At 68.5% G+C, this 57,671-nt stretch carries 50 protein-coding genes (2 of these 50 cut by a window edge); 43 read left to right on the top strand and 7 right to left on the bottom strand.

Annotated features, from left to right (window positions below; genetic code table 11):
• Together ilvA and A9310_RS21565 are read left to right on the top strand one after the other, a co-directional pair.
• Positions 1-1,140 carry the 3' portion of a threonine ammonia-lyase IlvA gene (ilvA, locus tag A9310_RS21560; protein WP_065632400.1) on the top strand. The gene continues 237 nt to the left of window position 1, outside the view, so 1,140 of the gene's 1,377 nt are visible here — the last part of the coding sequence; its start codon lies off the left edge, out of view; the stop codon is at positions 1,138-1,140.
• Positions 1,141-1,287: 147 nt separating this feature from the next.
• Positions 1,288-1,614: a hypothetical protein gene (locus A9310_RS21565; RefSeq protein WP_065632318.1), complete on the top strand. Its 327-nt coding sequence runs from the start codon at positions 1,288-1,290 to the stop codon at positions 1,612-1,614.
• 45 nt (positions 1,615-1,659) lie between these two features.
• On the opposite strand, the gene treZ is transcribed toward A9310_RS21565, so the two are convergent.
• Positions 1,660-3,450: a malto-oligosyltrehalose trehalohydrolase gene (gene treZ / locus A9310_RS21570; RefSeq protein WP_083207473.1), complete on the bottom strand. Its 1,791-nt coding sequence runs from the start codon at positions 3,448-3,450 to the stop codon at positions 1,660-1,662.
• Between the two features lie 313 nt (positions 3,451-3,763).
• Between treZ and A9310_RS21575 the strand changes: the two genes are divergently transcribed.
• The 9 genes from A9310_RS21575 to A9310_RS21615 are packed head-to-tail and all read left to right on the top strand — an operon-like array spanning position 3,764 to position 13,281.
• The gene (locus tag A9310_RS21575) at positions 3,764-4,621 is read left to right on the top strand and encodes an ABC transporter permease (RefSeq protein ID WP_065632319.1); all 858 of its coding nucleotides are present in this window, start codon (positions 3,764-3,766) and stop codon (positions 4,619-4,621) included.
• A 1-nt stretch (position 4,622) separates the two neighbouring features.
• Positions 4,623-5,489, top strand: coding sequence for an ABC transporter permease (locus tag A9310_RS21580; protein WP_055476553.1), 867 nt, complete (start codon positions 4,623-4,625; stop codon positions 5,487-5,489).
• Between the two features lie 10 nt (positions 5,490-5,499).
• Positions 5,500-6,837, top strand: coding sequence for an MlaD family protein (locus tag A9310_RS21585; protein WP_065632320.1), 1,338 nt, complete (start codon positions 5,500-5,502; stop codon positions 6,835-6,837).
• On the top strand, positions 6,834-7,868 hold the full coding sequence (locus A9310_RS21590) for an MCE family protein (protein ID WP_065632321.1): 1,035 nt from the start codon (positions 6,834-6,836) through the stop codon (positions 7,866-7,868). The genes A9310_RS21585 and A9310_RS21590 overlap by 4 nt, the downstream gene beginning before the upstream one ends.
• A complete protein-coding gene (locus A9310_RS21595; RefSeq protein ID WP_065632402.1) occupies positions 7,865-8,854 on the top strand; it encodes an MCE family protein in 990 nt (329 codons plus the stop codon). The genes A9310_RS21590 and A9310_RS21595 overlap by 4 nt, the downstream gene beginning before the upstream one ends.
• A gap of 41 nt (positions 8,855-8,895) precedes the next feature.
• A complete protein-coding gene (locus A9310_RS21600; RefSeq protein ID WP_065632403.1) occupies positions 8,896-9,996 on the top strand; it encodes an MCE family protein in 1,101 nt (366 codons plus the stop codon).
• A gap of 11 nt (positions 9,997-10,007) precedes the next feature.
• On the top strand, positions 10,008-11,156 hold the full coding sequence (locus A9310_RS21605; protein ID WP_083207474.1) for an MlaD family protein: 1,149 nt from the start codon (positions 10,008-10,010) through the stop codon (positions 11,154-11,156).
• Positions 11,153-12,325, top strand: a complete 1,173-nt coding sequence (locus A9310_RS21610; protein ID WP_065632323.1) for an MlaD family protein — start codon at positions 11,153-11,155, stop codon at positions 12,323-12,325. The genes A9310_RS21605 and A9310_RS21610 overlap by 4 nt, the downstream gene beginning before the upstream one ends.
• Before the next feature lie 59 nt (positions 12,326-12,384).
• Positions 12,385-13,281 carry a hypothetical protein gene (locus tag A9310_RS21615; protein ID WP_065632324.1) on the top strand — a complete coding sequence of 299 codons (897 nt, stop codon included), beginning with the start codon at positions 12,385-12,387 and terminating at the stop codon, positions 13,279-13,281.
• Positions 13,282-13,362: 81 nt separating this feature from the next.
• Here the strand turns inward: A9310_RS21615 and treY are convergent, their stop codons facing one another.
• The 4 genes from treY to A9310_RS21635 all read right to left on the bottom strand — a co-directional run bounded on the left by treY (position 13,363) and on the right by A9310_RS21635 (position 21,357).
• Positions 13,363-15,750 carry a malto-oligosyltrehalose synthase gene (treY, locus tag A9310_RS21620; RefSeq protein ID WP_065632325.1) on the bottom strand — a complete coding sequence of 796 codons (2,388 nt, stop codon included), beginning with the start codon at positions 15,748-15,750 and terminating at the stop codon, positions 13,363-13,365.
• A gap of 5 nt (positions 15,751-15,755) precedes the next feature.
• The gene (gene glgX / locus A9310_RS21625) at positions 15,756-18,152 is read right to left on the bottom strand and encodes a glycogen debranching protein GlgX (RefSeq protein ID WP_254661312.1); all 2,397 of its coding nucleotides are present in this window, start codon (positions 18,150-18,152) and stop codon (positions 15,756-15,758) included.
• 310 nt (positions 18,153-18,462) lie between these two features.
• A complete protein-coding gene (locus tag A9310_RS21630; RefSeq protein ID WP_065632327.1) occupies positions 18,463-20,640 on the bottom strand; it encodes an acyltransferase family protein in 2,178 nt (725 codons plus the stop codon).
• Positions 20,641-20,799: 159 nt separating this feature from the next.
• Positions 20,800-21,357, bottom strand: a complete 558-nt coding sequence (locus tag A9310_RS21635) for a TetR family transcriptional regulator (RefSeq protein ID WP_065632328.1) — start codon at positions 21,355-21,357, stop codon at positions 20,800-20,802.
• 130 nt (positions 21,358-21,487) lie between these two features.
• Between A9310_RS21635 and A9310_RS21640 the strand changes: the two genes are divergently transcribed.
• The 6 genes from A9310_RS21640 (at position 21,488) to A9310_RS21665 (ending at position 26,907) form a co-directional block, all read left to right on the top strand.
• Entirely contained in the window at positions 21,488-22,816 is a 1,329-nt protein-coding gene (locus A9310_RS21640; protein WP_065632329.1) for an adenosylmethionine--8-amino-7-oxononanoate transaminase, read from the top strand.
• Positions 22,813-24,012 carry an 8-amino-7-oxononanoate synthase gene (locus A9310_RS21645; protein ID WP_065632330.1) on the top strand — a complete coding sequence of 400 codons (1,200 nt, stop codon included), beginning with the start codon at positions 22,813-22,815 and terminating at the stop codon, positions 24,010-24,012. The genes A9310_RS21640 and A9310_RS21645 overlap by 4 nt, the downstream gene beginning before the upstream one ends.
• A 266-nt stretch (positions 24,013-24,278) precedes the next feature.
• Positions 24,279-24,962, top strand: a complete 684-nt coding sequence (gene bioD / locus A9310_RS21650; RefSeq protein WP_254661313.1) for an ATP-dependent dethiobiotin synthetase BioD — start codon at positions 24,279-24,281, stop codon at positions 24,960-24,962.
• Between the two features lie 41 nt (positions 24,963-25,003).
• On the top strand, positions 25,004-26,041 hold the full coding sequence (gene bioB / locus A9310_RS21655; RefSeq protein WP_058251749.1) for a biotin synthase BioB: 1,038 nt from the start codon (positions 25,004-25,006) through the stop codon (positions 26,039-26,041).
• Positions 26,042-26,074: 33 nt separating this feature from the next.
• Positions 26,075-26,314, top strand: coding sequence for a hypothetical protein (locus tag A9310_RS21660; RefSeq protein ID WP_055476568.1), 240 nt, complete (start codon positions 26,075-26,077; stop codon positions 26,312-26,314).
• Positions 26,311-26,907 carry a DUF2567 domain-containing protein gene (locus A9310_RS21665; protein ID WP_065632331.1) on the top strand — a complete coding sequence of 199 codons (597 nt, stop codon included), beginning with the start codon at positions 26,311-26,313 and terminating at the stop codon, positions 26,905-26,907. Before A9310_RS21660 ends, A9310_RS21665 begins: the two co-directional genes overlap by 4 nt.
• Here A9310_RS21665 and A9310_RS21670 read toward each other — a convergent pair.
• Both A9310_RS21670 and map read right to left on the bottom strand, forming a co-directional pair.
• A complete protein-coding gene (locus A9310_RS21670; protein ID WP_065632332.1) occupies positions 26,870-27,598 on the bottom strand; it encodes an NUDIX domain-containing protein in 729 nt (242 codons plus the stop codon). The two genes, A9310_RS21665 and A9310_RS21670, sit on opposite strands and share 38 nt — an antisense overlap.
• 384 nt (positions 27,599-27,982) lie before the next feature.
• Positions 27,983-28,756 (bottom strand): type I methionyl aminopeptidase, encoded by a 774-nt coding sequence (gene map / locus A9310_RS21675; protein WP_065632333.1) that lies wholly within the window; start codon positions 28,754-28,756, stop codon positions 27,983-27,985.
• 101 nt (positions 28,757-28,857) lie between these two features.
• On the opposite strand from map, the gene A9310_RS21680 reads away from it, so the two are divergent.
• From A9310_RS21680 to A9310_RS21805, 26 genes are all read left to right on the top strand, one after another.
• Complete coding sequence (locus A9310_RS21680) at positions 28,858-29,118, top strand: helix-turn-helix domain-containing protein (protein WP_065632334.1); 261 nt, start codon at positions 28,858-28,860, stop codon at positions 29,116-29,118.
• Positions 29,115-29,621 (top strand): DUF1990 family protein, encoded by a 507-nt coding sequence (locus A9310_RS21685; RefSeq protein WP_065632335.1) that lies wholly within the window; start codon positions 29,115-29,117, stop codon positions 29,619-29,621. Before A9310_RS21680 ends, A9310_RS21685 begins: the two co-directional genes overlap by 4 nt.
• Before the next feature lie 194 nt (positions 29,622-29,815).
• Positions 29,816-30,889: a quinolinate synthase NadA gene (nadA, locus tag A9310_RS21690; RefSeq protein ID WP_065632336.1), complete on the top strand. Its 1,074-nt coding sequence runs from the start codon at positions 29,816-29,818 to the stop codon at positions 30,887-30,889.
• Positions 30,886-31,815 (top strand): carboxylating nicotinate-nucleotide diphosphorylase, encoded by a 930-nt coding sequence (nadC, locus tag A9310_RS21695; RefSeq protein ID WP_065632337.1) that lies wholly within the window; start codon positions 30,886-30,888, stop codon positions 31,813-31,815. Before nadA ends, nadC begins: the two co-directional genes overlap by 4 nt.
• Positions 31,816-32,016: 201 nt before the next feature.
• Positions 32,017-33,360 (top strand): histidinol dehydrogenase, encoded by a 1,344-nt coding sequence (hisD, locus tag A9310_RS21700; RefSeq protein WP_065632338.1) that lies wholly within the window; start codon positions 32,017-32,019, stop codon positions 33,358-33,360.
• Complete coding sequence (locus A9310_RS21705; protein ID WP_065632339.1) at positions 33,357-34,502, top strand: histidinol-phosphate transaminase; 1,146 nt, start codon at positions 33,357-33,359, stop codon at positions 34,500-34,502. The genes hisD and A9310_RS21705 overlap by 4 nt, the downstream gene beginning before the upstream one ends.
• Positions 34,499-35,137: an imidazoleglycerol-phosphate dehydratase HisB gene (hisB, locus tag A9310_RS21710; protein WP_065632340.1), complete on the top strand. Its 639-nt coding sequence runs from the start codon at positions 34,499-34,501 to the stop codon at positions 35,135-35,137. Before A9310_RS21705 ends, hisB begins: the two co-directional genes overlap by 4 nt.
• On the top strand, positions 35,134-35,775 hold the full coding sequence (gene hisH, locus A9310_RS21715; protein ID WP_065632341.1) for an imidazole glycerol phosphate synthase subunit HisH: 642 nt from the start codon (positions 35,134-35,136) through the stop codon (positions 35,773-35,775). The genes hisB and hisH overlap by 4 nt, the downstream gene beginning before the upstream one ends.
• The gene (locus tag A9310_RS21720; RefSeq protein WP_065632342.1) at positions 35,772-36,107 is read left to right on the top strand and encodes a hypothetical protein; all 336 of its coding nucleotides are present in this window, start codon (positions 35,772-35,774) and stop codon (positions 36,105-36,107) included. Before hisH ends, A9310_RS21720 begins: the two co-directional genes overlap by 4 nt.
• Positions 36,108-36,187: 80 nt before the next feature.
• Positions 36,188-36,931 carry a bifunctional 1-(5-phosphoribosyl)-5-((5-phosphoribosylamino)methylideneamino)imidazole-4-carboxamide isomerase/phosphoribosylanthranilate isomerase PriA gene (gene priA, locus A9310_RS21725; RefSeq protein WP_058251759.1) on the top strand — a complete coding sequence of 248 codons (744 nt, stop codon included), beginning with the start codon at positions 36,188-36,190 and terminating at the stop codon, positions 36,929-36,931.
• The gene (locus A9310_RS21730; RefSeq protein ID WP_065632343.1) at positions 36,931-37,797 is read left to right on the top strand and encodes an inositol monophosphatase family protein; all 867 of its coding nucleotides are present in this window, start codon (positions 36,931-36,933) and stop codon (positions 37,795-37,797) included. The genes priA and A9310_RS21730 overlap by 1 nt, the downstream gene beginning before the upstream one ends.
• Entirely contained in the window at positions 37,794-38,567 is a 774-nt protein-coding gene (gene hisF, locus A9310_RS21735; RefSeq protein WP_065632344.1) for an imidazole glycerol phosphate synthase subunit HisF, read from the top strand. The genes A9310_RS21730 and hisF overlap by 4 nt, the downstream gene beginning before the upstream one ends.
• Before the next feature lie 40 nt (positions 38,568-38,607).
• Positions 38,608-39,009 (top strand): phosphoribosyl-AMP cyclohydrolase, encoded by a 402-nt coding sequence (gene hisI, locus A9310_RS21740; RefSeq protein WP_058251762.1) that lies wholly within the window; start codon positions 38,608-38,610, stop codon positions 39,007-39,009.
• 75 nt (positions 39,010-39,084) lie between these two features.
• Positions 39,085-39,264 (top strand): tautomerase family protein, encoded by a 180-nt coding sequence (locus A9310_RS21745; RefSeq protein WP_004021167.1) that lies wholly within the window; start codon positions 39,085-39,087, stop codon positions 39,262-39,264.
• Positions 39,261-40,835 (top strand): anthranilate synthase component I, encoded by a 1,575-nt coding sequence (locus tag A9310_RS21750; protein ID WP_065632345.1) that lies wholly within the window; start codon positions 39,261-39,263, stop codon positions 40,833-40,835. Before A9310_RS21745 ends, A9310_RS21750 begins: the two co-directional genes overlap by 4 nt.
• A complete protein-coding gene (locus tag A9310_RS21755; protein WP_065632346.1) occupies positions 40,832-41,635 on the top strand; it encodes a TIGR02234 family membrane protein in 804 nt (267 codons plus the stop codon). The genes A9310_RS21750 and A9310_RS21755 overlap by 4 nt, the downstream gene beginning before the upstream one ends.
• A 164-nt stretch (positions 41,636-41,799) precedes the next feature.
• Positions 41,800-42,618, top strand: coding sequence for an indole-3-glycerol phosphate synthase TrpC (gene trpC / locus A9310_RS21760; protein WP_065632347.1), 819 nt, complete (start codon positions 41,800-41,802; stop codon positions 42,616-42,618).
• 62 nt (positions 42,619-42,680) lie between these two features.
• On the top strand, positions 42,681-44,027 hold the full coding sequence (gene trpB / locus A9310_RS21765; protein WP_065632348.1) for a tryptophan synthase subunit beta: 1,347 nt from the start codon (positions 42,681-42,683) through the stop codon (positions 44,025-44,027).
• Positions 44,024-44,833: a tryptophan synthase subunit alpha gene (trpA, locus tag A9310_RS21770; RefSeq protein WP_065632349.1), complete on the top strand. Its 810-nt coding sequence runs from the start codon at positions 44,024-44,026 to the stop codon at positions 44,831-44,833. Before trpB ends, trpA begins: the two co-directional genes overlap by 4 nt.
• A gap of 78 nt (positions 44,834-44,911) precedes the next feature.
• The gene (gene lgt / locus A9310_RS21775) at positions 44,912-46,657 is read left to right on the top strand and encodes a prolipoprotein diacylglyceryl transferase (RefSeq protein WP_065632350.1); all 1,746 of its coding nucleotides are present in this window, start codon (positions 44,912-44,914) and stop codon (positions 46,655-46,657) included.
• A 272-nt stretch (positions 46,658-46,929) separates the two neighbouring features.
• Positions 46,930-51,501, top strand: coding sequence for a glutamate synthase large subunit (gene gltB / locus A9310_RS21780; protein ID WP_065632351.1), 4,572 nt, complete (start codon positions 46,930-46,932; stop codon positions 51,499-51,501).
• Positions 51,494-52,999, top strand: coding sequence for a glutamate synthase subunit beta (locus tag A9310_RS21785; RefSeq protein WP_065632352.1), 1,506 nt, complete (start codon positions 51,494-51,496; stop codon positions 52,997-52,999). Before gltB ends, A9310_RS21785 begins: the two co-directional genes overlap by 8 nt.
• A gap of 174 nt (positions 53,000-53,173) precedes the next feature.
• On the top strand, positions 53,174-54,598 hold the full coding sequence (gene pyk / locus A9310_RS21790; protein WP_065632353.1) for a pyruvate kinase: 1,425 nt from the start codon (positions 53,174-53,176) through the stop codon (positions 54,596-54,598).
• 64 nt (positions 54,599-54,662) lie between these two features.
• Positions 54,663-55,541 carry an acyl-CoA thioesterase II gene (locus A9310_RS21795; protein ID WP_065632354.1) on the top strand — a complete coding sequence of 293 codons (879 nt, stop codon included), beginning with the start codon at positions 54,663-54,665 and terminating at the stop codon, positions 55,539-55,541.
• Positions 55,542-55,566: 25 nt separating this feature from the next.
• Positions 55,567-56,076, top strand: coding sequence for a hypothetical protein (locus tag A9310_RS21800; RefSeq protein ID WP_226513515.1), 510 nt, complete (start codon positions 55,567-55,569; stop codon positions 56,074-56,076).
• 221 nt (positions 56,077-56,297) lie between these two features.
• Positions 56,298-57,671, top strand: partial view of an ABC transporter ATP-binding protein/permease gene (locus tag A9310_RS21805; RefSeq protein ID WP_065632355.1) — the 5' portion only. Its footprint extends 612 nt past the window's final position; only the first 1,374 of its 1,986 coding nucleotides appear in the window; its start codon is at positions 56,298-56,300; its stop codon lies off the right edge, out of view.

Below are 57,671 nucleotides of genomic sequence, written 5' to 3' on the forward strand. Positions count from 1 at the left end.
GAGCTGTCGCGTGGTGTCGTCGCGGCCAGCGCCGGCAACCACGCCCAAGGGGTCGCGTTCGCATGCCGGAGCATGCAGGTGCCCGGACGCATCTACGTCCCGACCACCACGCCCAAGCAGAAACGCGATCGAATCCGTTGGCACGGTGGCGACTTCGTCGAACTCAAGGCGGTCGGCGACACCTACGACGCCGCCGCGGCCGCTGCTCAGGACGACGTGATGCGTACCGGGTCCGCGTGGATCCATGCATTCGACGACCCGCGGACCGCGGCCGGTCAGGGGACCATCGCGCACGAGATCGTCGAACAGCTGGGTCGTGTTCCCGACGTCGTGGTCGCGCCGGTCGGCGGCGGGGGATGCCTGGCCGGGATGGCCACCTACTTCCGCGGCCTGTCCGAGCACGTCACGATCGTCGGTGTCGAACCGACCGGCGCGGTGTCGCTGAGCGCTGCCCTCGTCAACGGGGGACCGGTGACCCTCGCCGAGATCGACCCGTTCGTCGACGGGGCGGCGGTGAAGCGCATCGGGACCATCGGGCACCGGGTGCTGTCGGAGATGGGCGCGACAGTGACCGATCACCCGGTGCTGGCGAGCATCACCGACGTCCCGGCCGCACGCGTGGTACCCGACGAGCGTCACGCGCCCGTGCCGGGAACCGCGCATATAACCCACGTCGATGAAGGCGCCATCTGCTCGGCGATGCTCGAGCTCTACCAGAACGAGGGAATCATCGCCGAACCCGCGGGTGCTCTCGCCGTCGCGATCCTCGACAAACTGCAGCTGCCCGCGGACTCCACCGTGGTGTGCCTGGTCTCCGGCGGCAACAACGACGTGTCCCGGTACGGCGAGATCATCGAGCGCTCGCTGGTGCACCGGGGACTCAAGCACTACTTCCTGGTCGACTTCCCACAGGAGCCGGGTGCGCTGCGGCGTTTCCTCGACGAGGTTCTCGGACCCGACGACGACATCACGCTGTTCGAGTACGTGAAACGCAACAACCGGGAGACCGGCGCCGCCCTCGTCGGCGTCGAGCTGGGACACCGCGACGGGCTCGGCGACCTGATGGACCGGATGGCCCATTCCCGGCTGCACTGTGAGCGGCTCGAGCCGGGTAGTCCGGCGTACGCCTACCTGACCTGAGAATCGGGGCCGCGAAACTCCGGCGTCGACCATTCGGATGACTCACCAGACCACGGGAACATTCGCGTCCGGTGCCGCCTCCAAGTACATGAACCGCCCAGAGGCACTGCACCACCACAGCGCCTCGTCACTTGGAAGGACAACCCCATGAGCACCGAGATCCCCGCCGACGCCGTTCTCGTCGACACCGATGGCGACGGAGCCGTCGACGCCGCACTCACCGACGTCGACGGTGACGGCACCACCGACGCCATCCTCGACACCGACGGCGACGGCCAGGCCGACTCCATCGCCTATGACACCAATGCTGACGGCGAGATCGACGTCATCGAGGCCGACACCGACGCCGACGGCCTCACCGACATCGCGGTCGCCGACACCGATTGCGACGGCATCTTCGACACCGCGGTCGACGACGAGGGCAACGTCGAGGTCGGCGACTTCGGCAGTATCGACGGCGGCGACGCCGTCTGACCACTTGACTTCATGGCCCGGAGCCGCGGTACACGCGACTTCGGGCTATGAGCCGTCACCACGGCGGCCGACGATCACGTTGTGACCCGGCGAGGCGAGCTCGGAGCCCTCGGAACTCGGTGACTGCCACGCCAATTCGACGTCGAGCGAGATCGGGACGGTCACCGGTGCGGCGCCGGGAACGCAGACCACCGACCAGTCACCGCGATGCATCGCGAACCATCCGGCCGCCTCGTCGAAGTCGACGGACACCGACGAGAAGGCCGGATCGGACAGCGCGGCTTCGGCTTTCCGCAAGGCGATGAGAGTTCGATAGAAGTCGAGCACACGCGCGTGTGCGGGATCGTCGAGTTCGGTCCAGTCCAGCTTCGACCGCTCGAACGTCGCCGGGTCCTGCGGATCGGGCACGTCGTCGCTGTCCCAGCCGTGTTCGGCGAATTCCGATTTGCGCCCCTCCGCGGTGGCTCGGCCCAGTTCGGGCTCCGGGTGGGAGGTGAAGAACTGGAACGGTGTCGCGGCCGCCCACTCCTCACCCATGAACAGCATCGGGGTGAACGGGGACAGCAGGACCAGCGCCGCCTTGATCGCCAGCTGTCCGCCGTCGAGGTAGGCGCTCGGGCGGTCGCCGATCGCCCGGTTGCCGATCTGATCGTGGTTGCAGGTGTAGGCGAGGAGGGCCGACGCGGGCAGCCGGTCGGTCGGGATCGGTCGTCCGTGACGGCGTTTCCGGAACGACGAATAGGTGCCGTCGTGGAAGAACCCGCCGGTGAGAACCTTCTCCAGGCAGCCGTAGCTCCCGAAGTCGCCGTAGTAGCCCTGCCGTTCGCCCGACACCAGCGTGTGGATCGCGTGGTGGATGTCGTCGTCCCACTGCGCGGTGAGCCCGAGTCCGTTGACGCTGCGCGGGGAGATCATGCGGGGATCGTTGAGGTCGCTCTCGGCGATCAGCGACAGCGGTCGCCCGAGTTCGACGGCGAGATCGTCGGTGGCGGCGGCGAGTTCTTCCAGTATGTGCACGGCGCGGTGGTCGGCCAGCGCGTGTACCGCGTCGAGGCGCAGGGCGTCGACATGGAACTCGGTGAACCACCGCAGGGCCGTACCGGCGATGAACGCACGGACCTCGTCGGAGTCCGGATCGGACAGATTGACCGACGATCCCCAGGATGTGACGCCCTCGGAGAGGTAGGGCCCGAAGTCGGGTAGGTAGTTGCCGGACGGACCCAGATGGTTGTAGACGACGTCGAGGACGACACCGAGTCCCCGGGCGTGACAGGCATCGACGAACCGGGCCAGCGCTGCCGGTCCGCCGTAGGTCTCCTGCACCGCGTACCAGCCGACGCCGTCGTAGCCCCAGTTGTGAACCCCGTTGAACGCGTTGACCGGCATCAGCTCGACGAAGTCGACCCCCAGGTCGACGAGATGGTCGAGCCGGCCGATGGCGGAGTCGAGCGTGCCCTCCGGGGTGAAGGTGCCGAGATGGAGCTCATAGACCACCGCTCCCCGGATGTCGCGACCGGTCCAGTCTGCGTCGGTCCATCCGGCGTCGTCGACGGTGAACAATGCCGACAGTTCGTGCACCCCGTCCGGCAGGCGCACGGCCCGCGGATCAGGACGCACCGGTCCGCCGTCGATCGAGAATCCGTAGCGCAGTTCCTCGACGGGTTCGGTTCCCGGTGCGGTGTCCACCTGCCACCACCCGCCCGCGCCTGCCGTCATGGTGATCCGGTCCGCGGCCGGGTCCTGCGCGGACGACCCGATCACCAGCTCGACGACCTGCGCATTCGGTGCCCAGACCCGGAGTTCGCCCAGTGATCGCGGTGATCGGAAGGGCTCCACATTGGAACGAAGTGGTAGGTTTTGTTCCCGCTGGTCGTCCGACCAAGTTATCGTGCTCTGGGCAACAGCGGCAGCGGTCGGGGGATTCGTCACATCATGCAAGGTATGTCGGACCTCGGACAGGTGCAGTCGGGCGCTAGTGTGAGGCCGGACACATTCGGACGAGGGAAGTGGGGTATGTTACCCGCGGCGCTCATGCCCACGGGGGGCACGCGAAGCGGGTCTGCGGGAACGAGAACGCGCGTCGACGTCGACACGCGCCATCGCGACCTGACGGCCGGTGAACGGGTAAGCCGAGACGCAAGGGCAGGGTTTGAGCACTAACGCAGTCACCTCGGACGACGCGGAGGTGGGTCGCAAGAGGCCGGGGGCGGTGCGGTCGTGGGTGGACGGCCATGTCGTTGCCTCGTTCGACACATTCGGTCGCCAGCTCGGCATGTTCGTCGAGGTGTTCCGGACCCTCTTCGTCGATCTCTTCAAGCGACGGTTCCCGTTCGGGGAGTTCATCCGTCAGTGCGCCTTCATGGCCAGCACCTCGGTCTTCCCGACCCTCCTGGTCGCCATCCCGATCGGCGTCATCGTGTCGATCCAGGTGTCCAACATCGCCGGTCAGGTCGGTGCCACGTCGTTCTCCGGCGCGGCGACGGGTCTCGGTGTGATCCGGCAGGGTGCACCGCTGGTGACGTCGCTGCTCCTCGCGGGCGCCGTCGGCTCGGCGATCGCCGCGGACCTCGGATCCCGCACCATCCGCGACGAGATCGACGCGATGCGCGTCATGGGCGTCAACCCCATCGAGCGTCTGATCTCGCCGCGACTCCTCGCGACGATGGTCGTCAGCTTCCTGCTCTGCGGGTTCGTCTGCTTCGTCGGGTTCATCACCGGCTACGTCTTCAACGTCTACTTCCAGGGCGGCACACCGGGTAGCTACACCGGCACCTTCGCGTCCTTCGCCACCACCGCCGACCTCATGTTCGCGTTGGCCAAAGCCGTCATATTCGGCGCGATCGTGGCCATCGTCGCCTGCGATCGCGGCCTCTCGACGAAGGGCGGGCCTGCGGGTGTGGCCAACTCGGTGAACGCCGCTGTCGTCAACTCGGTCCTGCTGCTGTTCACGGTGAACGTGATCCTCACGCAGCTGTTCGCGATCCTGTTCCCGTCGAGGGTGGTGTGAGATGACCGCGTCACGGTATGTACCTCCGGCCCTGCGGCCGCTCGAGGCCGCCAAGGCGGTGTACCGCGGTCCGCGCGATGCGCTCGCCGCGATGGGCCATCTGATCACCTTCCTGGTCCGCTCGATCGCCGCGGTGCCGCTGGCGTTCCGTCACTACAGCAAAGAGGTGTGGCGCCTCCTTGCCGACGTGGCCTGGGGCAACGGCGCCATCGTCGTCGGTGGCGGCACCGTGGGTGTCATGGTGATCCTCGGCATCATGGGCGGCGCGACCGTGGGTATCGAGGGCTACACCGCCCTCAATCTGCTCGGCATGTCCCCGGTGACCGGCGGGCTGTCCGCCTTCGCGACGACCCGCGAGATCGCACCGCTGCTCGCCGCGACCGCGTTCACCGCCCAGTCGGGTTGCCGGTTCACCGCACAGTTGGGCTCGATGCGCATCGCCGAGGAGATCGACGCCCTCGAGGCGATCGCGATCCGGCCGCTGCCGTATCTCGTCACCACGCGGATGTGTGCGGCCGTCCTGGCGATCATCCCGCTCTACTCGGTGTCGCTGGCCGCCAACTACCTCGCCTGCCAATTCATGTTCATGCTGCAGAGCGGTCAGGGCGAGGGCACCTATCTTTACTACTTCAACCAGTTCCTCGTCTCGTGGGACATGTTGTTCTCGTTCTTCAAGGTGATCGTCTTCGTCCTACTGACGACGTTCATCCAGTGCTACTACGGCTACTTCGCCTCAGGTGGTCCCGAAGGAGTGGGAGTTGCTGCCGGACATGCCATCCGACTCGCGATCATCGTCATCGTGTTCGCGAACCTGGTCATGACACTCGTGTTCTGGGGCACGTCGCCCGGGATCAAGATCTCGGGATGAGGGGGAGACCGTGAACATCGCGACCGACGGGCGCAATCCCTCGCTGCTGCAATACGTGCTGCGCGGAGTCGCCTTCCTGCTCGTCCTGCTGGTGATCTTCGTGCTGCTGTTCATGCGGTATCAGGGCACGTTCAGCAAGACGGTGGCCGTGACCGCCGACCTCGTCGATGTCGGCGACGGGCTGTCCACCGGTGCCGACGTCCGCTACAACGGGCTGATCGTCGGCACGGTCAAGTCGATCAGCGTCGAGGACTCCGCACAGGCCGACGCGTCCCGGTTGATCAGGAACGTCGCCATCGACATCGAGCCGGCGCAGGCCGAGGGCATTCCCGCCTCGGTGACCGCGCGCACGGTTCCGTCGAACCTTTTCGGCGTCAACTCCGTCGAGCTGGTGCCGCCCGCCGAGGTGGGAGCCGACCGGCTGTCCGCCGGCGACGTGATCCCGGCCGACGACTCGCTCGAGACGGTCAAGCTGCAGGACGCCCAGAACGAGCTGAAGCAGATCCTCGACGCGGTGCCGCCGGAGGAACTGGCGCAGGTGCTCGGCGTCATCGCCGACGCGCTCAAGGGCGGCGGCTCGGTGTTCGGGTCGTTCGTCCCCGTGCTGCGGAACTACTTCGACTCGATCAACGCCCAGTTCCCGCCGGGCGCGCCCCCGGGCTTCGACAACTTCGACGCCGCGCTCACCGGCCTCGCGCAATCGGCGCCGCAACTGCTCGACACCTTGGGCCGCAGCGTGATCCCGGCGATCACCATCGCGGAGAAGCAGCGTGACCTGACCGCGGTGCTGACGGCGAGTCAGGGCCTGCTCGACCAGACCCAGTTGCTGTTCGCGCGCAATGGCAACAGCGGTCAGCGTCTGGTGACCGATCTGAACCGGATGCTTGGAGCGCTCGTCCTCGAGCCGAACTCGTTGCCGCAGGGCGTGATCGCGCTGAACAACCTGGCCGCCCGGGTGCTGACGGTGTTCACCGGCACCAACGGCCACGTGCAGCTCAACATCGGTGTCAGCTTCGGCGCCTTCCAGCGCTACACCCGGCAGAACTGCCCGGTGTACGACGGCGGTCCGTACGGCACCCTGCGCGGCCCGGGCTGCGTGGGGCCCGGCACCGGCACGGGACCGACGATGTCTGGTCCGCTGGCGATCTATCCCTCCGACGGGATGCGCCGGAACAAGCCGGTCGGCAACGTCACCACCGATGCCGACAACAAGACGCTCGGCACCGTCCTGCGCCGTACCCCGTCGGCAGCGGACACGATCATGCTGGGACCGCTGGTCCAGACGCTCGAGGTGCGCAACGCCGCCGAGGCGGGCCGGGGCGGCGAAGGTCAAGGAGGAGGACGATGAGCGCGGCTTCGGAATCGATCCGCAAACCGCTGATCGGTTTCACCATCTTCGGGATCGCCGCGTTGCTGGTCACCTACGTGATCTTCTCGACGTTGGAGCGCTCGGTGCCGGGGACCACCAACAGCTACACGACCTACTTCGGTGATGCCTCGGGTCTCGCCACGGGCGACGACGTCCGCATGGCCGGTGTCCGCGTCGGTCGTGTGGACCAGATCGAACTCGCCGACGGCCGTGCCCGGGTCACCTTCGAGGTGCAGGACAACCAGCAGGTCTACACCAACACGCGGGGGGCGATCCGCTACCAGAACCTCATCGGGCAGCGATATCTGAACCTGACGCTGGTCCCGGACCGGGAGAGTCGGCCCCTCGATCCGGGGTCGACGCTCGAGCTCCCCTCCGAGGACTCCTTCGACGTCACCACATTGCTCGCCGGGTTCCAGCCGGTCTTCGAGACCCTCACCCCGGAACAGGTCAACGCCCTGTCCGAGGGCTTGATCCAGGCGTTCCAGGGCAATTCGGTGTCCTTGAGCTACACGGTCGCCGAGGTCGGCCGCCTCGCGGAGGACACGGCCAACCGGGACGTCGTGCTCGGCGCGATCATCAACAACCTGAGCGCGGTCATGCGCGACCTGTCGCGCCAGGGCGGCCAGCTGGGCACCGTCATCGAGTCGATGTCGGCGCTGATCGCCAACCTCAACTCGAACTCGGCGGCGTTCGGCAGTGCGGTGACCGACATCGGGCGCACCGCAAGCGGATTCGCCGACGTGCTGAGTGAGAGCCGACAGAGTCTGGCCGAGGCCGCCACGGACGGCCGGATCGCGACCAACACGCTGATCAGCAATGGCGCCAAACTCGATCGGATGGCGGTCGACGCGCCGATCTTCCTCGGTCATTTCCCGCTCGTGCTCGGTGAGGGCGCTTACTTGAACATCTATGCATGTGATCTCGACGTCGCGATCGGCGACGTCCTGCTACCGCCCGGGATCTTCAACAAGATCGGCGGCACGAATCACTCGGTGGTGTGCCGATGAGCTGGTTCCGCAGGAGTTTCCGTGACAACCGGCGCGTGTGGTTCGGCGTGATCGGCGCCGTGGTCATCGTCGCCCTGTTGCTCGGCGTGACCGCTCTCGCGACCGCGCATCTGGGCAAGAAGACCCTCACCGGCGACTTCGCCCAGGCCGGCGGTATCCGGCCGGGGGACAAGGTCCGCGTCGCCGGTATCGACGTCGGTGAGGTCACCGACACCGAACTCGCCGGACAGCACGTGGCCATCACCATGAAGGTCGACAGCGACGTCCGGGTGACGTCCAACGGTTCTGCCGAGATCAAGATGTCGACGTTGCTGGGTCAGCGCTACATCGATGTGTCGCTGGGGGATTCGCCGGAGGATGCACCCGACGGACACATCGCGAAGACCGCCGTGCCCTTCGATCTCCAGCGCACCATCGAGGCGGGCGCGCCGATCCTGACCGGGATCGACGACCGGACGCTCTCCGAGAGCATCCGCACCCTCAACCGGCAACTCGCCGGCGTGCCGGCGATCACCGAGCCGACCTTCGAGGCGCTCACCCAGATGTCGAAGGTCATCACCAATCGCAAGGACCAGATCAACCAATTGATCGCCGACACCAAGACGATCACCAACATCGTCAACGACAATCAGGCCCAGCTCGCCGTGATCGTGGGTCAGGGACGCGACCTGACCCAGAAGATCGTCGCGCGTGAAGAGCTGGTCACCCGGATGCTCGACGGCATCGCCGAACTCACCGAGCAGGCGACCGCGGTGGCCGGCGAGAACGCCAACCAGTTCGCGCCCATCATGGCGAACCTGAACACGATCACCCAGGGCCTGGAGAAAAACCGCAACAACCTCCGCAAGTTGCTGGAGATCCTCCCGGTCACCGCGCGCCTGACCAACAACGTCATCGGCGACGGGCCCTACGCGAACGGCTATCTGCCGTGGGGCATCTTCCCCGACAACTGGCTGTGCCTGGCCCGGGTGGTGGACGGATGCTGAGCGCGGAAACGATGAGCCCGGACACGACGGCAGGTACGACGATGCACGCCCACGGACACCGCCGCCCGATCCTGCTGGTCGGGGTCGCGCTGCTCGGCATCCTCGGGCTCTCCGGCTGTTCGATGATCCCGGGGAGCTGGAAGGCGGCGGTCGGCCAGGCCATCGAGGTGACCGCCTACTTCGACAACGTCGCCGGGCTCTACGTGAGCAACGACGTCGCGGTCCTCGGCATGCCGGTCGGTCAGGTCACCGCGGTGGAACCGCAGGGCGAGCGCGTCAAGGTGACCATGACGATCGACAGCGACGTCCCCGTCCCGGCCGACGCCACGGCGGCGATCGTCAACACCTCGATCGTCACCACCCGCCACGTCGAGCTGTCACCCGCCTACGACGGCGGGCCGAAGCTCGAGGACGGGTCGGTCCTGAAGGAGACGAAGGCCCCGGTGTCGGTCGGCGAACTGTTCGACGCCATCGACGGTCTGGTGGTGGCACTCAAGGGTGAGGGAGAAGGACCCGGCCCGCTCGCGGAGATGATCGACATCACCTCCGGCATCGCCACCGGCAACGGCGAGGAGATCCGGGCGGCGCTCGACGAACTCGGCGGGGCGTCCGATGTGGTGGCGGGCAACAGCGATGCCCTCGTCGACATCCTCGAGACCATCGAGGGTCTGACCACCACCCTGGTGCAGAACTATCCGAAGATGACGGCGTTCTCCGAGTCGGTCAACCAGGTGTCGCAGCTGCTGGGAGACCAGGCGCCCGGTCTGCTCGCCACCCTGGCCAACCTGAATCAGACGCTGCAGAACACCACCGTGTTCCTGCAGAACAACACCAACACCATGTCGGTGTCGTTCGACCGGCTCGCCGCGCTGACCGCCAATCTCGGGGACTACTCGCGGCAGGTCGTCGAGACGGTCGACGTCGGCCCGCTGCTCTTCCAGAACCTGAGCAACTCGATCTCGGCCGAACAGGGAGCGTGGCGCGCGCAGGTGCTGCTCGACAAGACGCTCCTCGACAACGAACTCCTCGCCGAGTTCTGTGAGGCGATCAACCTGCAGAAGGACGGTTGCCGAACGGGCAAGCTCAAGGACTTCGGTCCCGACCTCGGTATCTACTCGGCGATGCTGGAGCTGACGAAATGAGAACGGCGACAATGGATTCGCTGAACCGTTCGGACGGTCCCGGGCGCCCTGTGCGATCCCCCGGCCGGGTCCGCCGAGGCGGGGTCATGGCGGTGCTGCTAGCGGCGCTCATGGGGCTCACCGGTTGCGGACTCCTCCCGAGTCTCACGGTGGAGCAGATCCCGCTGCCCGCACCGGGCGGCATCGGTGACTCGATCACGATCACCGCGAACTTCGCCAACGCGCTCAACCTGCCGGCGAAGGCGAAGGTGAAGCTGAACGGAACCGATGTCGGACAGGTCACCGACCTCGTCGCCAAGGACTACACCGCCGTGGTGACCATGCAGGTCAGCAAGAAGACCAAGCTCCCGGTCGGGACCGGCGCCGAACTCCGCCAGGCCACACCGCTGGGCGACGTCTTCGTCGCCCTGCTGCCGCCGATCGAGGCGCGCGACGGTCTGATGGTGGACGGGGACACGCTCACCGGTCCGACGTCGGCCGCGGCGACGGTCGAGGATCTGCTGATCAGCATGAGCGGGGTCGTGGACAGCGGTTCGCTGAACTCGTTGACGATCATCCTCACCGAGCTGAGCAGCGCGGTCGCGACGAACCCGTCGGATCTCAACGGCGCGATCCGGGGCCTGACCACCGGTATCCGGAAGCTGAACCAGAGTTCGGCGGCGGTCGATCGGTCGCTGGCCGTCACGCGGGTGCTCAGCGGACAGCTCGCCGACGGGCGTGCGCAGATCATGGCGTCGATCAACAAACTGGGTCCGGCGCTCGAGTCGCTGAACGGGCAGATCGCCACGATCCTGACCACGCTGGACAAGACCCAGCAGGTCACAACGGCCACCAACGACTTCCTCGACAGCGATCAGGACAACCTGGTCGAGATGCTGGGCCATCTGTCGACGGTGCTGGCCGGCCTCCGGCAGGCTGCCGGCCCGCTCGGATCGCTGGCCGACAACCTGCACGAGCTCACACCGAAGTGGGTCAAGTCCACACCGGGTAGCGCGGCGGCGGTGTCGTCGAAGGTCTACTGGCTCAGCCCGGGTGTCGGCTTCGACTCGGCGAGCAGACTGCCCGAGATCCAGGACGTGGACGAGGGTTCGGCGGCGTTGCAGCAGACACTGACCCGTCTGCTGGCGCGGATCACGGGGACGAGGGGGTGTTGCGGATGAGCGGCATATTCGGTGTCCTACGCCGGAATTCGGTACTCGTGGGCAACATCGCCCTGGTACTGGTCATGGTCGTCGGACTCAGCTATCTCGCCCTGGGCATCCTGCGGTGGCAACCGTTCGCCGACAAGTACAAGCTCACCATCCAGTTCCCGATCTCCGGCGGTCTGCAGGAGACGTCTGGGGTCACGCTGCGCGGCGCGCGCATCGGCGACGTCGACACCGTTCGGGTGCAACCGGATTCGGTGGAGGTCGTCGTCACGGTCGAGGACCGGTACAAGATCAACCGCGACACCACTGTTGCGGCACTGGGTCTGTCGGCTGCGGGCGAGCAGTACGTCGACTTCCAGCCGGACACCTCCGATGGCCCCTACCTGGAGGACGGGGACGTCATCCGGGCCGACCAGACCGAGGTCACCGTGCCGTTCTCGCAGTTGCTCGAGTCCTCGCTGGAACTGATCAACCAGATCGATCCGGCGAAACTCCGTTCCGCCGTGGACAATCTGAAGATCGCCCTCTACGACGAGGACGGCATGAACGACCTGTCCGTCATCTTCGACTCCGGTGGCACGATCTTCGCGAAGCTGTACACCGCGCTGCCGGAGACCACCAAGTTCATCCAGAACGCGGGGACCATCTTCAAGACGACGGCGCAGATCCAGCCCGACCTCGGCACGACGGTGGCGGGGTTGAGTTCGCTGGTCAACTCGGCGGCTGCCTCCGACAGGGAACTCCGCGAGCTCCTCGACCGGGGTCCCTCACAGTTCACGAGCCTGGCCGGGTCGATCAACCAGTTGACGGATCCGATCACCGATGTGACGAAGCAATTCGTCGACATCGCCGAGCAGGGTGCGTTGCGTGCACCGGCGCTTGCGACGCTGTTCCCCGCGATCCGCGATGCCAGTGTCAAGAGCCTCACCATGTTCCACGACGGTGCGTGGTGGGCCTTCGGGTCGGTGTACCCGCGTCCGAGCTGCAACTACCCGGTGACGCCGCGGCGGCCGACGCAGATCCTCGAGCTGACCATCCCGACCAATCTGTACTGTGTGACCGAGGATCCGCGTCAGCAGATCCGTGGCTCGGCCAATGCGCCGCGGCCACCGGGCGACGACACCGCGGGACCGCCGCCGGGTTACGACCCGAACGCCCGTACCGTTCCGCTCGACAAGTGATGGGCCGCTCGACGACTGACGGCCACTCGACGACGACAGACAAGTTGTGTGACCTGTAGATGACTGACCGGAATGACCCAGATCGTACTGATACCGACGTGAATCCGACGGACGAGAAGGCCGACAGCACGTCGCCCGAGAGCGGGGCTGTCGCAGCCGATCACACCGATGGGGCGACGAGCGCGGAGGACACGAATGACGCCGGGACCGCGGCGACGCCGCGGGGGAAGTCGGCTCGACGGAGCGGAACCGGCACGGCGGCGAGCACGTCCAAGACCGACGGTGCCGACGCCTCCGGTGCCGCGGGTGACCCGTCGCCGGCAGCATCATCGAAGGCGGGTTCGGATCGCCGCGAGATCTCGTTCACGGTCACCGGCGGCGGGATCAAGAAGGTTCTCGCCGCCATCGTCGCGGTTGCTCTCATCGCGCTGGTGGCGTTCTTCGGCTGGCGCGCCTACGACCTCCAGCAGGAGGCCGACGCCTTCGCCGATTCCAAGGCGGCTTCGGCCGACTTCGTCACGAAGCTCGTGACGACGCTCAACGCCGACAACGCGGGCAACTCGAAGGAACTGCTGGGTCCGCTGTCGACGGGGGAGTTGCGCAACCGCCTCGAGCAGGAACGGGCCGACACCGAGGCCAATGTGGAGTCCCTCAACATCGAGGTGTCCTCGACGATCAGTGTGGTCGCCGTCGAGACCGTCGATGCCGACACCGCCAAGACCGTGGTGATGGCGGAGGTGACCGGCCGCAGCGTCAAGTTGCCCAGCGKCGGTACCAGCCTGATGGTCTTCCGCTTGGACCTCAGCAAGGAAGACGGCAAGTGGCTGGTGTCCGAGGTCGACGGTCCGCCGGGGAGCCCCAGCGGTCAGATCGATCCTTCGCAGTCGCTGCCCGGCGCCGCAGGTGCGCCGGCACCCCAGCCGTCGCCGGCCCCGCAGCCCGCGCCGGGCGGCTGATCCGGGCCGACACACTCACCGGCAATGGACGAGCGCGCCACCGATTCGGGGGCGCGCTCGTCTATCAGTGGTGGGTGGACGTCACATTCGGACGAGTATCGCCACGGGGTGTTCGGCACGGGCCGAGGCGAGGTCGACCGATCCCTCGTACACCGATCCCGTTCGGTCGTCGCGCCACCGGAACCCCGTGGGCAGGGCGATCGACGTCGCGGCCGCGGCATCGTGGTCGAGGCTGTGGGTGAACCGGGCGGTCACCACGACGACCGAGGGGGTGTCGTGGGTGCCGCGCACGAACGCGATGGTGTGGTCGGCGGCGGGCCCGTCGGCGGTCAGCCGTTCATAGGTGCCCGCAACGGCGAACGCATCGGGATGCGCGGCCCGGGCACGGAGAGCTGCCTGGACGAGTCGGGTCTTCGGGTGCTCGGTCGACCGGCCGAAGTCGACCGGTCGTCGATTGTCGGGATCGACGAGGGAGTCCTCCCACCACTCGGTGCCCTGATAGATGTCGGGGACCCCGGGCCCGAGGATCGCGATCGCCTTGCGCGCCAGCGCTTCCTGCTCCCACGCCGGTCCGATGCGGTCGACGAGTTCGGCGACCGAGGATGCGACGTCCCCGCTGGTGACCTGGCCGATCCAGGTCTCGACCGCGGCCTCGAACTCCTCGTTCACCTCGGTCCACGTGGTGCGCAGACCGGCCTCGCGAGTCGCCTTACGGGCGTACTCGATCAACCGGCCCCGCAACTCATCGGTGACCGGGCCCTCGGTGGGCCAGACCCCGACGATGTTCTGCAGCAGAAAATAGCCGGTCAGGTCATCCGGCACGTCGGTCTCGCGCCAGACCTTGTCGACGAGCTGGGACCAGCGGTCGGGGATCTGGGCGAGCACCGCGATCCGCGCGCGCACGTCCTCACCGCGTTTGGTGTCGTGCGTGGACGTGGCCGTCATGGCCAGCGGCCACTGTGCCGCGCGCTCGGTGTTGTGGTGGTGGAAATCGGCCAGCGACATGACGGGATTCGCGGGATCGCCACCGACCTCCTGGGCGGAGACGAGCCGGGCCGTCCGGTAGAACAAGCTGTCCTCGACGCTCTTCGCGGTCACCGCCCCGCAGGTCTGCGCCAGCCTCGATGTCGCCTCACCGGGCACCGCCGTCTCCCGCACGATGAGGTCGATCGCGGCACGCAGTTCGGGTTTCGCCTCGGCGATCCCGGTGGCGACGGCGAGCAGACGTGGACGCAACGACGGGTAGTCCGCCCGGTAGACCCCGAGCGCGGCGATCAGTTCGGCGCAGGCGGTGGCGATCACGTCCGGATCCGCGGCCGGTGATCCCTCGACGCGCGTGGTGACGGCGCGCACGAGACGTCTGAGCTCCGCCGGGAACGACTCCCGCACGGTGCGGAGTTTGCGATCGTGCTCGGCGGCCTCCACCCACCGCGCGTCACCGCTCTCGCCGGTGATCCGTTCGTGTAGCTCGGTGAGCTGGGCGACGCCGGCCGGCGCCACGAACACGGCATCGATCACGCGCATGTGGTCGTACCCGGTGGTGCCCTCGACCGGCAGTGTCGGTTCGAGGGGCTCGTCCGGCGCCAGGATCTTCTCGATGTAGAGGAGACGATCGTCCCCGACATCCGCACGAAGTCGGCGCAGATAGTCCTGGGGGTCCCACAGACCGTCCGGATGATCCACGCGCACACCGTCGATGAGGTCGGCGTCGAGCAACTCACGCAGCCACTGGTGCGTCGCGTCGTAGACCTCCGGGTCCTCCTGGCGCAGACCGGCGAGTTCGTTGACCGTGAAGAACCGCCGGTAGCCGATCAGGCCGCTGTTCCACGGCACGAGCCGATAGTGCTGGCGGGAGTGGACCTCACCCGGTGTTCCGCCGGCGCCGGGAGCGGAGCGAGCGGGCCGAGTGTCCCCGGCGCCGGGAGCGGAGCGAGCGGGCCGAATGTCTCCCGCGGTGCCGGGGGCGATCGGGAACGCGTGATCGTAGTACCGCAGATTCCCGTGCTCGTCGATCTCGAGTGGGCTCAGGTCCCCATCGGCGGCGACGATCGGCAGGGCCAGCTTCCCGTCGGCACCGTTGTCGTCGCTGAAGTCGGCGTCGAAATAGTGTGCGTAGTCCGATGCGGGCCCGTGGCGGAGCAGGTCGGCGAACCACGGGTTGGCGAGCGCATCGGCGACTCCGGTGTGGTTCGGGACGATGTCGATGATCAGACCCAGTCCGCGTTCGGCGGCGGCGGAACGCAGTTCCCGCAGCCCGTCGATCCCGCCCAGCACGGCGGAGACCGCCGGCGGCGGCAACCAGTCGTAGCCGTGCGTCGACCCGGCCGACGCCGTGCCGATCGGGGAGAGGTAGACGTGGCTGATCCCCAACTCGGCGAGGTGGTCGAGATGTGCTGCGGCATCGGCGAATCCGAAGTTGCCGTGTAGTTGGAGCCGGTACGTTGCGCGCGGGGTCGGACGATTGCCCATGGGAGTCACGAGGTCTTTCGCAGGACCAGGACGGAGCGGGCGCCGACGGTCACCGACTCACCGGCGGCGGCCGTCAGCTCGCTGTCCCCCACGGGATGCGTCGTGTCCAGTTCGCCGACCCACTCGTTGCCGTACCACGTCGGCGGGAGCGTGAAGTCCAGGTCCTCGTAGTGGGCGTTGAAGCAGATGAAGAAGGAGTCGTCGACGACCAGTTCGCCGCGTTCGTCCTTTTCGCCAAGTCCGTTTCCGTTGAGGAACACGGCGAGGCTCTTGCCGAACCCACTGTCCCAGTCCTCGGAGGTCATCTCCTGGCCGGCCGGCGTGAGCCAGGCGATGTCGAGTGCTTGGTCGCCCCACCTGATCGGCTTCCCGCCGAAGAACTTTCGGCGCCGGAAGACCGGATGCCGGGTGCGCAGCGCGATGGCCTTGCGGGTGAACTCCAGCAGGTCGGCGTTCTCCTCGGCGAGAGTCCAGTCCATCCAGGACAACTCGGAGTCCTGGCAGTAGACGTTGTTGTTGCCCTGTTGGGTACGCCCGATCTCGTCGCCGTGCGCCAGCATCGGCGTGCCCTGCGACAGGAACAGCGTCGCCAGGATGTTCCGCTGCTGCCGCGCGCGGAGGGCGTTGATCTCGGGATCGTCGGTGGGTCCCTCGACTCCGCAGTTCCACGACCGGTTGTGGCTCTCGCCGTCCCGGTTGTCCTCACCGTTGGCCATGTTGTGCTTCTCGTTGTAGGACACCAGGTCCCGCAGCGTGAAACCGTCGTGGGCGATGACGAAGTTGATGCTCGCGAGCGGCCGTCGGCCGGTCGCCTCGTACAGATCCGACGATCCGGTGAGCCGGGAGGCGAACTCGCCCAGGGTGGACGGCTCGCCGCGCCAGTAGTCGCGGACGGTGTCGCGGTACTTGCCGTTCCATTCGGTCCAGAGCGGCGGGAAGTTGCCCACTTGGTAACCACCCTCGCCGATGTCCCAGGGCTCGGCGATCAGTTTCACCTGACTGACCACCGGGTCCTGCTGCACCAGATCGAAGAACGCGGACAGCCGATCGACGTCGTGCAGTTCGCGGGCCAGCGTGGACGCGAGGTCGAAACGGAAGCCGTCCACGTGCATCTCGAGGATCCAGTACCGCAGCGAATCCATGATGAGCTGCAGTGTGTGCGGATGACGACCGTTGAGGCTGTTGCCGGTTCCGGTGTAGTCCATGTACATCTCGGGATCGCCGTCGACGAGCCGGTAGTAGGCGGCGTTGTCGATGCCGCGGAAGGACACGGTGGGTCCGAGGTGGTTGCCCTCGGCGGTGTGGTTGTAGACGACGTCGAGGATGACCTCGATGCCGGCGTTGTGGAACTCACGCACCATCGCCTTGAACTCGGTCACCGCGCTGGCCGGCTGGTCGGGGTTCGACGAGTACTCGATGTGCGGTGCCAGGAATCCGAAGGTGTTGTAGCCCCAGTAGTTTCGGAGACCCTGATCGCGCAGGACGAAGTCCTGCATGAACTGGTGCACGGGCATCAGTTCGATGGCGGTGATGCCCAACTCCTTGAGGTGGTCGATGATCACCGGATGGCACAGCCCCGCGTACGTGCCGCGCAGGTACTCGGGGATGTCGGGATGGGTCGCGGTCATGCCCTTGACGTGCGCCTCATAGATGACCGTCTGGTGGTACGGACGATTGGGCGACCGGTCGTTCTGCCAGTCGAAGTAGGGGTTGATCACCACCGAGACCATGGTGTGCCCGAGTGAGTCCAACTGCGGCATCGGATTGACCGGCTCGGGATCGGGGATGTCCTCGTGCTCCGCGGGCGCGGCATCGCCGTCGGACTCGCCTGCCTCATCGGCGGGATCGGCCGCATCGCCTGCCTCGGCGGTCGGCTCGTCGGCATCGTCGACCGCGCCCTCGTCGGTCCCGCCACCACCGGTCCCGGTGTCGGCGGCCCCGGTCTCGGGGGTTTCGGATGCGTCGTCGTCGACCGCCGATTCGTCGGTGTCCTCGGGCGGCGTCGGGAGCGGGTAGGAGAACAGCGATGCGTCGCCGTCGAATTCGCCGTGGAAGGCCTTGCCGTACGGATCGAGCAGGAGTTTGCTCGGGTCGCAACGCAATCCCTGCGACGGGTCGTACGGCCCGTAGACGCGGAAGCCGTAGAACTGGCCAGGGCCGACGTTGGGCAGGTAGCAGTGCCAGCAGTAACCGTCGACCTCTTCGAGCCGGATCCGACGCTCGTGGCCCTCGCGGTCGATCAGGCACAGCTCGACGGCTTCGGCTACCTCGGAGAACAGCGAGAAATTCGTTCCCACACCGTCATAGGTGGCGCCGAGGGGGTACGGAGTACCCGGCCACACCGGGATCGGGGCCGGTTCCGGTTGGACCAGCGCCTCGGCCTGGATCGGGTCGGACGGCATCGGTACGGGGTCGGCGATGGTCTTGCCGCTGCTCGGAGGCGCTGCCGTCGTCGAGGTGGTGTCGGACTCCGGTGCGCGGGGCTCCGAGGGGGAGCCGGGATCGGCAGTGGAATCTGAATCGGGAGTGGAGTCGGGATCACCCGGCTGTTCACCGGGGGCCGGCGGTCCGGTCTTACCCGCCTTCGACGACGTCATGGGTCGACCCTAGTCGCGTTGCCGCGGACGGTCATCTCAGGACGCGGCCGGTGGGGTCAGATGTGGGCTGCCCCACCCGCCGCTTCCGGAGGAAGACCGCGACTTCCGCCGACCGTCACGGCACCGCGGGACCAGCCCACGGCAGTTGCGCCTCCATCTGGCGCCCCAGCTCGTCGGTGAGGCTGCGGACATAGGTCGCACTCAGGTGGTGCGGGTCTTTGTAGACGGTGATGTTGCCGACGATCGCCGGGCACCGCTCGGCGTCGCAGATCCCCTCGGACATGTCGAGGGGGTGGAAGTCGGGTCGCGTGGCGGCCAGCTCCGCCGCCGGGTCCTCGGGTGAGAGGACAGCACTGCGGCGCGACCCGCAGCTCTCGGCGTCGCCGCCGTCGGCGAGGCAGATCGGGGTGTCGATGGTGCCCTTCGCGTTCTTCGGCCACGGGGTGTCCCGCATGCCCAACACCGGCACCCCGGCGTCGAGGAAACGGTCGAAGATCGGCACGTAGTCCGGTGGCACCCAGTCGCCGGGTTCGTAGTCCCGCGGTCGCGTCGAATTCGTCAGCACCGCGTCCGGCTTGTCCGCGATGACGCGATCGATGACGCGCTGTCCCCAGTCGTAGCACTCCGGGTAGGGCACGCCGCGCTGTTTGGGTACCCGGTTCGTCGACAGCGGGCACCCCATCTTGAGGTAGGTCTTCACCTTGAAACCGTTGCGCTTGCCGAGGGTGTCCAGCGCCGAGATCCACATCTCGGCATGCGATCCGCCGGCGAGCGCGATGGTGCGCGTCGCGGTCGGATCGCCGTAGGTGCCGACGTGGATCTCGTTGTCGGTGAAGTCGCTCATGTACCCGTCGGTGGAGGTCTCGGGGAAGTCCTTGATGACCTCCAGCGCCGACGGTTGTGGGTCGAGGGCGGGCACCGGCCAGCCGTCGAGCAGTGCTCGGGCCCCCGGGTACGACCTCGGGTCGAGGTTCTTGGTGTCGACGACGATGTTCGCGACGTGCCGCTCCCACACGGTGATGCCGACGCCGGTGACGAGCGTCGCCACCACGAGGATCGAGGTGACGACCGACGTGTACGACAGCCACCGCGACCGTCCGTCGCGGCGGCCGCGGCTCAGCGCCGAACGATCGCCGCCGCGCAGCGGGTCCTCGATGTAGCGCTTGGTGAGCCACGCGAGCCCGACCGACGCCGCGAGGATGAGCACGCCCTCGACGAAGTTGGCATGGTTCTTGTCGCGCCAGGTCAGATAGAAGATCAGCAGCGGCCAGTGCCACAGGTACAGCGAATACGCGATGGTCCCGAGCCAGACCGGCCACCTGCTCGCGAGCCAGCGGTTCGTGACGGGCATCTCGGTGGCCGCGGCATGGGACCCCCGAGGTGGCTTCTGCAACGCCGTCGCGCCCGCCCAGATGATCAGCAGCGTCGCGCCGACCGGCACCAGCGCCATCGGACCGGGGTAGGCGTTGACACCGTCGATCCAGAACCCGCAGCTGACGATCAGCGCAAGAGCGAAGACGGTCGCGATGTTGCGCAGCCAGTTCGGGATTCGCAGGGACGGCAACCAGATCGCGAGCAGGCCGCCGGCCAGCGGTTCCCACAGACGGGAGATCGTGTCGTAGTAGTTGTACGGCTGGTTGATCGCCAGGCCGCGGTGCGCCCAGTAGAAGGACGCGAGTGCGACGACCAACACCGCGCCGCCGACGAGGAACCTGATGACCCGCGGGTCGGCGAACGGCCGGGCGACGCGGGCACCGACCTTGAGCAACGCCGCGAACGCGAGGGCGACGAGCAGGGTCAGGACGAAGAACTGGCCCTGCACCGACATCGACCAGATGTGCTGCAGGGGGCTGTTCGCCGAACTCGCGGCGAGGTAGTCCTGGGAGTTCTGCGCGAGATACCAGTTCTGGTAGTACAGCGCGCTCGCGATGACCTCGCGGCCGACATTGGCCCACCGGGTCTGCGGGAGGATCAGCAGGGTCAGCACCGTGACCGCGATCAGGACGGTGAGCAGCGCCGGCAGCAGCCGTCTGAGGAGCCGTTTGAGACGTGGCCACGGGTTGAGGGTGTCGCGGAACGAGACGTGCGGAGCCTGGCTCGTGATCGCGTGCCGCAGCAGCGACCCGACGAAGAAGTATCCCGAGAGGGTGAGGAAGACGTCGACGCCGCCGGAGACCTTGCCGAACCACACGTGGAAGCAGGCGACGAGGGCGATGGCGATACCGCGCAGGCCGTCGAGGTCGGTGCGGTATGCGGGCGTTGTCGGCGTCGAGGGGGACGACTCCGGCGCCACTACTCGCGTCGTCGATGCCACAGGGCGTGTTCTTTCCGGTGGGGGACAGATCGGTCTCGGGGCCGGGATGACCGGCTAGCAATGTACTCGTCGAAGCTGTGAAACACCGATTCGGACGACCGCGACACTCGCGCACCGGTCTGCGGGGCCGCGCGGGGTTCACCGCGAGCGGCGCGTCCGGGCTCCGTCGAGGATGATGGCCAGCCCGTCGCGGAACTCGCCCGCGAAGTCGCGACCCGACGGCCCGGTGACACCCAGACGCTCCATCTGCGCGCGCGTCTGTTCCTCGATGGTGAGCCCGATGACCAGCTGACACAGTKCGGTGCTGACCGCCTCGGCGTCGCGGACGGACAGACCACCGGCCGTGCCGGCGGCGATGATGTCGGCGGTGATGGCCTTCGACGACAGGCCACTCGCCCAGCTCGACGACACGACCTCGGCACTGTCGGGCACTCCGAGGAGCGCACTGCGCATGTCGGTCGCGAGCAGATCGAGGCGCTCGTCCCAGGCCAGCGAGGTGTCGGGGATGGCGACCGCACCCAGGATGTCGTCGGCGAGTGCGGCCAGCAAGGTCTGCTTGTTGGGAAAGTGCCAGTACAGCGCGTTGGGACGGACGCCGAGTTCGGTGGCGAGGCGTCGCATCGACAGGTCGGCCAGGCTGTGCTCGCCCAGGATGTCGCGGGCGGCGCGCAGAACGTCGGTGCGACTGTTGCTCACCCGCGTCAGCGTAATGACCCGGCAGTGGGCATCGAACCCCGGGCCTGTACAGCGTTCAGGACGCCCTGTACGGTGTTCAGGACCCTGGACGGTGTTCAGGACTGCCTAACGACAGGCCGGGAGGTGCCTCATGGATCACGACGCGATCAGTCGCATCGACGCCGACCACATCTGGCACCCCTACGGTGCGCTGCCGGCGGCCACCCGGCCGTTGGTCGTGGCCTCGGCCTCGGGTGTTCGCCTCGAACTCGCGGACGGCCGATCGGTGGTCGACGGGATGAGCTCCTGGTGGGCGGCGATCCACGGTTATGGACACCCTCGACTCGACGCCGCCGCGGCGGCTCAGCTCGGTCGGATGTCGCACGTCATGTTCGGCGGTCTGACCCACGAACCGGCTGCCCGGCTGGCGCAGCTCCTCGTCGAGATCACCCCGGCCGGCCTGGAGAAGGTGTTCTTCTGCGACTCGGGATCGGTGTCGGTCGAGGTGGCGGTCAAGATGGCGCTGCAGTACTGGCGCAGCCGCGGTCGGTCCGGCCGCACCCGTCTGCTCACCTGGCGTGGCGGCTACCACGGCGACACCTTCACCCCGATGAGCGTCTGCGATCCCGACGGCGGTATGCACGCGATGTGGAAGGGTGTTCTCGCACAACAGATCTTCGTCGACGCCCCGCCGGCCGAGTTCCGGCCCGACTACGTCGCCGAGTTCGAGCGCACCGTGCGCGCGCACCGCGACGAGCTCGCCGCGGTCATCGTCGAACCCGTGGTCCAGGGCGCGGGCGGCATGCGATTCCACGACGCGGCATATCTGCGTGCGCTCCGGGAGATCTGTGACCGCCACGACGTCCTGCTGATCTTCGACGAGATCGCGACCGGATTCGGCCGTACCGGAACGTTGTTCGCGGCCGACGCCGCCCCGGGGGCCGAGGCGGCGCCGGGCGCCGGCGTCGCGCCCGACATCATGTGTGTCGGCAAGGCGCTCACCGGTGGCTACCTCACGCTCGCCGCGACCCTGTGCACGTCCGAGATCGCTCAGGTGATCAGTGCGGGGGAGGCGGGCGGACTCGCGCACGGCCCGACCTTCATGGCCAACCCGATGGCCTGCGCGGTGGCCGTCGCAGCGATCGAACTGCTGCTGGAAACGCCGTGGGCCGAGCGGGTCTCGGCGATCGAGCGGGGGCTCCGCGACGGACTCGAACCGCTGCGTGATCGCCACGGCGTCGTCGATGTGCGGGTCCTCGGCGCGATCGGCGTCGTCGAACTCGATCGCCCGGTCGACATGGTGGCGGCCACCGCCGCGGCCGTCGAGGCCGGGGCATGGCTGCGGCCGTTCCGCAATCTCGTCTACACGATGCCGCCGTTCATCTGCACACCCGAGGACATCGGGGTGATCGTGCGCGGAGTGTCCGCTGCCGTGCACGCCACGGTCGGCGATCGCGAGCCGGCAGTGGTGCGGTCATGACTTCGATTCAGGTGCAGCCGGATTCGAGGGTCGACGGCGATGCGCGGGTCAGCGGCGGGGGAGAGATCGGTCTGGCGTGGCTGGCCGGCGCCGCCCGTGCGCGCGCCGAGGCCGGCCTGCATCGCAGCCCACACGTCCGCAGGGCGGCCGGCGACGAGATCAACCTCGGTTCCAACGACTACCTCGGGTTGTCGACCCACCCCGCGGTGATCGCCGGTGCGCGGGCCGCCGCGGAACGGTGGGGAGGTGGCTCGACGGCGTCGCGCCTCGTCGTCGGCACCACCCTGGCACACATCGATCTCGAGCACGATCTCGCCGACTTCCTCGGATTCGATGCGGCACTCGTCTTCTCGTCCGGCTACCTGGCGAATGTCGGTGCGATCACCGCGCTGGCGACGCGCGGCGACCTGATCGTCAGCGACACCGGCACCCATGCGTCGCTGATCGACGGTTGCCGGTTGTCGCGTGCCCGGGTGGTGGTCGTCGACCGTGGCGATCACGAGGCGGTCCGGCGGGCCCTCGCCGAACGTACCGAGGCCCGGGCGCTCGTCGTCACCGATTCGGTGTACAGCATCGACGGTGAACCGGCGCCGGTCGCGGATCTGTATGCCGCGGCACGCGCGCACGGGGCCGTCCTGCTCGTGGACGAGGCCCACGCTCTCGGGGTGCGTGGTCCGGGTGGTCGCGGACTCGTCGCCGAACAGGGACTTTCGGGTGCTCCCGATCTCGTCGTCACGACCGTGCTGTCGAAATCGCTCGGCGCGCAGGGCGGTGTGGTCCTCGGGTCGGAGCTACTGCGCTCGCACCTCATCGACTGCGCCCGCACCTTCATCTTCGACACCGGCCTGAACCCGGCCGCGGTCGGCGCCGCGCATGCCGCCCTGGCGATCCTGCGGGCGCAACCCGGGTTGCCGGACCGACTGCGCGACAACGCCCGTCGCCTGGCGCTCGCGTGTGGCGTCGAAGAGCCCGCCGCGGCGGTCATCTCGATCGTCGTCGGGGATCCGCAACGCGCGGTGGCAGCTGCTGCCGCGTGCCGGGACCGTGGCGTCCTCGTCGGGTGTTTCCGTCCGCCCTCGGTCCCGGTCGGGACTTCGAGGCTGCGGATCACGGTGCGCGCCGACCTCGATGCCGCTGCCATCGACCATGTGGCCGCCGTCGTCGACGCCGCGCTCCGCGAAGTCGGTGCGCGGTGATCGCCGCACGCCGCGGCAGGGTCCTCGCCGTCACCGGGACCTCGACCGACGTCGGGAAGACCGTCGTGACCGCGGCACTCGCCGCTGCCTGCCTGCCCCCTGAGGTGGCCGATCCTCTGCTCCCTGAGGTGGCCGACCCCCTGCTCCCTGAGGTGCGAGGAGCATTGGCGTCTGCCCACCCTCTGCTCCCTGAGGTGCGAGGAGCGCAAGCGTCTGCCCATCCTCTGCTCCCTGAGGTGCGAGGAGCGCAAGCATCTGCCCATCCTCTGCTCCCTGAGGTGCGAGGAGCGATAGCGACGAGCCACGAAGGGCGCGTCGCAGTCTGCAAACCCGTCCAGACCGGCGTCGGTCCCGACGAACCCGGCGACCTCGCCGAGGTGCAACGCCTGGCGGGCTACGTCACCGCGGTCGAGCTCTTCCGCTACCCGGAACCCCTCGCGCCCGACACCGCCGCGCGCCGCGCCGGGATGCCACAGGCCGATCCGGCGGTGATCGTCCGCGCCGTCGACGATCTGGCCGCGTCGCACGACCTGACCCTCGTCGAGGGTGCCGGCGGCGTGCTGGTGCGACTGGGGGAGTCGGCCACGATCCTCGACCTCGCCGCGGCGACCCTCGTTCCCGACACCGTCGACGGTGTGCTGGTCGTGGTGGCGCCGGGGCTGGGCGCGCTCAATCACGCCGAGCTCACCGTGAACGCGGTGCGGGCGCGCGGTCTGCGTCCCGCCGGACTCGTGATCGGTTGGTGGCCGGTCGATCCCGACCTCGCGATGCGGTGCAACCGAACCGACCTCCCGCGGGTGACCGGGGTGCCGGTCGTCGGGGTCCTGCCCGCCGGCGCCGCGCACCTCGAACCCGACGAGTTCCGCCGCCACGCAGCGTCGTGGTTCGACGACGAGTGGCTCGCGACCCTTTCTCCCAGCCATCCGGAACAGCTCGTCCGGACGCCGTAACACGTTCCCGCAGCGGAACAATCATCCAAGGAGTATCACCAGTGACCCAGGCAACAGTCGACGCCGCCACCTCGGCACCGGCGTCGGACGACATCCTCGCAATCGCCCGTGACCAGGTGCTCGACCGCGGCGAGCCGCTCGATCAGGAGCAGGTTCTCCGGGTTCTGCGGTTGCCCGACGACCGGCTGACCGAACTGCTCCAGCTCGCCCACGATGTGCGGATGCGCTGGTGCGGGCCCGAGGTGGAGGTCGAGGGCATCATCTCGCTGAAGACCGGCGGGTGCCCGGAAGACTGCCATTTCTGTTCCCAGTCCGGACTTTTCGCCTCGCCGGTACGAAGTGCGTGGATCGACATCCCCTCCCTCGTCGAGGCGGCCAAGCAGACCGCGAAGACCGGTGCGACCGAGTTCTGCATCGTCGCGGCGGTCCGCGGTCCCGACAAGCGGCTGCTCAGTCAGGTCGCGGCGGGAATCGAGGCCATCCGCAACGAGGTCGACATCCAGATCGCGTGCAGCCTGGGCATGCTCACCCAGGAGCAGGTCGACCAGCTCCGCGACATGGGCGTGCACCGTTACAACCACAATCTCGAGACCGCGCGCAGCCACTTCCCGAACGTGGTGACGACCCACACGTGGGAGGAGCGCTGGGACACCCTGCGCATGGTCCGGGAGGCGGGCATGGAGGTCTGCTGCGGCGGCATCCTCGGTATGGGTGAGTCCCTGGAGCAACGGGCCGAGTTCGCCGCCGAACTGGCGACGCTCGAGCCCGACGAGGTGCCGCTGAACTTCCTGAACCCGCGGCCCGGCACCCCGTTCGGCGATCTCGACGTGCTCCCCGCCGCGGAGGCCCTCAAGTCGGTGGCCGCCTTCCGCCTGGCGCTGCCTCGCACCATCCTGCGCTTCGCCGGCGGGCGTGAGATCACGCTCGGCGACCTGGGGGCCAAACAGGGCATCCTCGGCGGCATCAACGCTGTCATCGTCGGCAACTACCTGACGACCCTCGGCCGGCCCGCCGAGGACGACCTCGATCTCCTCAGTGATCTGTCCATGCCGATCAAGTCGTTGAACGACACGATCTGACGGGTTCGTCGCAGCGATGGGTAGCGTGTTCTCATGATCGACACCGTCCCGGGTCCTCTCGCCGAGCCGTGCCGGTTCGGTGTGTTCACCGGACTCGAACTGGAACTGCAGGCTCCCGACGCCGTGCCGCCGGCCGCCCGGTTGGGTCTCGAACCCCCTCGCTTCTGTGGGCAGTGCGGTCGCCGGATGGTGGTCCAGGTGCGGCCCGACGGATGGGATGCTCGCTGCTCGCGGCACGGGACGGTCGACTCGTCGGAGCTGGGTCGCCGGTGAAACCGCCGGTCCGCACGGTCTCGCGACTGGCCGCGGTCGCCGTCGGCGTGGCCCTGATCGGCGTGGTCGCCGGGGTGGTCTGGGCGCTCCTCACCCCGCCGACCACCGGCGTCGTGTTCGAGGGTCTGCGTCGCGAGGACTTCCCCGCCGACTTCGCCGGCGTGGGCGCCTTCGCCCTGACGATGTTCGCCTACGGCGCGGTCGCCGCCGTCGCCGTGTGGTTCGCGGCCCGGACGTGGCGCGGGGTCGCCGGATTCGTGTGGCCCGCCCTGGCGACGGTGGCAGGTTCGGCGCTTGCGGCGTCGGCCGGGATGTGGGTCGCGGGCCTGCGGTTCGACGACGATCCGACCGCACTGCCGGTCGACGCCGTCTACCGGGTCGCGCCGGAGCTGTGGCTCGACGGAGCGACGCGGTCCGGCTCGAGCGAGCCGTGGACGCTGCTCATCTGCGCCCCGTTCGCGTTCGCCGTGGTGTACCTCGTCTGTGTGTTGTCCTCGCGGACAGCCGATCTGGGCGTCGGAGATCTCGAGTCCGACGAGCCGCCGGCGGACGTGTTCACATCGGCGGGCGCAGCGTCGCGAACTCATCCGTGACGCGTAACTCCTTCTCCGCGAAGGCGTAGAGCGCCGGCGGGCGACCCCCGTTTCGGCCGGTCTTGCCGACGGTCCCGGTGGCGACCACCACCGCGCGCCGGCTCAGGATGCGGAGCAGGTTGGTCGTGTCCACGGGATAACCCAGTGCGGCGCAGTAGATCTCCGACAGCGCCGACATCGGGAACCGGGCGGGGGCCAGCGCGAACGCGATGTTGGTGTAGGAGAGTTTGGCGGCGAGTCGATGCCGGGCGGCCTCGACGATCCCGGCGTGGTCGAAGGCCAGGGCCGGTAAGTCGTCGACGGCGAACCAGCCCGCGGCGTCGGGTGGTGTCGCCTCGGCGTCGGAGGGCACGAGGCCCATGTAGGTCGACGCGATGGTGCGGACCGTGGGCACCCGATGCGGGTCGGAGAAGACCGACAGTTGTTCCAGATGCGCGATCTCACGGACGTCGAGCGCGTCCGCGACGAGCCGGCGTGCGCTCGCCGACAACGTCTCCTCGGCGCCGACCCCGCCGCCGGGAAGTGTCCAGACGCCGTCGGCGGACCGAGACAGCAGGACGCACAACGACGGGTCGTCGGTGTCCGACGTGTTCCGGGTCTGGGGTACGCGGATCTGGAAGACGACGCTCAGGACTTCCACCCGGAGGGTCGCACCGTCGGCGATGGGTGGCTCGGACCCGGCGGATGGCATGCGCCCGATTGTAGGGTGCACCCTGCTGGTGACCCCCGCTGGTTGAGTTGGAGCCCCCGGCTGGCGCCCCTGCTGGTTGAGTCGACGCCTCCCTGCTAATTGAGCCAGTGCCCCACCTGCTAATTGAGCCGGTGCCCCCCGCTGGTTGTGCTGGTGACCCCCGGCTGGTTGTGCTGGTGACCCCCGGCTGGTTGTGCTGGTGACCCCCGGCTGGTTGTGCTGGTGACCCCCGGCTGGTTGTGCTGGCGACCCCCTGCTGGTTGAGCCGGTGACCCCCGGCTGGTTGTGCTGGTGACCCCCGCTGGAGGAGTCGGCGACCCCCTGCTGGTTGAGCCGGCTCCGAGCGAAGCGAGGCGCCGTGTCGAAGCCACCTGGTGACCTCGACTACCCGCCCCCGTGCGAGGTGAGGACCAGCGCCTCGCCATCGGTGACGGCGATCGTGTGTTCGCTGTGCGCGCCGCGGGAGCCGTCGAACGACCGGATGGTCCACCCGTCGGCGTCGAACTTGATGCGCTCGGAACCGAGCGTGAACCACGGTTCGAGTGCGAGGGTCAGGCCGGGGCGGAGTTTCATGCCGCGCCCGGCCCGGCCCACGTTGGCGACGTGGGGATCCTCGTGCATGGTGCGGCCCAGTCCGTGTCCGCCGAACTCGGTGTTGACCCGATACCCGTGTGCGGCGGCGACCGCTCCGATCGCGGCCGAGATGTCGCCGAGCCGACCGCCCGGACGAGCGGCGTCGATGGCTGCGCCCAGTGCTTCTTCGGTGGCCGCGACGAGTCGCTGATCGTCGGGCCGTGGGGTGCCGACGATGACGCTGCGCGCGGAGTCGGCCACCCAGCCGTCGATGGCGACGGCGATGTCCATCGAGAGCAGGTCTCCGTCGGCGAGGACGTAATCGTGCGGGAGTCCGTGCAGGACAGCGTCGTTCACCGACAGGCAGATCACATTGCGGAACGGTCCGCGGCCGAAGGACGGCGAGTAGTCCCAGTAGCAGGACTGTGCACCGCGGTCGTTGACGAGCTTCCGCGCGCGTTCCTCGAGCTCGAGGAGGTTGACCCCGACGTCGGCGCGTCCGGCGAGGTCGTCGAGGAGATCTGCGATGAACGCCCCGGTCACTCCCATGGCGGCCACCTCGGCAGGCGACTTCAGTTCGACCATTCCCGTCCTCTCGTGGTCATTGCGTTCTTTCGGATCGCTGGTCGGTATACAAATACCACCGCGTCTCGGTATTTGTATACCGGACCCGCTAGGATCGCCACATGGTGCGTAACCCCCTGACCCCGGAACAGATCGCGGCCGGCCGCCGACTCGGCGCCCGTCTCCGCGAGTTGCGCGGCGATCGTCCGCTGCGCGACGTGGCGTCGGGCGCGGGTATCTCGCCGGAGACCCTGCGCAAGATCGAGACCGGACGTATGCCGACGCCCGCTTTCGCCACGATCGYGGCGCTTGCTCGCGCGCTGGGTACCTCACTCGACGATCTGGCGCTCGTGCTCGACGCCGAGGTGGCACGAGTCGGGTGACCGCGAACCGATCGGATCTCACCTATCCCGAGGTCGGCGCGACGGCCGGGACGCTCCCGCCCGGTTACCACCATCTGCGCCGGTCACGGGTCATCGGCTCGGGAGCTGCCTGCTTCGCCACGGCCGGCCGACGAATCATGAACTGGGACATGCATCGTCGTGCCGGCTTCGGTGTCGACGAATCGACCCCCGCGGCCACTGTCGGCACCGACGTCGACCTGCGCGCCGGTGTCGGCCCCCTCGCGATCACCGCCCGGTGCCGGGTCGTCGAGGTGATCGACGCCCCGCGCGAGCGCGGCTTCGCGTACGGCACGCTGCCCGGCCATCCCGAGATCGGCGAAGAGCGCTTCTGGGTGGAATGGCTCGACGACGACACCGTGGTCGGGCATGTTGTCGCGTTCTCGCGTCCGGGGCGGTGGTTCACGCGTCTGGGCGGTCCGATCGGGCGGGTTGCGCAGTCGCGATTCACCGAGCGCTACCTCGACGCTCTGATGTGTGGCTGAACTCGTCGTCCGCCTGAATCGCGGCCGAGAACGCCGGCGACGAGGTCATGGGAATGCCGTGAGTGTGGCGAATGTTACGATGCATAGCGTTTTCGACCATGAGTCGAAAACCTGCCTCGGACACACGGCCCGTGATCTGGGGAACCAGCGTCCCGGGGACGGAACTCGTCGCCGGGTAGCCAGAGGAGTGGCACATGAGCATCACCAGTGATCGCCTCACGTCGATGACCGCGCCCGCAGTCCAGGACTCGGCGCTCGTCGATGCGACGTGGTACGACGCGCCGGGCGGCTACACCGGCGTGGAGCCGACGCAGGAGTGGGCGGACGAGGTCCGCCGCCTCGCCAAGGCGCGCAACGCGACGCTGCTCGCGCACAACTACCAGCTCCCGGCCATCCAGGATGTCGCCGACCATGTCGGCGACTCTCTTGCCCTCTCGCGGATCGCCGCCGAGGTCGACTCCGACGAGATCATCTTCTGCGGCGTCCACTTCATGGCCGAGACCGCCAAGATCCTGAGCCCCGAGAAGCGGGTCCTGATCCCCGACGAGCGCGCCGGATGTTCGCTGGCCGACTCGATCACCGCGGACGAACTCCGGGCCTGGAAGGCCGAGTTCCCCGATGCGCTGGTGGTGTCCTACGTGAACACCACCGCCGAGGTGAAGGGCCTCACCGACATCTGCTGCACGTCGTCGAACGCCGTCGACGTGGTCGCCTCGATCGATCCCGACCGTGACGTCCTGTTCCTGCCCGACCAGTTCCTCGGCGCGCACGTCAAGCGCGAGACCGGCCGCGACAACATCCACATCTGGGCGGGCGAATGCCACGTGCACGCCGGCATCAACGGTGACGAGTTGACCGCGCAGGCGAACTCGCACCCGGACGCCGACCTGTTCATCCACCCCGAATGCGGTTGCGCGACCTCGGCGCTGTATCTGGCCGGCGAGGGTTTCGTGCCCGAGGAGAAGGTGAAGATCCTGTCGACGGGCGGCATGCTCGACGCCGCGCGCGAGACCGGCGCGAAGCAGGTGCTCGTCGCCACCGAGGTCGGGATGCTGCATCAGTTGCGCAAGGCCGCACCGGGTGTCGACTTCCAGGCCGTCAACGACCGCGCATCGTGCCCCTACATGAAGATGATCACCCCGGCGGCCATGCTCCGGTGCCTGCGGGAGGGTCGCGACGAGGTGTTCGTCGACGCCGACGTCGCCGAGAAGGCGCGCAAGAGCGTCGAGCGCATGATCGCGATCGGCAATCCCGGATCGGGCGAGTGAGCAGCTCCACCCCCTCGACGACGGCCCCGGCCGGAGGCTTCGTCGGCCAGGCCGCGGGCGGTGAACTCGGCGCCGCGGTCACCGACGAGGTCCGCGCGTTGATCCGCACCGCGCTCGACGAGGATCTGCGATACGGCCCCGACGTCACGAGCACGTCCACGGTCCCCGCCGACGCGGTCGTCGACGCGGCGATCATCAGCCGCGCGCATGGTGTGATCGCCGGCGTGCCGGTGGTCGAGGCGGTCTTCGACGAGGTGATCGGGGCGGGCGAGTACACGATCACGTCGCGCGTCGACGACGGAACCCGCGTCGAACCCGGCACCGTCGTACTCGCCGTCCACGCTCCGACGCGAGCGCTGCTGACCGCGGAACGCACGGCGCTCAACCTGATCTCGCACCTGTCGGGGATCGCCACGACCACCGCGGCCTGGGTGGCGGCGGTGGAGGGTACGGACGCCCGAATCCGCGACTCGCGCAAGACACTTCCGGGTCTGCGGCATCTGCAGAAGTACGCGGTTCGTGCCGGCGGGGGAGTCAACCACCGGATGGGGCTCGGCGACGCCGCCCTCATCAAGGACAACCACGTCGTCGCCGCGGGTTCGGTCGCCGCGGCGCTGGAGGCGGTCCGGGCGGCGGCGCCGGGCCTACCGGTCGAGGTCGAGGTCGACTCGCTGACCCAGCTCGACGAGGTCCTCGGACTCGAACCGCAGTTGGTCCTGCTGGACAACTTCGAGCCGTGGGAGACCCAGATGGCCGTCCAGCGCCGCAACACCCGGTCGCCGGGCACCAAGCTGGAGAGCTCGGGAGGCCTGTCGCTCGACGTCGCGGCCGACTATGCCCGCACCGGCGTCGACTACCTGGCCGTGGGCGCCCTGACGCACTCCGTCACCGTCCTGGACCTCGGTCTGGACATCCCGGCACCGTAGGTTCAGCCCCCGCGTCGCCGGTTCGGACCTCGACGTCGGACAACTCGGTCCTGGCGAACGGCCGGTGGAAGGACGGGGGGCAGATTCGTCCGCATACCGGATCGAACTGCCCCGACGGTCTCGGTGACAACCCGCACCAGAAACCCGCTCGCACCCGACACGTATCCTTGTCGGGTACATCAGCAGCCACCAGGAGAGATCATGCTCGCCCGAATTGACCTGCGCGGTAGCACGCCGACACTCGCCGAGTTGCGTCGTGCGCTGCCCCGCGGGGGTACCGATGTCAATGCCGTCCTCGACACGGTGACACCGGTCGTGCATGCGGTGGCGGAGAACGGCAGCAGTTCTGCGCTCGACTACGGCGAGAAGTTCGACGGTGTCCGCCCCGCGTCGGTGCGGGTGCCCGCTCGGGTCATCGCCGATGCTCTGGCCGGGCTGGACCCGCAGGTCGCCGAGGCGCTGCGCGAGTCGATCGCCCGCGCGCGCAAGGTGCACGCCGATCAGCGCCGGGAGACCACCCGCACCCAGGTCGTCGACGGCGGCGTCGTCAGCGAGAAGTGGATTCCGGTGCGCCGCGTCGGCCTGTACGTCCCGGGCGGAAACGCCGTCTACCCGTCGTCGGTCATCATGAACGTCGTCCCCGCCCAGGAGGCCGGCGTCGGCTCGCTGGTCGTCGCCTCGCCTCCGCAGAAGGACTTCGGCGGGTGGCCGCACCCGACCATCCTCGCCGCCTGTGCGCTCCTCGGAGTCGACGAGGTGTGGGCGGTCGGCGGTGCCCAGGGCGTGGCACTGCTCGCCTACGGTGGCGCCGACACGGAATCCGCGGACGAGCCGAATGCCGTTCTCGACCCCGTCGACCTCATCACCGGCCCGGGCAACATCTACGTCACCGCGGCCAAGCGTCTCTGCCGCAGCGTGGTCGGCATCGACTCCGAGGCCGGACCCACCGAGATCGCGATCCTCGCCGACGACTCGGCGGACGCGGGCATCCTCGCCTCCGACCTCATCAGCCAGGCCGAGCACGACGTCCTCGCGGCGTCGGTGCTCGTGACCGACAGCGCCGAACTCGCAGACGCCGTCGACGAAGCTCTCGAGCAGCAGGTCGCGGCCACCAAGCACCGCGAACGCGTGACCACCGCGCTGTCGGGGGAGCAGTCGGGCGTCGTCCTCGTCGACGATCTCGACGCGGGGCTCGCCGTCGTCGATGCCTATGCGGCCGAACACCTCGAGATCCAGACCCGGGACGCGGCCGCGGTCGCCGACCGGGTGCACAACGCGGGCGCGATCTTCGTCGGGCCCTATGCGCCGGTCAGCCTCGGTGACTACTGTGCGGGCTCCAATCACGTTCTGCCCACCTCGGGTTCGGCGCGCTTCGCCTCCGGGTTGTCGGTGCAGACCTTCCTCAAGGGCGTCCACGTCATCGACTACGACGAGGCCGCGCTGCGCGAGGTCGCCGACAAGGTGGTGACCCTCGCCGACGCCGAGGACCTGCCCGGTCACGGTGATGCGGTGAAGCAGCGCTTCGTCGGGAGCGCGGGCCGGTGACGGCCGCCGATCCGGTGACGGCAACCCCGGGCAGCTCGATCACCGTCGACGACCTGCCGCTACGTGAGAACCTCCGTGGCAAGAGTGCTTATGGCGCACCGCAACTCAGGGTCCCGGTGATCCTCAACACCAACGAGAACCCGCACGCGCCGTCGCCGGCCCTGATCGACGATGTCGCCGCGTCGGTGCGCGAGGCCGCCGCTGAGTTGCACCGCTATCCCGATCGCGATGCCGTCGCCCTCCGTGCCGACCTCGCCGCCTACCTGACCCGGGCCACCGGTGTGCAGCTCGGCGTCGAGAACCTGTGGGCGGCAAACGGTTCCAACGAGGTTCTGCAGCAACTGCTGCAGGCCTTCGGCGGTCCCGGCCGCAGTGCGCTCGGGTTCGTGCCGTCGTATTCGATGCATCCGATCATTTCCGACGGCACCGACACCACCTGGCTGGTCGCGGCGCGGGCGGGCGACTTCTCACTCGACACCGACTACGCGGTCGCCGAAGTCGCGAACCGCGAACCGGACGTCGTCTTCGTGACCTCGCCCAACAACCCGACCGGCGGTTCGATCCCGCTCGCGGACCTGCGTCGCATCGTCGAGGCGGCTCCGGGCATCGTGATCGTCGACGAGGCCTACGCCGAGTTCTCGGCGGCACCGAGCGCCGTCGAGCTCATCGACGAGTTCCCGGCCAAGGTCGTCGTCAGCCGCACGATGAGCAAGGCCTTCGCCTTCGCCGGCGGCCGGCTCGGCTACCTCGCCGCAGCGCCCGCCGTCGTCGACGCGATCCAGCTGGTGCGGCTCCCGTACCACCTGTCCGTGCTGACCCAGGCCGCCGCGCGAGCCGCATTGCGCCACAGCGACGACACCCTCGCCGGCGTCGCCGCGATCCGGTCCGAACGCGAGCGCGTGGTCGCGGCGCTGACCGCCTTCGGGTACCGCGTCATCGACTCCGACGCCAACTTCGTGCTGTTCGGACGGTTCCGGGATGCTGCGGCGTCGTGGCAGCGTTACCTCGACCAGGGCGTCCTCATCCGGGACGTCGGCATCGCCGGTCACCTCCGGGTGACCATCGGTCTCGCGCATGAGAACGACGCCTTCCTCGACGTCAGCCGCACGTTCGCCACCACAGATCTGGAGAACACTCAGTGAGCACCCCCTCTGCGACCAACCCCGCGCCCCGTGTCGCGAAGGTCGAACGGAGCACCAGGGAGTCGTCGATCTCCGTCGAATTGAATCTCGACGGCACCGGCGTGACGAACGTCTCGACCGGCATCGCGTTCTTCGATCACATGCTCACCGCCTTCGGTCAGCACGGCAGCTTCGATCTCACCGTCGAGGCGAAGGGCGACATCGAGGTCGAGGGCCACCACACCATCGAGGACACCGCGATCGTGCTCGGCCAGGCTCTCGGCCAGGCGCTTGGTGACAAGAAGGGCATCCGTCGCTTCGGCGATTCTTGGATCCCGATGGACGAGACCCTCGCCCAGGCCGTCGTCGACGTGTCGGGCCGCCCGTACTGCGTCCACACCGGCGAGCCCGAGCACATGCTGACCGCCGTGATCGGTGGCTACCCGGGTGTCCCGTACTCGACCGTCATCAACCGGCACGTGTTCGAGTCGATCGCGCTCAACGCCCGCATCGCGCTGCACGTGCGGGTCCTCTACGGCCGCGACCAGCATCACATCACCGAGGCCGAGTTCAAAGCCGTGGCCCGCGCGTTGCGCGCGGCGACGGAATACGACGCCCGCGTGACCGGTGTGCCGTCGACGAAGGGCGCGCTGTGAGCGTCGCCGACGTCACGATCCTCGACTACGGCTCGGGCAATCTGCGGTCCGCGCAGCGTGCGCTCGAGCGGACCGGGGCACAGGTGACGGTCACCTCCGATTTCGACACGGCCCTGAACGCCACCGGCCTCGTCGTGCCCGGTGTCGGTGCGTTCGCCGCCTGCATGGAGGGTCTGCGCGCGGTCAAGGGCGACCGGATCGTCGGGCGACGATTGGCCGGCGGCCGCCCGGTGCTGGGCATCTGCGTCGGCATGCAGATCCTGTTCGAGCGCGGCGTCGAGTTCGGCGTCGAGGCGGAGGGCTGCGGGGAGTGGCCGGGCAGCGTGACCCAGTTGCCCGCACCCGTCCTGCCGCACATGGGCTGGAACACGGTCGACGCAGCCGAGGGCACCGTGCTCTTCGACGGGCTCGACGCCGACACCCGCTTCTACTTCGTGCACTCCTACGCCGCGCAGACCTGGGAGATGGACAACGCGGGTTCGCCGCTGACCGCGCCCAAGCTGACCTGGGCCGAACATGGTGGACCGTTCCTCGCCGCGGTGGAGAACGGGCCGCTGTCGGCGACCCAGTTCCATCCCGAGAAGTCCGGCGACGCCGGTGCGCACCTGCTGGAGAACTGGGTTCGGGGACTCTCGTGACCGACGGCACGCCGCGCCCGGACGACGCCGGGTACGGCGACGGACCCGTCGGGCGACCGTCCGGGTCCGAACAGGCGAGTGCCTCCTCGACGTCCTCCGGTTTCTCGATCGCCAAGCTCGCCTTCTACGCTCTCGGTGCGGGAGTGCTGGTCCTGATCGTGTCCGTCCCGATCATCGCGCTGTGTGCGCACTGGTCGCCGATCGCCGGACTGGTCGCCGCGCTGGTGGCGGTGGCGGCGATGATCGCCGCGATCGGTACCGTTGCCAACCGCATGGTCGACCGCGCCCGGACAGACCTGATCGCGGCGCGCGACGGTCACCACCCCGCCTGACCCCACCCCGATCACCTCCACCGCCGACTCGCTCGATCAAGAACCGCGCTCGATCCAGAACAGACAGGACAGATTCACCCATGGGTAGCACCCTCGAACTCCTTCCCGCCGTCGACGTCGCCGACGGGCAGGCGGTCCGCCTGGTCCAGGGCGCGGCCGGCACCGAGACGTCGTATGGTTCGCCGCGCGACGCGGCGCTGGCGTGGCAGCGGGACGGTGCGGAGTGGATCCATCTCGTCGACCTCGACGCAGCGTTCGGCCGTGGCGACAATCGTGAGCTGCTGGCCGGCGTGGTCGGTGAACTCGACGTGAAGGTCGAACTGTCCGGCGGTATCCGCGACGACGATTCGTTGGCCGCCGCCCTCGCCACCGGGTGCACGCGCGTGAACCTCGGTACCGCCGCCCTGGAGAACCCGGAGTGGTGTGCCCGCGCGATCGCCGAGCACGGGGACCGCATCGCGGTCGGTCTGGACGTGATCCGCGACGGCAGTTCCTACCGGTTGCGCGGGCGGGGCTGGGTCACCGACGGAGGCGATCTCTGGGAGGTCCTCGAGCGGTTGAATCGCGACGGATGCGCCCGCTATGTGGTCACCGACGTCTCCAAGGACGGCACGCTGCAGGGTCCGAACCTCGATCTCCTCGCCGAGGTCGCCGCGGCCACCGACGCCCCCCTCGTGGCCTCGGGCGGCGTCTCGGCCATCGACGATCTGGTCGCGATCGCCGGCCTCACCGGCCAGGGTGTGGAGGGCGCCATCGTCGGCAAGGCGCTCTATGCGGGCCGATTCACGCTGCCGGAGGCGTTGACCGCGGTCGCCGGGGTCTGATGAGCGCGGCGGACTCCACCCTCGACCTGCCCCGGCTGCTCGACACCGCCGGGTCGATCCTCGACGCCGCCGTCGATCGCTTCGTCGACGGTCAGGGTGCGCCGAGTGCGATCAACAAGGGCGGCACCGACTTCGCCACGCAGGTGGACCTCGACCTCGAGCGCCACATCGGGGCCGAGCTCGCCGACCGGACCCAGATCCCGGTCCACGGCGAGGAATTCGGCGGCGCCGACGTCGTCGACGGTCCGGTGTGGGTGCTCGACCCGATCGACGGCACCTTCAACTACTCCGCGGGGATGCCGCTCACCGGGATCCTCCTCGGTCTGGTGGTCGACGGCGAGGCCACGCTCGGGATGACCTGGCTGCCGCTCGTGGGACGCCGGTACGCCGCACACGCCGACGGTCCGCTGCTGCTGAACGGTGTAGCCGTCCCGCCGGCCCCCGACATGGAACTCGCCGAGGCAGCCATCGCCTTCGGCCCGTTCGATGCCCGCGGCGGTGGCCGCTACCCGGGCGCGCGCCGGGCCGACCTCCTGCGCGAACTCAGCACGCGTGCCGCCCGGATCCGGATGACCGGGTCGACGGGTGTGGACATGGCGTTCACCGCGGCCGGCGTGTTCGGCGGGGCGATCGCCTTCGGCCGGCACCCCTGGGACAACGCGGCGGGAGCGGCGCTGGTCCGGGCCGCCGGCGGTGTGGCGACCGACATCGCCGGCCGTCCGTGGACCGTGGCGTCGCCGTCGCTGGTCGCCGGTACCCCGACCGTGCACGCCGGTCTGATGCGTGTCATCGGCGAGACGATCCCGGAATGGACCCCAGACGTCATCACCCCAGAATCCACCACCCCGAAGGAGACCCGACGATGACGCTGGCGACCCGGGTCATCCCGTGCCTCGACGTCGACGACGGCCGCGTGGTCAAGGGCGTCAACTTCGCCAACCTGCGCGACGCCGGCGACCCGGTCGAGCTGGCCGAGCGCTACGACCGCGAAGGCGCGGACGAACTGACCTTCCTCGACGTGACCGCGTCGAGCTCCGGGCGCTCGACGATGATCGACGTGGTGAAGCGCACCGCAGATCAGGTGTTCATCCCGCTCACCGTCGGCGGGGGCATCCGGACCGTCGACGACGTCGACACCATGCTGCGCGCCGGGGCCGACAAGGTCAGCGTCAACACCGCGGCCATCGCCCGGCCGGAGGTGCTCGCCGAGATGAGTCGGCGCTTCGGTTCGCAGTGCATCGTGCTGTCCGTCGACGCCCGGACCGTTCCCGAAGGTGCGGAACCCACGCCGTCGGGCTGGGAGGTCACCACCCACGGCGGCCGCACGGGCACCGGGATCGACGCGGTCGAGTGGGCGGTCCGCGGCCAGGACCTCGGTGTCGGCGAGATCCTGCTCAACTCGATGGACGCCGACGGCACCAAACAGGGCTTCGACCTGCGCATGCTGACGGCCGTACGCGCCGCGGTGTCGGTGCCGGTCATCGCCAGCGGTGGCGCCGGCCGCATCGACGATTTCGCGCCGGCGGTGCAGGCGGGCGCCGACGCGGTTCTCGCGGCCTCGGTCTTCCACTTCGGCGAACTCACCGTGGCCCAGGTGAAGACGGCCATGCGCGACGCCGGGATCACCGTCCGATGACACGCCGCGTCCCCTCCCGCACCGACCCGGAAGGTCGCTGATGGCACTCGATCCCGATCTCGCCGCACGCCTCAAACGCAACGCCGACGGCCTGTTCACCGCGGTGGCGCAGGAACGCAGCACCGGGACGGTGCTGATGGTCGCCTGGATGGACGACGTCGCGCTCGAGCGCACGCTCGCCACCCGGAAGGGGACCTACTACTCGCGGTCACGCCAGGAGTACTGGGTGAAGGGGGAGACGAGCGGGCACACGCAGTATGTGCACGACGCCCGCATCGACTGCGACGGCGACACCGTGCTGCTGATCGTCGACCAGGTGGGCGCGGCCTGCCACACCGGCAACCACAGCTGTTTCGACACCGAGTCGCTGACGTTCGGGATCGACGCGGCGCCGGGTTCCGGGGCCGAATCCGGGTCGGGCTCGACGGACCCAGCAGAATAGACCCCCGAGACACGAGTCCCGGGTGCGAACTCCGGGACACGCCACAGCTCGAGACCTTCGAAAGGCGGTGCGTCCATGCCCCTCATCCAGATCTCGCAGACGCCGGGACTGTCGGATCGCGTCAAGCGCGAGACGATTGCCGCGGTCACCGAGGCCTATGCCAAGGCAACCGGCAAGAACCCCGACTCGGTCTGGGTGACGATCACGGAGGTTCCGCGTAATCAGTGGGGCGTCGGCGGCGAGCCGCTCGGATGACCGCCACCACCGGCGGGGCCGCCGACACCACGACTCTCGCCGAGTTCCTCGACCTCGCGCGCGATCACCGCGTCGTACCGGTGACGCGTAAGGTCCTCGCCGACTCCGAGACGCCGCTGTCGGCCTATCGCAAACTCGCGGGCGACCGTCCGGGGACCTTCCTGCTGGAGTCCGCCGAGAACGGGCGGTCCTGGTCCCGATGGTCGTTCATCGGCGCGGGCGCACCGTCGGCCCTGACCGTCGTCGACGGACAGGCGCACTGGTGGGGGTCGGTGCCCGTCGGCGCACCCGAGGGCGGCGACGCGCTCGAGGTCCTCGCGGAGTCATTGCGCCTCCTGCAGACCGACCCACTCCCCGGGATGCCGCCGCTGACCGGCGGATTCGTCGGCTTCATGGCCTACGACATGGTCCGCCGGCTCGAGCGTCTGCCCGAGACGACGGTCGACGATCTGGGCCTCCCGGACATGATGATGGTGCTGGCCACCGACCTCGCCGCGGTCGACCATCACGAGGGCACGATCACGCTCATCGCCAACGCGGTCAACTGGGACGGCTCCGACGAGCGGGTCGAGGACGCCTACGCCGACGCACTCGACCGGCTGGACCGGATGACCGAAGCCCTCGCCGCACCCGCGCCGTCGACGGTGTCGACCTTCGACCGCCCGCGGCCCGAGTTCGCCGCGCAGCGATCGCTCGCGGAGTACAGCGAGATCGTCACCGATCTCGTCGGCGAGATCGAGGCCGGCGAGGCCTTCCAGGTCGTGCCGTCGATGCGCTTCGAGATGGACTCCGACGCCGACCCGCTCGACGTCTATCGCGTGCTGCGCGCGTCCAATCCGAGTCCGTACATGTACCTCCTGCGGATGCCCGGCACCGAGGAGCACAGCGACAAAGGCTCGCCCGACGCGATCGCGCGCAAGCCCTTCACCATCGTCGGCAGCAGCCCCGAGGCACTGGTCACCGTGGCCGACGGGGTGGCGACCACGCACCCGATCGCGGGCACCCGCTGGCGCGGCGCGACCGAGGAGGAAGACCAACTGCTCGGCAAGGGCCTGATCGAGGACGAGAAGGAGAACGCCGAGCACCTGATGCTGGTGGACCTCGGGCGCAACGACCTCGGACGTGTCTGCGTACCCGGCACGGTCAAGGTCAGCGACTATCGGCACATCGAGCGCTACAGCCACGTCATGCATCTCGTCTCGACCGTGTCGGGGACCCTCCGCGACGACAAGCATGCCCTCGACGCCGTGACGGCGTGCTTCCCGGCCGGAACCCTGACCGGCGCACCGAAGGTGCGGGCGATGGAACTCATCGACGAACACGAGATGACCCGCCGCGGGCTCTACGGCGGGATCGTCGGCTATCTCGACTTCGCCGGCAACGCCGACACCGCCATCGCCATCCGCACCGCGCTGCTCGCGCGCGGTAAGGCATTCGTCCAGGCCGGCGGTGGTGTGGTGGCCGACAGCGAGCCCGAGTACGAGTACAACGAGGCGCGTAACAAGGCCACCGCGGTGCTCAACGCGGTCGCGGCCGCCTCGACGATGCGACGGGTGGGTGAGAACTCATGACCTCTGACGAATCCGGAGCCGCGGCAGGTCCTGACGTAGAGGCCATCCGCCGCAAGTCCGTCCGGCGCCGACAGGTCGTCGCGGCACTGCTGATGGCGGCGGCCGCAGCGGCCTTCTGGGGTGCGAGCCGGCTGACCTGGGCCACCGTCTCCGCCGAGGACGGGTTGTCCCCGCAGCGCGCGTTCGAGGTCGACGGCGGGGACTGGAGTCCCTGGCTCACGCCGCTCGCGCTGGTCTACTTGGCGGGCATACTCGCGGCGCTGTCAGTGCGTGGCTGGGCCCTCCGAGTCGTCGCGATCCTGGTCGCCGTCGGCGGGCTCCTGGCCGCTTTCCCGGCGATCTCGCTGATCACCGGGGGCACCGACTCTGCGTACGCCGCCGAGGCGGGCAGCATCCCCGATCGCTACATCGTGCTCTTCGTCGACACCAACCCCCTCGCCGCGGTGGTCGTGCTCGCCGGCACCGTGTGTGCGGTGGGTGCAGCGGTCATGCTGCTGCGCGTCGCGAAGGGGGCCACCCGATCGTCGAAATACACCACTCCGGCCGCTCGCCGCGAGGAGATCGAGACCGAGATCTTCGCCGACTACGAGCGTCGCAAGGCCGCGGAGCAGAACGAGGCCGCGGTCGCGGAGCCAGGCGCGGCCCGATCCGATTCGGCGAAGCCCGGAACGAGCGGTCGGGCGGACGACCCCGACCCGGCAGCGGAGCCGACGCCGCCCGGGGCGAACGAGCGGATGATGTGGGACGCGCTCGACACCGGCATCGACCCGACCGACCCGAACGACCCCGACCGTCGCTGAACCGCAAGCCGATGACGGGTCGGGGACGGCGACGCCCGGTCGCAAACTCCGACGATGGACGCATCAGCGCGATGAGGTCACGGATCGGCCAACCCGGACGCAACCGGCCCGAACGGCCCGTCTACCCTGAGAACACATGTCGAGGGAGAAGGGAGCAAGTCGCTGTGAGCGTGCCCAACGTTCTCGAATCGATCATCGAGGGAGTGAAAGCCGACGTCGCGGCACGTGAGGCCGTCGTCGACTTCGCCTCGGTCAAAGCGGCCTCCGCCAAGGCTCCCGCCCCCAAGGATGCGCTGGCCGCCCTGCGTCAGCCCGGAATCGGTGTCATCGCCGAGGTCAAGCGCGCCAGTCCGTCGAAAGGCGAACTCGCCAGCATCGGGGACCCCGCCGAACTCGCCCGCGCATACGAAGACGGCGGCGCGCGCATCATCAGCGTGCTCACCGAGGAACGCCGGTTCCGCGGCTCGCTCGCCGACCTCGACGCCGTCCGCGCCGCGGTCGACATCCCGGTGTTGCGCAAGGACTTCATCGTCGGCACGTACCAGATCCATGAGGCCCGCGCCCATGGCGCCGACGTCATCCTGTTGATCGTCGCCGCCCTCGAGCAGAACGTGCTCGCCTCACTCCTCGACCGCACCGAGAGCCTGGGCATGACCGCGCTCGTCGAGGTGCACACCGAGGAGGAGGCCAGCCGCGCCCTCGAAGCCGGCGCCTCGGTCGTCGGCGTGAACGCACGCAACCTCAAGACCCTGCAGGTCGAGCGGGACACCTTCTCGCGCATCGCACCCGGTCTGCCCACGGAGACCATCCGGATCGCCGAGTCGGGTGTGCGCGGCACCGCCGATCTGCTGGCCTACGCCGGTGCCGGCGCCGATGCGGTTCTCGTCGGCGAAGGTCTCGTCACGAGTGGCGACCCGCGTGCCGCGGTCCGTGAGCTCGTCACCGCGGGCACACACCCGTCGTGCCCGAAACCTGTTCGCTGACAACGCGTCCGGGCCGGTATCGGTCCGCGTGATGCTGTCGGCCCGATCGTCTGTGAGTTGAAGTGACCGCTCATCCTGATTCCGTCCGCACCGACGCCGTCGAGGCGACTCCGCTGCCCACCGCGAGCGTCGGGCTCACCACTCGTACCTCGATCGAACCCGACGAGCACGGGCACTTCGGTGTCTACGGCGGGCGCCATGTACCCGAGGCCCTGATGGCCGTCATCGACGAGGTGACCACGACCTTCCAGAAGGTCCGCGCCGACGACGATTTCCTCGCCGAACTGGACCGCCTGCAGCGCGACTACGCTGGCCGCCCGTCTCCGCTGTACGAGGCGAAGCGCCTGTCCGAGCACGCCGGCGGGGCGCGGATCTTCCTCAAGCGCGAGGACCTCAACCACACGGGCTCGCACAAGATCAACAACGTTCTCGGACAGGCGCTCCTGGCCCAGCGGATGGGCAAGCACCGCGTCATCGCCGAGACCGGCGCCGGACAGCACGGGGTCGCCACCGCGACCGCGTGCGCGCTCCTCGGTCTCGAGTGCGTGATCTACATGGGCCGGGTCGACACGGATCGCCAGGCGCTCAACGTCGCCCGCATGCGACTCCTCGGTGCGGAGGTGATCGCGGTCGACAACGGTTCGGCGACACTGAAGGACGCGATCAACGAGGCCATGCGCGACTGGGTCACCAACGCGCACAACACCTATTACTGCTTCGGCACGGCTGCCGGGCCGCACCCGTTCCCGGTCATGGTCCGCGATCTGCAGCGCATCGTCGGGCTCGAGGCGCGCGTGCAGATCCTGGAGAAGGCCGGACGCCTGCCCGACGCGGTGACCGCCTGCGTCGGCGGTGGTTCCAACGCGATCGGCATCTTCCACCCGTTCATCGACGACGAGGGCGTCCGGCTCGTCGGCTTCGAGGCCGCCGGCGACGGCGTCGAGACCGGCCGCCACGCAGCGACTTTCACCGGTGGGACACCCGGAGCATTCCAGGGCGCGTACTCCTATCTCCTGCAGGACGACGACGGTCAGACCATCGAATCCCATTCGATCTCGGCGGGCCTGGATTATCCGGGGGTCGGACCCGAGCACGCCTATCTCAAGGACACCGGCCGAGCTGAGTACCGGCCGATCACCGACACCGAAGCCATGGATGCACTCGCGCTGCTCAGTCGCCGCGAGGGCATCATCCCCGCCGTCGAGTCGGCCCATGCGGTCGCCGGCGCCCTGAAACTCGGGCAGGAACTGGGGGAGGGTTCGATCATCGTCGTCAGTCTCTCCGGTCGCGGCGACAAGGACGTGGACACCGCCGCACGCTGGTTCGGGCTGTTCGACGCCCCGCCGTCCCAGGACGAGGCCACCCTGTCGGAATCGTCGGACGTCCAGAAGCCCGGAGAGCAGGCATGAGCACACAGTCGATCCCGTCGAAGCTCGGCCCCGTGTTCGCCCGCTGCCGGGACGAGGGTCGCAGTGCGCTGATCGGTTACCTCCCGGTCGGTTTCCCGACCGTCGACGAGTCGCTGACCTCGTTCCGGACGATGGTCGACGCCGGTTGCGACATCATCGAGGTCGGCGTGCCCTACTCCGACCCGGTGATGGACGGCCCGACCATCCAGGACGCCGCCGACCAGGCACTGACCAACGGTGTGCGTGTCCGTGACGTGTTCACCGCCGTCGAGGCCATCACCTCCGCCGGCGGCAACGCGGTGGTCATGAGCTACTGGAACCCGGTCCTCAACTACGGCGTCGAGAATTTCGCGCGTGATCTTTCGGCGGCCGGCGGTGCCGGACTCATCACCCCGAACCTGATCCCCGAAGAGGGTGCGGAGTGGCACGAGGCGGCCGACCGGCACGGGCTCGACCGCATCTACCTCGTCGCTCCGTCATCGACGACCGAGCGGATCGCCCTCACTGTCGATGCGTCCCGGGGTTTCGTCTACGCGGCCTCCACGATGGGTGTCACCGGTGCGCGAGATGCCGTGTCGGACATGGCTCCTGAGCTGTGCGCGCGGGTTCGCGAGTACTCCGACATCCCGATCGGCGTCGGTCTCGGCGTTCGCAACCGCGAGCAGGCGGCCCAGATCGCCTCGTACGCAGATGGAGTCATCGTGGGTTCGGCGCTGGTGACCGCGGCGAACGCGGGCCAGGACCGGTTGGCCTCGCTCGTCTCCGAACTGGCCGAAGGGGTCCGCTCGCGTCGGGCGTCTGTCTGAACCGGACGCTCTCGTGATCGACGCGGCGGGTCCCGGTCGACAGGTCGAACGTCCCATCCGGTCGGCTAGGGTGACAGCGTGATCGCGCCGACCTCGACGATGCTCGCCTACCTCCCGAGTCCGCCTCAGGGCGTGTGGGAGATCGGACCCTTCCCGCTACGCGCGTATGCGTTGTGCATCATCGTCGGCATCATCGTCGCCGTCTGGTGGGGCAACCGCCGATGGATGGCCCGCGGCGGCCAGGACGGCGAAGTTCTCGACGTCGCGATCTGGGCGGTCCCGTTCGGCCTCATCGGTGGCCGGCTCTACCATCTCATCACCGATTGGAAGACGTACTTCGGTGCCGATGCGCTGAAGGAACCGATCGACGCACTGAAGATCTGGGACGGCGGACTCGGTATCTGGGGCGCGGTCGCGCTCGGTGCGGTGGGCGCGTGGATCGGCGCTCGTCGGCGCGGCATCCGCCTGCCCGCCTTCGGCGACGCCATCGCGCCGCCGATCCTGTTGGCACAGGCGATCGGTCGCCTCGGCAACTACTTCAACCAGGAGCTCTACGGACGCGAGACCACACTCCCGTGGGGCCTGGAGATCTACGAACGCGAGAACGCCGCCGGGTACTCCGACCCCGGACTGATCGACGGCGTGTCCAACGGCGTCGTGGTCGCGGTGGTCCATCCGACCTTCCTCTACGAGCTGCTGTGGAACGTGCTCATCGTCGTGCTCCTGGTGGTCGTCGACCGGTACTTCCGCATCGGGCACGGCCGGTTGTTCGCGCTCTACGTCGCGGGCTACTGCCTGGGCCGGTTCTTCATCGAATTGCTGCGCGACGACCGCGCGGCYGTCGCCAACGACATCGCGGGCATCCGACCGAACCTCTTCACCGCGGCGCTGGTGTTCCTCGCCGCCGTCGTCTATTTCGTGGTCGCGCCCAAGGGACGCGAACAGGGACTGGAGATGTATCACGACGACCGTGCCGCGGAGCTCGCGGAGCAGGGTGTCGCCGGGTACGTCGACGACTGGTACGACGAGGACATCGAACCGGAGCCGAGTCCGGCGGCCGCCGCCGGGGTGGCGACGGGTGCGGCGGGATCATCCCTGTTCGATTCCGACGACCAGGGTCGGAAGGCGGGCGCGGTGGGGGAGCCGTCCACCGACGACACCGCCGGCACGGATAACCCGGTTGCGGCCGCACACCCCGTGGCCGCGGGCAGCGATGCGGAGCCGGGCGTCGAACCGGACACGGACTCGACGACCGAAGCGGAGCCGGGCGCCGAACCGGAGCCGGTTGCCAACGGTCCGGTCGAGCCGGGCGAGGACACCGTCGAGGCCGGTGGCGAAAAGCCGGTCGACGAAGCGCTCGACGAGGAAGCGCTCGACGGGGCCGAGTCGGACACCACCTCGCACCCCGAAACTCCGACAGACGAAGCGGTCGACCTCGGGGCCGACGAGGAGACGACCTCAGCGACCGAGGCCGGTACCGAGGCCGGAACGCCCGCTCAGCCGGAGACGGCGACGTCGCCGGGGGACGAACCGGCTGCCGACGAGACCGTGGACTCCGCAGACCCTGAGGCCGACGACGACATGGACGCGGCCGACAAGGACGACTCGACCACCGGCTCGGTCCCCGACGCAGCCCCGGTTGCCGACGCCGATCCGGTTGCCGACGCCGATCCGGTCGCCGACGCCGATCCGGACATCGACGCCGACGCGGTCACCGACACCGCCGATCCCGCCGAGGAGTCGGATACCGACATCCCGACGGACACCCCCACCGACACCACACCGGGTGCCGGTGCCGGTTCCGCTGACGCGGACAAGTCCTGACGTTCGGTCCTGCCACGAGCTGATCCGTCGGCAGGGTCACAGGTCGCAGGTGACGACGCCTCCCCGGGTGTTCGGATAGGATCGGATCTCACGGTGCGCGATCCTCCGCCCGGTACCGACCGTTCCAGAGCACGTGAGCGCTCAACGGTTCTGACTCAGCCCGGTACCGATCTCGGCACGGTCATTCGTACGCCGCGCAATGCTCCACGGGCCAGTGCTGTCCCAATGGACACTCAGCAGCGAGCCGGTTCTCGGTTCGAGTGGAGGTAGTGATGCTGTTTTCTGCGCTGCCGGCCAGGCAGGGTCTGTACGACCCGGAGGCCGAGGTCGATTCGTGTGGTGTGGCCATGGTCACCGACATCCACGGTCGCCGTTCGCATTCGATCGTCGCCGACGGGTTGCTGGCGCTGGAGAACCTCGAGCATCGCGGTGCGGCCGGGGCGGAGACCAACAGCGGTGACGGCGCGGGAATCCTGATCCAACTCCCCGACGAGTTGCTGCGCGACACCGTCGACTTCGACCTTCCCGAGCCCGCCGCGGACGGATCGAACAGCTACGCAGCGGGAACGTGCTTCCTGCCCATGGACCCCGATCTCCGCCGCGCCGCGATCGAACGGGTCGAGGCCCTCGCCGCCGACGAGGGCATCACCGTACTCGGCTGGCGGGACCTCCCCGTCGACCACGAACACGCCGACGTCGGCGGGACGGCCGTCGCATGCATGCCGTACATGATGCAGCTGTTCGTCACCGTCGACCCGGCGCCCGGCGCCGACCGCATCGCCGGGCTCGCACTCGATCGCTTCATCTACCCGTTCCGCAAGCAGGCCGAACGGGTGACACCGGAGATCGACGAAGCCGGCACCGGGCTGTACTTCCCATCGCTGTCGAGTCGAACGATGGTCTACAAGGGCATGCTCACCACGATGCAGCTCCCGCTATACTACGAGGATCTGCGAGATGACCGCTGCCTCAGCGCGATCGCCATCGTCCACTCCCGGTTCTCCACCAACACCTTCCCGTCGTGGCCGCTCGCGCACCCCTTCCGGTTCGTGGCGCACAACGGCGAGATCAACACCGTGCGCGGCAACCGGAACCGGATGCGTGCCCGCGAGGCGCTCCTCGAGACCGACCTCATCCCCGGCGATCTCAAGCGCGCGTTCCCGATCTGCACGCCCGAGGCCTCCGACTCGGCGTCGCTCGACGAGGTCCTCGAACTCCTGCACCTCGGCGGTCGGGACGTCCACCACGCGGTGATGATGATGGTGCCCGAGGCGTGGGAGAACGTGCCCGACATGGATCCCCGTCGTCGGGCGTTCCTGCAGTTCAACTCCTCGCTCATGGAGGCCTGGGACGGTCCCGCGTGCGTCACGTTCACCGACGGCACGGTCGTCGGCGCGGTCCTCGACCGCAACGGACTGCGCCCGGGCCGGTGGTGGCAGACACGCGACGGCCGGGTCATCCTCGCCTCCGAGTCCGGTGTGCTCGACGTCCCGGTCGACGACGTGATCAGCAAGGGCCGGCTCGAACCCGGCCGCATGTTCCTCGTCGACACCGAGCAGGGCCGGATCATCCCGGACGAGGAACTCAAGGGCGAGCTCATGAACGCCGAGGCGTACGACGAGTGGCTCCACGCCGGGTTGCTCGACATCGCCACGCTCCCGGACCGGCCGGTCTTCCAGCCCAACCACGACACCGTCGTCCGCCGCCAGATCTCCTTCGGTTACACCGAGGAGGATCTGCGCGTACTCCTGACCCCGATGGCGGCGTCGGGCTACGAACCGCTCGGATCGATGGGCACGGACACCCCGGTCGCGGTGCTGTCGCAGCGTTCACGTCTGCTCTACGACTACTTCGTCGAGCTGTTCGCCCAGGTCACCAATCCGCCGCTGGATGCGATCCGCGAGGAGATCGTCACGTCGATGAGTCGCGTGATGGGGCCGGAACAGAACCTGCTGCGGCCGACCGCGGCGTCGTGCCGCCAGATCATGGTGCACTGGCCGGTGCTGGACAATGCCGAGCTGGCCAAACTCGTCCACATCAACGACGACGGGGACAATCCCGGTCTGTCGGCGAAGGTGTTGCGCGCGCTGTACGAGGTGTCCGAGGGCGGTGCGGGTCTCGCCGCGGCGCTCGAGGACCTCCGGATGCGCGCCAGTCAGGCGATCGCCGAGGGGCACACGACGCTCGTGATCTCCGACCGGCTCACCGACGCCGAGCACGCGCCCATCCCGTCGCTGCTGGCCACCTCGGCGGTGCACCACCACCTGGTCCGCACCAAGGAGCGGACGCGGGTCGCCCTCGTCGTGGAGTCCGGCGATGCCCGCGAGGTCCACCACATCGCCACTCTCATCGGTTTCGGGGCCGCCGCGGTCAATCCCTACCTGGCGCTCGAGACCATCGAAGATCTGATCGCCGAAGGTGAGCTGACCGGGGTGACCCGGGCCAAGGCGATCGGCAACTATCTGGAGGCCCTCGGCAAGGGTGTGCTGAAGGTGATGAGCAAGATGGGCATCTCGACCATCAGCTCCTACACCGCGGCACAGGCTTTCGAGGCCGTGGGATTGTCGTCGGAGGTGGTGCGCGAGTACTTCACCCGGACGGTGTCGCGGATCGAGGGCGTCGGACTCGACGAACTGGCCGAGGAGGTGCGCATCCGCCACCACCGGGCCTTCCCGGAGAACCCCACCGAACAGGTCTATCGTCGACTCGAGGTCGGCGGCGAGTACCAGTACCGCCGCGAGGGCGAATTGCACCTGTTCTCGCCCGAGACCATCTTCTTGCTGCAGCACGCCACCAAGACCGGCCGGGCCGAGATCTTCCAGAAGTACTCTGACGAGGTCGACCGGCTCTCGCGTGAGGGCGGCACCCTGCGCGGACTGTTCGACTTCGATCTCGATGCGCGCGAACCGATCCCGCTCGACGAGGTGGAGCCGGTCGAGGACATCATGAAGCGCTTCAACACCGGCGCGATGAGTTACGGCTCGATCTCCGCCGAGGCGCACGAGACCATCGCGATGGCCATGAACAGGATCGGCGGCCGCTCGAACTCGGGGGAGGGCGGCGAGGACGTCGAGCGTCTCTACGATCCGGAACGCCGCAGCGCGGTCAAGCAGGTCGCGTCGGGCCGGTTCGGCGTGACCAGCGACTACCTCATCAACGCCACCGACATCCAGATCAAGATGGCGCAGGGTGCCAAACCCGGTGAGGGCGGCCAACTCCCGGCCTACAAGGTGTATCCGTGGATCGCGAAGACCCGGCATTCGACGCCGGGTGTCGCGCTGATCTCGCCGCCGCCGCACCACGACATCTACTCGATCGAGGACCTCGCCCAGCTGATCCACGACCTGAAGAACGCGAATTCGCAGGCACGCATCCACGTGAAGCTGGTCAGTGCGGTGGGCGTGGGGACGGTCGCGACCGGGGTGTCGAAGGCGCACGCCGACGTCGTCCTCATCTCCGGGCACGACGGCGGCACCGGCGCGTCGCCGCTCACCTCGCTCAAACATGCCGGCACGCCGTGGGAGATCGGCCTCGCCGACGCCCAGCAGACGTTGATGCTGAACGGCCTGCGCGACCGCATCACGGTGCAGTGCGACGGGGCGCTGCGCACCGGGCGCGATGTCATCACCGCGGCCTTGCTCGGCGCCGAGGAATACGGGTTCTCGACCGCGCCGCTGATCGTCGCCGGGTGCATCATGATGCGCGTTTGTCACCTCGACACGTGCCCGGTCGGCGTCGCCACCCAGAATCCGCTGTTGCGGTCCCGCTTCACCGGTCAGGTCGACCACCTGGTCAACTTCTTCCGCTTCATCGCCGAGGACGTCCGGAAGTATCTGGCGCAGTTGGGTTATCGCACGCTCGACGACGCCATCGGGCAGTCGCAGCGTCTGCACACCGACGCGGCGGTCGCGCACTGGAAGTCCAAGGGGCTCGACCTCAGCCCGATCTTCCGCAAGGTCGAGGACAAGGGACCGAGTCGTCGGGTGCGGGGCCAGGAACACGGCCTCGAGCGCGCGCTGGACCAGACGCTGATCCAGCTCGCCGAGGGTGCACTCGAGGACGCACACCCGGTGACCCTGGAGTTGCCGGTGCGCAACGTGAACCGGACGGTCGGCACCCTGCTCGGTTCGGAGGTGACCCGGCGGTACGGGGCCGACGGCCTCGCCGAGGACACGATCACGGTCAGGCTCGAGGGCTCGGCCGGGCAATCGCTCGGGGCCTTCCTGCCGCCGGGCGTGACGATCCGGTTGACCGGTGACACCAACGACTACGTCGGAAAGGGATTGTGCGGCGGCAAGATCGTCGTCACGCCGAATCCCGACTCGCTGTTCGTCGCCGAGGACCAGGTGATCGCCGGCAACACGATCCTCTACGGGGCGACCTCCGGCGAGGTGTACCTCAGAGGCCGAGTGGGCGAACGCTTCTCGGTACGCAACTCGGGTGCGACGGCGGTCGTCGAAGGAGTGGGCGACCACGCCTGCGAGTACATGACCGGTGGCCGGGTGGTCGTCCTCGGACCAACGGGACGCAATCTCGCGGCCGGCATGTCGGGTGGTATCGCGTTCGTCCACGACCTCGATCCCGCGAAGGTCAACATGTCCATGGTCGAACTCCTGCGTCCCGACCCGGAAGACCTCGCCTGGCTCAAGCACACCATCGCCACGCATACGGAACTGACCGGTTCCGCGATCGGCGCATCGATACTGGCCGACTGGCCTCGACGCTGCCTGGCGTTCACCAAGGTGATGCCCACCGATTACAAGCGTGTCCTCGACGCGGCCCGGATGGCCGAAGCCGAAGGGCGCGACGTCGATTCAGCGATCATGGAGGCGGCACGTGGCTGACCCGCGCGGGTTCCTGGAGGTCCCGAAGAAAGAGGCGAAGTACCGTCCGGTCGCCGAACGCGTCCAGGACTGGGACGACGTCTACGAGCACGCCGACAATCCGATCAAGGTCCTCGACGAGGTCAGCGGACAGGCCCGCCGGTGTATGGACTGCGGTATCCCGTTCTGTCACTCCGGAACCGCGGGTTGCCCATTGGGCAATCTCATCCCGGAGTGGAACGACCTCGTCCGGCGCGGCCGGTGGGATGCCGCGAGCAGCAGGCTGCACGCGACCAACAACTTCCCGGAGTTCACCGGGATGGTGTGCCCGGCGCCGTGCGAGTCCGCCTGCGTGCTGTCGATCTCCGAGCCGGCCACCGGCGGCAGCGTGACGATCAAGCGCATCGAGAAGACCATCGCCTACGAGTCGTGGGCCGAAGGCATCATCGGGCCCGAGCCGCCCGAGTCCACGACCGGCAAGTCGGTCGGGGTCGTCGGCTCCGGACCCGCGGGACTGGCTGCGGCACAACAGCTCACCCGGGCCGGTCACGACGTCAGCGTCTACGAGCGCGACGACCGTCTCGGCGGGTTGCTCCGCTACGGCATCCCGGAGTACAAGCTGCAGAAGTCCGACATCGACCGCCGTATCGCCCAGATGCGGGCGGAGGGAACGACCTTCGTCACCAACTGCGACGTCGGGGCCGACCTGTCCGTGGCCGATCTACGCGCGAACCACGACGCGGTGGTCCTGGCCATCGGTGCGATGGAGGCGCGCGACAACCCGGTGCCGGGGCGGGAGCTGAACGGCATCCACCTCGCCATGGAGCATCTCGTGCCCGCCAACAAGGAGTGCGAGGGCGACGGGCCGTCACCCATCACCGCCGCGGGCAAGCACGTCGTGATCATCGGCGGTGGTGACACGGGAGCCGACTGCCTGGGTACGGCGCACCGTCAGGGCGCGGCCTCGGTCGTGCAACTCGACTACAACCCGGAACTGCCCGGGCAGCGCGACGACGAACGGTCGCCGTGGCCGACATGGCCGTTGATCATGCGGACCTCGAGCGCACACGACGAGGGCGGCGAACGGCTGCACCAGGTCGCGGTTCAGCGATTCGAGGGTGACGAGGACGGCAACGTCACGACGATGGTGCTCGCCGAGGTAGAGGTGACGCGCGATGCCGACGGGCGCCGCGAGATCACGCCGGTGAGTGAAGAATTCGAGATCCCCTGCGAGCTGGCTCTGTTCGCGATCGGGTTCGCCGGGGTGCGGGGTGGGGCGCTGCTGACCGATCTCGAGATCGAGCCGAACCGGCGCGGCGTCATCTCCTGCGGGAGCGACTGGCAGACCGACGCCCCGGGCGTGTTCGTCTGCGGAGACGCCCACCGCGGCGCGTCGCTGGTGGTGTGGGCGATCGCGGAGGGCCGCTCGACCGCGCGTGCGGTCGACGAGTTCCTGGTCGGCGAGTCCGACCTCCCGTCTCCGGTCCGTCCGGCGTCCCTGCCCCTGTCGGTGCGCTGAGCAGGCCCTCGCCGCCACCCAACGGGCTCGGTCGAACACACGCGGCCGCAACAAGTTAAGTAAATTTCATACTCGGCGGTAGCGGCTCGCCACCAGCGGTAACAGCCGGTGGCGGGCCGGTGACATGTCGTCGGCGACATGGAGATGGACCATGGACGGGACTAAGGTGTTCTTGTGACACGCCGAACCAAAATCGTCTGCACCCTGGGCCCCGCCACCGCGAGCGACGAGCGACTGAAAGAGCTCGTCGAAAGCGGCATGGACGTGGCCCGGATGAACTTCAGCCACGGCACGCATGAGGACCATGCGGCCGTCTATGCGCGCGTCCGCAAGGCCTCGGACACCACGGAGAAAGCCGTCGGCGTCCTCGCCGACCTACAGGGCCCCAAGATCCGGCTCGGCCGTTTCGACGGTTGTGACGGCTCGACCGTCTGGGAGACCGGCGAGCAGGTGCGCATCACCGTCGACGACGTCGTGGGCGACCACGACCGCGTCTCGACCACCTACAAGCAGCTCGCCGAGGACGCCAGCCCCGGCGACCGCCTGCTCGTCGACGACGGCAAGGTCGGCCTCGCCGTGTCCGCGGTCGAGGGCAACGACGTCCTCTGCACCGTGACCGAGGGCGGCCCGGTCAGCAACAACAAAGGGCTGTCGCTGCCCGGGATGAGTGTCTCGGTGCCGGCGATGTCGGAGAAAGACATCGCCGACCTGGAATTCGCCCTCGAACTGGGCGTGGACATGGTGGCGCTCTCCTTCGTGCGCAGCCCCTCCGACATCGAACTGGTCCACGAGGTGATGGACCGCGTCGGCCGCCGGGTGCCGGTCATCGCGAAGCTCGAGAAGCCCGAGGCGATCGAGAACCTCGAGGCCATCGTGCTGGCCTTCGACGCGATCATGGTCGCCCGTGGCGACCTGGGCGTCGAACTGCCGCTCGAGGAAGTGCCGCTGGTGCAGAAGCGGGCCATCCAGATGGCCCGTGAGAACGCGAAGCCGGTGATCGTGGCGACGCAGATGCTCGACTCGATGATCGAGAACTCGCGCCCGACCCGGGCCGAGGCCTCCGACGTGGCCAACGCGGTCCTCGACGGTGCCGACGCGGTCATGCTGTCCGGCGAGACGTCGGTGGGCAAGTACCCGCTCGAGACGGTGCGAACCATGGACCGGATCTGCCGGGCGGTCGAGACCGGCCCCCGCGACGTGCCGCCGCTGTCCCACGTGCCCCGTACCAAGCGCGGTGTCATCTCCTACGCGGCGCGCGACATCGGCGAGCGCCTCGAGGTGAAGGCGCTGGTCGCGTTCACCCAGTCCGGGGACACCGTGCGTCGACTGGCCCGTCTGCACTCGCGCCTCCCGTTGCTGGCGTTCACGCCGACCCAGGCTGTCCGCAGCCAGCTCGCGCTGAGCTGGGGAACCGAGACGTTCATCGTCGACCACGTCGACACGACCGACCACATGATCGACCAGGTCGACCATCAGCTGCTGCGTATCGGGCGGCTCAGCGAGGGTGACGTCGTGGTGATCGTGGCCGGGGCCCCGCCCGGGACGGTGGGTTCGACCAACCTGATCCACGTGCACCGGATCGGCGAGCAGGACCACTGACCGCGTCCGCTCCTGCTCGGGCCGGTGCGCGACGCAGCCGCGTCCGGGTTCTAGGGTGTGAGGCATGACCGTGGACCAGGCCGGGGATCTCGGCAAGCTACTCGCGTTGCTCGACGTCGAACGTCAGGGTGACGACCTGTTCATCGGGCACCATCCCGAGCAGGTCACCGCCCGGACGTTCGGCGGTCAGCTGCTCGGCCAGGGGGTCGTCGCGGCGGCCCGGAGCCTGAGTCGGGGCAACCCGCCGATCCACGCGCTGCACGCGCACTTCATCCGTGGTGGCGATGTCACCAAACCGTTGGAGTACCACGTCGACCGGTTCCGCGACGGCAGGTCGTTCGCCAATCGTCAGGTGACGGCCAAGCAGGACGGCGAAGAGATCTTCACGATGCTGGTAGCGTTCCAGGACAACACTTCTGGGCTCGAGCACGCGGTGGAGATCCCCCAGGTGCCCTATCCGGAGGAACTGCCCACTCTCGGTGAGCATTTCAAGGGTTACGAGGACCGTATCGCGGCCTTCGTGAATGCGTTGCACCCCATCGACATCCGTTTCGCGAACGATCCGAGCTGGAAGGCGAAGGAGGCGGGGGAGAAGCTGACCGACAACCGGGTGTGGATGAAGGCCGACGGCACGATGCCCGACGACCCCGTGATGCACGTCGCCGCAATGTGTTACGCCTCCGACACCACGGTGCTGGACTCGATCATCACCACCCACGGCCTCTCCTGGGGCATGGACCGGTTGTTCGCCGCGACTGTCAATCACTCGATGTGGTTCCACCGCGAGTTCCGGTTCGACGACTGGCTGCTGTACGCCACCCGGTCGCCGGTCGCCACCGGGTCACGCGGGATGGGATCGGGCCGGTTCTGGATGCGCGACGGCACTCTCGCGACGTCGGTCGTGCAAGAAGCGCTCATCAAGTACTTCCCGCCCAAGAAGTGACCGCACGGGTCTGCAGGGGGAGCTCATGGATCGCGGCACGGGCGGGTCGATGACCCCGGGGTACGGCCCCGCACACGAGATGTGGTTGGACCCCGGCCCACCGCTGCCGCGCCGGACATGGCAGCGGCGTACGCGTGTCCCGGTCATCGTCGCGACCGCGGTCGCGGTGATCGTCTTCGCGGTCGTCGTGGGTGTCGCGGTCGTCGCCGGCCTGCTGACCACGCCCACGTTCACCGCCAAGGGCGGGGTCGTTGCGGATTGTCTGACCGAGAACGCCGCGCTCCCAGACGGCGGCACGTTGGCCCGCGGCGCACCGGTCGTCCTCTTCGACGCGGCCGGCGGGGAGGTCGCCCGCACCACGCTGTCGGTGTTCCTCCGCGGCGACGACGGGTGCCAACTCACCTTCGAGGTGAACGGCGTGGACTACACCGACGCGGGCTATCTCGTCAGCGTCGGCGATGCCGACCGTCGCTTCTCGGAGTCGGTCTCGACCGCGGCGCTCCAGCAGGGCGCGGTGCTGCGCCCGCTGGGCTGACGTCACCAGAACCGCTCGGCAAAACCGACATTCCGCGCTCCCGGCGGCCGGTCGGCGCTCCGTCGACGCGGTTGCCCGGACACCGGGTGAACGCCGGGTTAAACTGCGCCGGATCATCGTTGAGGCCCGGACCCGTTGTGGCGACGGGGTCCTCGCTGCGATCGACCGGGGTTTGTCGACCGTGATGCCCGCCGCCGGGCCATCCGACGCGAGGAGTGTGCGTGGAGTACAGCATCGACTGGGGCAACGAGGTGTGGGCCAGTCTGAAGTGGTTGGCGATCGCGTTTGCGATCTCGGCCGTGGCCATCCTGGTGATCGGATATCTGCTGTCGCGGTTCAGCCGGTGGGGCGGCCCGCTGTGGCGGGTGATCGGCGGGTTCTTCACCGACCCGAGAACCCGGGTCTGGGCGTGGGCGCTGGTCGTCGTCCTCACCCTGCTGTCGTTGCTCGGTGTGCGGCTGAGCGTCCTGTTCAGCTACTGGAGCAACGACCTGTACACGTCCCTGCAAACCGCGGCCGAGGGCATCGCGACGGGCGGGCCCCAGGGAGCGGAGATGCTCCAGATCGGCAAAGACGCGTTCTGGCATTCGATCACGATCTTCGGCATCCTCGCCGCCACTCACGTCGTCCGCACCATGGTGGAGATCTATGTCGGTGCGGCTTTCGAGATCCGGCTCCGCTACTGGCTGACCGAAGGGGCGACGGCCGACTGGATGTCCGGCCGTGCCTTCTACCGCAACCGATTCGTCGACCTCAGCGCTGGACTGTTGCGGCGCAGACGATTCGGGCGCGGTAAGTCGGATCCGCAGCGACGGGCCGTCGACATCCACCCCGGCGTCGACAACCCGGACCAGCGTATCGAGGCCGACATCACCAACATCGCCACCGTCGGCTCGTCGTTGTTCTGGGGCGGCGGTGGGGTCTCGACGAACGGTGTGCTCCCGGCGTGTGCGTCGATCGTGTCGTTCTCGGTCGTGCTCTGGGACCTGTCCGGGCCGGTCACGCTGTTCGGCGTCGAGATCCCGCGCATGATGATGTGGCTGGTCCTGGTCTACGTTCTCGTCGCCAGCGTGGTCGCGTTCGCCATCGGACGCCCGCTGATTCGACTGAACTTCTGGCGCGAACGCCTCACCGCGAACTTCCGCTACGCACTCGTCCGCGTCCGTGACAGCGCGGAGAACGTCGCCTTCTACAGCGGCGAGCGCGTCGAACACAACAACCTCATGACCAGATTCCGTGCGGTCGTCAAGAACTTCTGGCAGATCATCCATGTGCAGCTGGCGTTCGTCGGCTGGAACTTCAGCGCGTCGCAGCTCGCGGTGGTGTTCCCACTTCTCGTGCAGGCACCGCGGTTCTTCGACGGTCAGATCAAGCTCGGTGACATGACGCAGACCGCCAGCGCCTTCGGCGAGATGCACGACGCACTCTCGTTCTTCCGGAACGCCTACGACGATTTCACCGCTCTGCGCGCGTCGATCATCCGTCTCGACGGTCTCGCCGACGCCGATGCACGGTCGCGCACCATGGCCCAGGTCACGACCGTGGATCGCGAACGCGCAGTCGCTCTGTCGGACGTCGACGTGAAGACCCCGAGC

Origin of the sequence: Gordonia sp. UCD-TK1, from assembly GCF_001691435.1 — a bacterium.
In the GTDB taxonomy this organism is placed as follows: Bacteria; Actinomycetota; Actinomycetes; order Mycobacteriales; family Mycobacteriaceae; genus Gordonia; species Gordonia hongkongensis.

Bases quoted from the DNA above. Each gene is read 5' to 3' on its own strand.
- hisI (WP_058251762.1), top strand. From the start codon at position 38,608: ATGGCACTCGATCCCGATCTCGCCGCACGCCTCAAACGCAACGCCGAC.
- A9310_RS21610 (WP_065632323.1), top strand. From the start codon at position 11,153: ATGAGCGGCATATTCGGTGTCCTACGCCGGAATTCGGTACTCGTGGGC.
- gltB (WP_065632351.1), top strand. From the start codon at position 46,930: ATGCTGTTTTCTGCGCTGCCGGCCAGGCAGGGTCTGTACGACCCGGAG.
- A9310_RS21660 (WP_055476568.1), top strand. From the start codon at position 26,075: ATGATCGACACCGTCCCGGGTCCTCTCGCCGAGCCGTGCCGGTTCGGT.
- priA (WP_058251759.1), top strand. From the start codon at position 36,188: ATGGGTAGCACCCTCGAACTCCTTCCCGCCGTCGACGTCGCCGACGGG.
- A9310_RS21795 (WP_065632354.1), top strand. From the start codon at position 54,663: ATGACCGTGGACCAGGCCGGGGATCTCGGCAAGCTACTCGCGTTGCTC.
- hisF (WP_065632344.1), top strand. From the start codon at position 37,794: ATGACGCTGGCGACCCGGGTCATCCCGTGCCTCGACGTCGACGACGGC.
- A9310_RS21565 (WP_065632318.1), top strand. From the start codon at position 1,288: ATGAGCACCGAGATCCCCGCCGACGCCGTTCTCGTCGACACCGATGGC.
- A9310_RS21605 (WP_083207474.1), top strand. From the start codon at position 10,008: ATGGATTCGCTGAACCGTTCGGACGGTCCCGGGCGCCCTGTGCGATCC.
- A9310_RS21750 (WP_065632345.1), top strand. From the start codon at position 39,261: ATGACCGCCACCACCGGCGGGGCCGCCGACACCACGACTCTCGCCGAG.
- hisD (WP_065632338.1), top strand. From the start codon at position 32,017: ATGCTCGCCCGAATTGACCTGCGCGGTAGCACGCCGACACTCGCCGAG.
- A9310_RS21755 (WP_065632346.1), top strand. From the start codon at position 40,832: ATGACCTCTGACGAATCCGGAGCCGCGGCAGGTCCTGACGTAGAGGCC.
- treY (WP_065632325.1), bottom strand. From the start codon at position 15,750: ATGGGCAATCGTCCGACCCCGCGCGCAACGTACCGGCTCCAACTACAC.
- A9310_RS21800 (WP_226513515.1), top strand. From the start codon at position 55,567: ATGGATCGCGGCACGGGCGGGTCGATGACCCCGGGGTACGGCCCCGCA.
- A9310_RS21730 (WP_065632343.1), top strand. From the start codon at position 36,931: ATGAGCGCGGCGGACTCCACCCTCGACCTGCCCCGGCTGCTCGACACC.
- trpA (WP_065632349.1), top strand. From the start codon at position 44,024: ATGAGCACACAGTCGATCCCGTCGAAGCTCGGCCCCGTGTTCGCCCGC.
- A9310_RS21580 (WP_055476553.1), top strand. From the start codon at position 4,623: ATGACCGCGTCACGGTATGTACCTCCGGCCCTGCGGCCGCTCGAGGCC.
- A9310_RS21745 (WP_004021167.1), top strand. From the start codon at position 39,085: ATGCCCCTCATCCAGATCTCGCAGACGCCGGGACTGTCGGATCGCGTC.
- map (WP_065632333.1), bottom strand. From the start codon at position 28,756: ATGGTCGAACTGAAGTCGCCTGCCGAGGTGGCCGCCATGGGAGTGACC.
- A9310_RS21645 (WP_065632330.1), top strand. From the start codon at position 22,813: ATGACTTCGATTCAGGTGCAGCCGGATTCGAGGGTCGACGGCGATGCG.
- A9310_RS21670 (WP_065632332.1), bottom strand. From the start codon at position 27,598: ATGCCATCCGCCGGGTCCGAGCCACCCATCGCCGACGGTGCGACCCTC.
- A9310_RS21590 (WP_065632321.1), top strand. From the start codon at position 6,834: ATGAGCGCGGCTTCGGAATCGATCCGCAAACCGCTGATCGGTTTCACC.
- A9310_RS21640 (WP_065632329.1), top strand. From the start codon at position 21,488: ATGGATCACGACGCGATCAGTCGCATCGACGCCGACCACATCTGGCAC.
- nadA (WP_065632336.1), top strand. From the start codon at position 29,816: ATGAGCATCACCAGTGATCGCCTCACGTCGATGACCGCGCCCGCAGTC.
- glgX (WP_254661312.1), bottom strand. From the start codon at position 18,152: ATGCCGTCCGACCCGATCCAGGCCGAGGCGCTGGTCCAACCGGAACCG.
- A9310_RS21595 (WP_065632402.1), top strand. From the start codon at position 7,865: ATGAGCTGGTTCCGCAGGAGTTTCCGTGACAACCGGCGCGTGTGGTTC.
- A9310_RS21600 (WP_065632403.1), top strand. From the start codon at position 8,896: ATGCACGCCCACGGACACCGCCGCCCGATCCTGCTGGTCGGGGTCGCG.